Source organism: Kordiimonas sp. UBA4487 (assembly GCF_002389025.1).
Lineage (GTDB): Bacteria > Pseudomonadota > Alphaproteobacteria > Sphingomonadales > Kordiimonadaceae > Kordiimonas > Kordiimonas lacus.
On the sequence record NZ_DGNR01000011.1, the window covers coordinates 686,411 to 741,379 of the forward strand.

At 57.1% G+C, this 54,969-nt stretch carries 58 protein-coding genes and 1 tRNA gene (1 of these 59 running past the window's edge); 28 read left to right on the forward strand and 31 right to left on the reverse strand.

Annotated features, from left to right (window positions below):
* Positions 1-10: 10 nt before the first annotated feature.
* From purH to B3Z17_RS08830, 4 genes are all read right to left on the reverse strand, one after another.
* Positions 11-1,591: a bifunctional phosphoribosylaminoimidazolecarboxamide formyltransferase/IMP cyclohydrolase gene (purH, locus tag B3Z17_RS08815; protein ID WP_286829472.1), complete on the reverse strand. Its 1,581-nt coding sequence runs from the start codon at positions 1,589-1,591 to the stop codon at positions 11-13.
* 54 nt (positions 1,592-1,645) lie between these two features.
* Entirely contained in the window at positions 1,646-3,385 is a 1,740-nt protein-coding gene (locus B3Z17_RS08820; RefSeq protein ID WP_286829473.1) for a heparinase II/III family protein, read from the reverse strand.
* Positions 3,386-3,404: 19 nt separating this feature from the next.
* Positions 3,405-4,067: a ribulose-phosphate 3-epimerase gene (gene rpe / locus B3Z17_RS08825; protein WP_286829474.1), complete on the reverse strand. Its 663-nt coding sequence runs from the start codon at positions 4,065-4,067 to the stop codon at positions 3,405-3,407.
* A gap of 70 nt (positions 4,068-4,137) precedes the next feature.
* Positions 4,138-5,451, reverse strand: a complete 1,314-nt coding sequence (locus tag B3Z17_RS08830) for an RsmB/NOP family class I SAM-dependent RNA methyltransferase (protein ID WP_286829475.1) — start codon at positions 5,449-5,451, stop codon at positions 4,138-4,140.
* A 131-nt stretch (positions 5,452-5,582) separates the two neighbouring features.
* Here B3Z17_RS08830 and B3Z17_RS08835 point away from each other — a divergent pair, with 131 nt between their 5' ends.
* The 3 genes from B3Z17_RS08835 to B3Z17_RS08845 all read left to right on the forward strand — a co-directional run bounded on the left by B3Z17_RS08835 (position 5,583) and on the right by B3Z17_RS08845 (position 8,624).
* Positions 5,583-6,302, forward strand: coding sequence for a hypothetical protein (locus B3Z17_RS08835; protein ID WP_286829476.1), 720 nt, complete (start codon positions 5,583-5,585; stop codon positions 6,300-6,302).
* Positions 6,299-7,657 (forward strand): AmpG family muropeptide MFS transporter, encoded by a 1,359-nt coding sequence (locus B3Z17_RS08840; protein ID WP_286829477.1) that lies wholly within the window; start codon positions 6,299-6,301, stop codon positions 7,655-7,657. The genes B3Z17_RS08835 and B3Z17_RS08840 overlap by 4 nt, the downstream gene beginning before the upstream one ends.
* Positions 7,658-7,721: 64 nt before the next feature.
* Positions 7,722-8,624, forward strand: coding sequence for a GNAT family N-acetyltransferase (locus B3Z17_RS08845; RefSeq protein WP_286829478.1), 903 nt, complete (start codon positions 7,722-7,724; stop codon positions 8,622-8,624).
* Positions 8,625-8,671: 47 nt separating this feature from the next.
* Here B3Z17_RS08845 and B3Z17_RS08850 read toward each other — a convergent pair whose 3' ends face one another.
* From B3Z17_RS08850 to B3Z17_RS08865, 4 genes are read right to left on the reverse strand one after another with little or no spacing between them, the layout of a single operon-like run.
* Positions 8,672-9,322 (reverse strand): DUF938 domain-containing protein, encoded by a 651-nt coding sequence (locus tag B3Z17_RS08850; protein WP_068308976.1) that lies wholly within the window; start codon positions 9,320-9,322, stop codon positions 8,672-8,674.
* Entirely contained in the window at positions 9,319-9,555 is a 237-nt protein-coding gene (locus tag B3Z17_RS08855; protein ID WP_068308978.1) for a DUF6460 domain-containing protein, read from the reverse strand. Before B3Z17_RS08855 ends, B3Z17_RS08850 begins: the two co-directional genes overlap by 4 nt.
* A 35-nt stretch (positions 9,556-9,590) precedes the next feature.
* A complete protein-coding gene (locus B3Z17_RS08860) occupies positions 9,591-10,034 on the reverse strand; it encodes a hypothetical protein (protein ID WP_286829479.1) in 444 nt (147 codons plus the stop codon).
* Entirely contained in the window at positions 10,018-10,704 is a 687-nt protein-coding gene (locus B3Z17_RS08865; protein WP_068308982.1) for an EI24 domain-containing protein, read from the reverse strand. The genes B3Z17_RS08860 and B3Z17_RS08865 overlap by 17 nt, the downstream gene beginning before the upstream one ends.
* 158 nt (positions 10,705-10,862) lie before the next feature.
* Here B3Z17_RS08865 and B3Z17_RS08870 point away from each other — a divergent pair, with 158 nt between their 5' ends.
* The gene (locus B3Z17_RS08870; protein WP_286829480.1) at positions 10,863-11,849 is read left to right on the forward strand and encodes an adenosine kinase; all 987 of its coding nucleotides are present in this window, start codon (positions 10,863-10,865) and stop codon (positions 11,847-11,849) included.
* 1 nt (position 11,850) lies between these two features.
* Here the strand turns inward: B3Z17_RS08870 and htpX are convergent, their stop codons facing one another.
* Entirely contained in the window at positions 11,851-12,759 is a 909-nt protein-coding gene (gene htpX / locus B3Z17_RS08875) for a zinc metalloprotease HtpX (RefSeq protein WP_349680315.1), read from the reverse strand.
* 156 nt (positions 12,760-12,915) lie between these two features.
* Here htpX and B3Z17_RS08880 point away from each other — a divergent pair, with 156 nt between their 5' ends.
* Together B3Z17_RS08880 and B3Z17_RS08885 are read left to right on the forward strand one after the other, a co-directional pair.
* Complete coding sequence (locus tag B3Z17_RS08880; RefSeq protein ID WP_286829482.1) at positions 12,916-13,821, forward strand: CPBP family intramembrane glutamic endopeptidase; 906 nt, start codon at positions 12,916-12,918, stop codon at positions 13,819-13,821.
* Positions 13,821-13,988, forward strand: a complete 168-nt coding sequence (locus B3Z17_RS08885; RefSeq protein WP_286829483.1) for a DUF1674 domain-containing protein — start codon at positions 13,821-13,823, stop codon at positions 13,986-13,988. The genes B3Z17_RS08880 and B3Z17_RS08885 overlap by 1 nt, the downstream gene beginning before the upstream one ends.
* Before the next feature lie 27 nt (positions 13,989-14,015).
* On the opposite strand, the gene B3Z17_RS08890 is transcribed toward B3Z17_RS08885, so the two are convergent.
* Both B3Z17_RS08890 and B3Z17_RS08895 read right to left on the reverse strand, forming a co-directional pair.
* Positions 14,016-15,794 carry a hypothetical protein gene (locus B3Z17_RS08890; RefSeq protein WP_068308990.1) on the reverse strand — a complete coding sequence of 593 codons (1,779 nt, stop codon included), beginning with the start codon at positions 15,792-15,794 and terminating at the stop codon, positions 14,016-14,018.
* An 8-nt stretch (positions 15,795-15,802) separates the two neighbouring features.
* Entirely contained in the window at positions 15,803-17,425 is a 1,623-nt protein-coding gene (locus B3Z17_RS08895) for an ATP-binding protein (RefSeq protein WP_074519237.1), read from the reverse strand.
* 129 nt (positions 17,426-17,554) lie between these two features.
* On the opposite strand from B3Z17_RS08895, the gene B3Z17_RS08900 reads away from it, so the two are divergent.
* Complete coding sequence (locus tag B3Z17_RS08900) at positions 17,555-18,766, forward strand: MFS transporter (RefSeq protein WP_286829484.1); 1,212 nt, start codon at positions 17,555-17,557, stop codon at positions 18,764-18,766.
* 11 nt (positions 18,767-18,777) lie between these two features.
* Here the strand turns inward: B3Z17_RS08900 and B3Z17_RS08905 are convergent, their stop codons facing one another.
* Positions 18,778-19,755: an NAD-dependent epimerase/dehydratase family protein gene (locus tag B3Z17_RS08905; RefSeq protein WP_286829485.1), complete on the reverse strand. Its 978-nt coding sequence runs from the start codon at positions 19,753-19,755 to the stop codon at positions 18,778-18,780.
* 99 nt (positions 19,756-19,854) lie between these two features.
* Between B3Z17_RS08905 and B3Z17_RS08910 the strand changes: the two genes are divergently transcribed.
* Complete coding sequence (locus tag B3Z17_RS08910; protein WP_286829591.1) at positions 19,855-20,868, forward strand: DUF481 domain-containing protein; 1,014 nt, start codon at positions 19,855-19,857, stop codon at positions 20,866-20,868.
* 9 nt (positions 20,869-20,877) lie between these two features.
* On the opposite strand, the gene B3Z17_RS08915 is transcribed toward B3Z17_RS08910, so the two are convergent.
* The 3 genes from B3Z17_RS08915 to B3Z17_RS08925 all read right to left on the reverse strand — a co-directional run bounded on the left by B3Z17_RS08915 (position 20,878) and on the right by B3Z17_RS08925 (position 23,279).
* Positions 20,878-21,297, reverse strand: a complete 420-nt coding sequence (locus B3Z17_RS08915) for a secondary thiamine-phosphate synthase enzyme YjbQ (protein ID WP_286829486.1) — start codon at positions 21,295-21,297, stop codon at positions 20,878-20,880.
* Between the two features lie 5 nt (positions 21,298-21,302).
* Positions 21,303-21,710 carry an Hsp20 family protein gene (locus B3Z17_RS08920; RefSeq protein ID WP_068309002.1) on the reverse strand — a complete coding sequence of 136 codons (408 nt, stop codon included), beginning with the start codon at positions 21,708-21,710 and terminating at the stop codon, positions 21,303-21,305.
* 198 nt (positions 21,711-21,908) lie between these two features.
* Positions 21,909-23,279, reverse strand: a complete 1,371-nt coding sequence (locus B3Z17_RS08925) for an SPOR domain-containing protein (RefSeq protein WP_286829487.1) — start codon at positions 23,277-23,279, stop codon at positions 21,909-21,911.
* 144 nt (positions 23,280-23,423) lie between these two features.
* Between B3Z17_RS08925 and B3Z17_RS08930 the strand changes: the two genes are divergently transcribed.
* Positions 23,424-24,413: a tetratricopeptide repeat protein gene (locus B3Z17_RS08930; protein WP_139167377.1), complete on the forward strand. Its 990-nt coding sequence runs from the start codon at positions 23,424-23,426 to the stop codon at positions 24,411-24,413.
* A gap of 123 nt (positions 24,414-24,536) precedes the next feature.
* Here the strand turns inward: B3Z17_RS08930 and B3Z17_RS08935 are convergent, their stop codons facing one another.
* Both B3Z17_RS08935 and B3Z17_RS08940 read right to left on the reverse strand, forming a co-directional pair.
* The gene (locus B3Z17_RS08935; protein WP_068309008.1) at positions 24,537-25,070 is read right to left on the reverse strand and encodes a ribbon-helix-helix domain-containing protein; all 534 of its coding nucleotides are present in this window, start codon (positions 25,068-25,070) and stop codon (positions 24,537-24,539) included.
* Between the two features lie 27 nt (positions 25,071-25,097).
* Positions 25,098-25,808, reverse strand: coding sequence for a ParA family protein (locus tag B3Z17_RS08940; RefSeq protein WP_068309011.1), 711 nt, complete (start codon positions 25,806-25,808; stop codon positions 25,098-25,100).
* 256 nt (positions 25,809-26,064) lie between these two features.
* Here B3Z17_RS08940 and B3Z17_RS08945 point away from each other — a divergent pair, with 256 nt between their 5' ends.
* Together B3Z17_RS08945 and B3Z17_RS08950 are read left to right on the forward strand one after the other, a co-directional pair.
* Entirely contained in the window at positions 26,065-27,243 is a 1,179-nt protein-coding gene (locus B3Z17_RS08945; RefSeq protein ID WP_286829488.1) for a glycosyltransferase, read from the forward strand.
* Positions 27,244-27,338: 95 nt separating this feature from the next.
* Entirely contained in the window at positions 27,339-27,845 is a 507-nt protein-coding gene (locus B3Z17_RS08950; protein WP_068309014.1) for a nuclear transport factor 2 family protein, read from the forward strand.
* Between the two features lie 150 nt (positions 27,846-27,995).
* Here B3Z17_RS08950 and B3Z17_RS08955 read toward each other — a convergent pair.
* A tRNA-Ala gene (locus tag B3Z17_RS08955) sits at positions 27,996-28,071 on the reverse strand.
* A gap of 141 nt (positions 28,072-28,212) precedes the next feature.
* Positions 28,213-28,518: an FYDLN acid domain-containing protein gene (locus B3Z17_RS08960; RefSeq protein WP_068309016.1), complete on the reverse strand. Its 306-nt coding sequence runs from the start codon at positions 28,516-28,518 to the stop codon at positions 28,213-28,215.
* A gap of 160 nt (positions 28,519-28,678) precedes the next feature.
* Here B3Z17_RS08960 and aroA point away from each other — a divergent pair, with 160 nt between their 5' ends.
* Positions 28,679-30,004, forward strand: coding sequence for a 3-phosphoshikimate 1-carboxyvinyltransferase (aroA, locus tag B3Z17_RS08965; protein WP_286829489.1), 1,326 nt, complete (start codon positions 28,679-28,681; stop codon positions 30,002-30,004).
* Here aroA and B3Z17_RS08970 read toward each other — a convergent pair whose 3' ends face one another.
* The gene (locus B3Z17_RS08970) at positions 30,005-30,394 is read right to left on the reverse strand and encodes a VOC family protein (RefSeq protein WP_286829490.1); all 390 of its coding nucleotides are present in this window, start codon (positions 30,392-30,394) and stop codon (positions 30,005-30,007) included.
* A 161-nt stretch (positions 30,395-30,555) separates the two neighbouring features.
* Here B3Z17_RS08970 and cmk point away from each other — a divergent pair, with 161 nt between their 5' ends.
* From cmk to B3Z17_RS08990, 4 genes are all read left to right on the forward strand, one after another.
* On the forward strand, positions 30,556-31,197 hold the full coding sequence (cmk, locus tag B3Z17_RS08975; RefSeq protein WP_286829491.1) for a (d)CMP kinase: 642 nt from the start codon (positions 30,556-30,558) through the stop codon (positions 31,195-31,197).
* 197 nt (positions 31,198-31,394) lie between these two features.
* Positions 31,395-33,098, forward strand: a complete 1,704-nt coding sequence (gene rpsA / locus B3Z17_RS08980; RefSeq protein ID WP_068309026.1) for a 30S ribosomal protein S1 — start codon at positions 31,395-31,397, stop codon at positions 33,096-33,098.
* Between the two features lie 283 nt (positions 33,099-33,381).
* A complete protein-coding gene (locus tag B3Z17_RS08985) occupies positions 33,382-33,660 on the forward strand; it encodes an integration host factor subunit beta (RefSeq protein ID WP_068309029.1) in 279 nt (92 codons plus the stop codon).
* A gap of 43 nt (positions 33,661-33,703) precedes the next feature.
* The gene (locus tag B3Z17_RS08990) at positions 33,704-34,066 is read left to right on the forward strand and encodes a lipopolysaccharide assembly protein LapA domain-containing protein (RefSeq protein WP_286829492.1); all 363 of its coding nucleotides are present in this window, start codon (positions 33,704-33,706) and stop codon (positions 34,064-34,066) included.
* Here the strand turns inward: B3Z17_RS08990 and B3Z17_RS08995 are convergent, their stop codons facing one another.
* Positions 34,067-34,669, reverse strand: a complete 603-nt coding sequence (locus tag B3Z17_RS08995; protein WP_286829493.1) for a hypothetical protein — start codon at positions 34,667-34,669, stop codon at positions 34,067-34,069. It abuts the gene before it with no gap.
* Positions 34,670-34,808: 139 nt separating this feature from the next.
* Between B3Z17_RS08995 and pyrF the strand changes: the two genes are divergently transcribed.
* On the forward strand, positions 34,809-35,522 hold the full coding sequence (pyrF, locus tag B3Z17_RS09000; protein ID WP_286829494.1) for an orotidine-5'-phosphate decarboxylase: 714 nt from the start codon (positions 34,809-34,811) through the stop codon (positions 35,520-35,522).
* A 13-nt stretch (positions 35,523-35,535) separates the two neighbouring features.
* Positions 35,536-36,618 carry a hypothetical protein gene (locus tag B3Z17_RS09005; RefSeq protein WP_286829495.1) on the forward strand — a complete coding sequence of 361 codons (1,083 nt, stop codon included), beginning with the start codon at positions 35,536-35,538 and terminating at the stop codon, positions 36,616-36,618.
* Here B3Z17_RS09005 and B3Z17_RS09010 read toward each other — a convergent pair.
* Both B3Z17_RS09010 and B3Z17_RS09015 read right to left on the reverse strand, forming a co-directional pair.
* On the reverse strand, positions 36,615-37,010 hold the full coding sequence (locus B3Z17_RS09010; protein ID WP_286829496.1) for a DUF3052 domain-containing protein: 396 nt from the start codon (positions 37,008-37,010) through the stop codon (positions 36,615-36,617). The genes B3Z17_RS09005 and B3Z17_RS09010 overlap by 4 nt on opposite strands.
* An 8-nt stretch (positions 37,011-37,018) precedes the next feature.
* Complete coding sequence (locus B3Z17_RS09015) at positions 37,019-37,876, reverse strand: TraB/GumN family protein (RefSeq protein ID WP_286829497.1); 858 nt, start codon at positions 37,874-37,876, stop codon at positions 37,019-37,021.
* Positions 37,877-38,091: 215 nt separating this feature from the next.
* Between B3Z17_RS09015 and rpmI the strand changes: the two genes are divergently transcribed.
* The 5 genes from rpmI (at position 38,092) to B3Z17_RS09040 (ending at position 43,432) form a co-directional block, all read left to right on the forward strand.
* Positions 38,092-38,289, forward strand: a complete 198-nt coding sequence (gene rpmI, locus B3Z17_RS09020; RefSeq protein ID WP_068147087.1) for a 50S ribosomal protein L35 — start codon at positions 38,092-38,094, stop codon at positions 38,287-38,289.
* Between the two features lie 37 nt (positions 38,290-38,326).
* Positions 38,327-38,686: a 50S ribosomal protein L20 gene (gene rplT, locus B3Z17_RS09025; RefSeq protein WP_068309046.1), complete on the forward strand. Its 360-nt coding sequence runs from the start codon at positions 38,327-38,329 to the stop codon at positions 38,684-38,686.
* A gap of 149 nt (positions 38,687-38,835) precedes the next feature.
* Positions 38,836-39,915: a phenylalanine--tRNA ligase subunit alpha gene (gene pheS / locus B3Z17_RS09030; RefSeq protein WP_286829498.1), complete on the forward strand. Its 1,080-nt coding sequence runs from the start codon at positions 38,836-38,838 to the stop codon at positions 39,913-39,915.
* Entirely contained in the window at positions 39,912-42,308 is a 2,397-nt protein-coding gene (gene pheT, locus B3Z17_RS09035; RefSeq protein WP_068309051.1) for a phenylalanine--tRNA ligase subunit beta, read from the forward strand. Before pheS ends, pheT begins: the two co-directional genes overlap by 4 nt.
* A gap of 131 nt (positions 42,309-42,439) precedes the next feature.
* Positions 42,440-43,432 carry a class I SAM-dependent methyltransferase gene (locus B3Z17_RS09040; RefSeq protein WP_068309053.1) on the forward strand — a complete coding sequence of 331 codons (993 nt, stop codon included), beginning with the start codon at positions 42,440-42,442 and terminating at the stop codon, positions 43,430-43,432.
* Here the strand turns inward: B3Z17_RS09040 and B3Z17_RS09045 are convergent, their stop codons facing one another.
* Complete coding sequence (locus tag B3Z17_RS09045) at positions 43,433-44,344, reverse strand: DMT family transporter (protein WP_286829499.1); 912 nt, start codon at positions 44,342-44,344, stop codon at positions 43,433-43,435.
* 144 nt (positions 44,345-44,488) lie between these two features.
* Between B3Z17_RS09045 and acs the strand changes: the two genes are divergently transcribed.
* Positions 44,489-46,426 carry an acetate--CoA ligase gene (gene acs, locus B3Z17_RS09050; protein WP_286829500.1) on the forward strand — a complete coding sequence of 646 codons (1,938 nt, stop codon included), beginning with the start codon at positions 44,489-44,491 and terminating at the stop codon, positions 46,424-46,426.
* Between the two features lie 142 nt (positions 46,427-46,568).
* Positions 46,569-47,249 carry a glutathione S-transferase family protein gene (locus tag B3Z17_RS09055; RefSeq protein ID WP_286829501.1) on the forward strand — a complete coding sequence of 227 codons (681 nt, stop codon included), beginning with the start codon at positions 46,569-46,571 and terminating at the stop codon, positions 47,247-47,249.
* 20 nt (positions 47,250-47,269) lie between these two features.
* Here B3Z17_RS09055 and B3Z17_RS09060 read toward each other — a convergent pair whose 3' ends face one another.
* On the reverse strand, positions 47,270-47,899 hold the full coding sequence (locus B3Z17_RS09060) for an alpha/beta fold hydrolase (RefSeq protein ID WP_286829502.1): 630 nt from the start codon (positions 47,897-47,899) through the stop codon (positions 47,270-47,272).
* A gap of 49 nt (positions 47,900-47,948) precedes the next feature.
* Positions 47,949-50,120, reverse strand: coding sequence for a response regulator (locus B3Z17_RS09065; RefSeq protein WP_286829503.1), 2,172 nt, complete (start codon positions 50,118-50,120; stop codon positions 47,949-47,951).
* A gap of 196 nt (positions 50,121-50,316) precedes the next feature.
* Here B3Z17_RS09065 and B3Z17_RS09070 point away from each other — a divergent pair, with 196 nt between their 5' ends.
* The 3 genes from B3Z17_RS09070 (at position 50,317) to B3Z17_RS09080 (ending at position 52,311) form a co-directional block, all read left to right on the forward strand.
* Positions 50,317-50,829: a SixA phosphatase family protein gene (locus tag B3Z17_RS09070; protein ID WP_068309065.1), complete on the forward strand. Its 513-nt coding sequence runs from the start codon at positions 50,317-50,319 to the stop codon at positions 50,827-50,829.
* 181 nt (positions 50,830-51,010) lie between these two features.
* Entirely contained in the window at positions 51,011-51,505 is a 495-nt protein-coding gene (locus tag B3Z17_RS09075; RefSeq protein WP_286829504.1) for a tetratricopeptide repeat protein, read from the forward strand.
* Positions 51,506-51,645: 140 nt separating this feature from the next.
* Complete coding sequence (locus B3Z17_RS09080) at positions 51,646-52,311, forward strand: hypothetical protein (protein ID WP_286829505.1); 666 nt, start codon at positions 51,646-51,648, stop codon at positions 52,309-52,311.
* A 13-nt stretch (positions 52,312-52,324) separates the two neighbouring features.
* Here B3Z17_RS09080 and B3Z17_RS09085 read toward each other — a convergent pair whose 3' ends face one another.
* The 5 genes from B3Z17_RS09085 to tsaD form a co-directional block, all read right to left on the reverse strand.
* On the reverse strand, positions 52,325-52,705 hold the full coding sequence (locus B3Z17_RS09085; protein WP_286829506.1) for a Rieske (2Fe-2S) protein: 381 nt from the start codon (positions 52,703-52,705) through the stop codon (positions 52,325-52,327).
* Positions 52,702-53,115 (reverse strand): EVE domain-containing protein, encoded by a 414-nt coding sequence (locus B3Z17_RS09090; RefSeq protein WP_286829507.1) that lies wholly within the window; start codon positions 53,113-53,115, stop codon positions 52,702-52,704. Before B3Z17_RS09090 ends, B3Z17_RS09085 begins: the two co-directional genes overlap by 4 nt.
* Positions 53,116-53,124: 9 nt before the next feature.
* On the reverse strand, positions 53,125-53,421 hold the full coding sequence (locus B3Z17_RS09095) for a YciI family protein (RefSeq protein ID WP_286829508.1): 297 nt from the start codon (positions 53,419-53,421) through the stop codon (positions 53,125-53,127).
* Between the two features lie 12 nt (positions 53,422-53,433).
* Positions 53,434-54,423 carry an NAD(P)H-dependent glycerol-3-phosphate dehydrogenase gene (locus B3Z17_RS09100; protein ID WP_286829509.1) on the reverse strand — a complete coding sequence of 330 codons (990 nt, stop codon included), beginning with the start codon at positions 54,421-54,423 and terminating at the stop codon, positions 53,434-53,436.
* A gap of 85 nt (positions 54,424-54,508) precedes the next feature.
* A protein-coding gene (gene tsaD, locus B3Z17_RS09105; protein ID WP_286829510.1) for a tRNA (adenosine(37)-N6)-threonylcarbamoyltransferase complex transferase subunit TsaD crosses the window boundary here: on the reverse strand, positions 54,509-54,969 show its final stretch. Its footprint extends 661 nt past the window's final position; the window shows 461 of its 1,122 coding nt (coding positions 662-1,122); the start codon falls outside the window, past its right edge; it ends in the stop codon at positions 54,509-54,511.

Sequence of the window (54,969 nt, forward strand, 5' to 3'; positions counted from 1 at the left end):
ACGACCACTTCTAGTGGCGGAAGTGGCGCATGCCTGTGAAGACCATGGCAAGGCCGGCTTCATCGGCTGCTTTGATCACTTCATCGTCGCGCATACTGCCGCCTGGCTGGATCACAGCCGTCGCGCCTGCTTCTGCCGCGGCCAAAAGGCCGTCAGCGAACGGGAAGAAGGCGTCTGATGCCACAACGCTACCTTTCGCCAGGCTTTCTGCGTCACCCGCCATTTCAGCGGCTTCGCCCGCGCGGATCGCAGCGATCCGGCTGCTGTCGCGGCGGTTCATCTGGCCGGCGCCAATGCCTACGGTCATGCCGTCACGCACATAAACGATAGCGTTTGATTTCACATGCTTGCCAACCTGGAAGGCGAACAGCATGTCTTTCAGCTCTTCGTCGGATGGTGCGCGTTTGGTCACGACCTTCAGGTCGTCAAGCGTGACGCGGCCTGTATCGCGATTCTGCACGAGGAAGCCGCCAGCCACGGTTTTCACCATCTTGGCTGCCTGGGTTGGGTCCGCAAGGCCGCCGGTGGTCAACAGGCGCAGGTTCTTCTTCGCGCCGATGATGGCTTTGGCCTCATCTGTGACATTGGGCGCGATGATCACTTCAGTAAAGACCTTGATGATCTCTTCTGCCGTCTCTGCGTCCACGGTGCCGTTCAGGGCCACGATACCGCCGAAGGCGGAAACCGGGTCACACTTCAGGGCTTTCTCGTACGCTTCCTTCAGCGTTGCGCCCTTGGCCACACCGCACGGGTTGGCGTGCTTGATGATGGCAACCGTCGGCACAGCCGGGTCGAACTCGCTCACCAGCTCAAACGCTGCGTCGGTGTCGTTGAGGTTGTTGTAGCTGAGTTCCTTGCCTTGGTGCTGCACGGCGGTGGCGATGCCCGGACGGTCTTCGCCGTTTTTGTAGAAGGCCGCTACCTGGTGCGGGTTCTCGCCGTACCGGCATTCCTGAACCTTCGTGCCGGCAAACGTGCTGCGGTCAGCGAAGGTCACGCCGTTCTGCTCGGCGTACCACTGGCTGATGGCGGTGTCGTAGGCTGACGTGCGGGCATAGGCTTTGGCGGCCAGCTTCTTGCGCATCTCGTGCGTGGTGCCGCCTTCAGATTTGATCTGTTCGATGATCTCCGGATAATCGGCCGGGTCTGTCACGATGGTGACGAAGGCGTGGTTCTTGGCTGCCGATCGCACCATGGCGGGCCCGCCGATGTCGATATTCTCGATGCAAGTATCGAAATCTGCGCCGGACGCCACAGTGGCTTCGAACGGGTAAAGGTTCACTGCCACCAGATCGATGCCGCCAATCTCATGCTCTTCCATTGCCTTCACGTGCTCCGCATTGTCGCGCAGTGCCAGGAAGCCGCCGTGGATTTTGGGGTGCAGCGTTTTCACGCGCCCGTCCATCATCTCGGGGAAGCCTGTGTGGTCTGCCACTTCCTTCACCGGAATGCCGGCATCGCGGATGACTTTGGCGGAACCGCCGGTTGACAGGATTTCAACGCCCTGATCCGCAAGCGCCTGTGCGAGATCAACCAGCCCGGCCTTGTCGGAAACCGACAGAAGGGCGCGTTTGATAGTGACTTTGGTCATAGTATAGTAGCCTCATATTCAAGCTTCCGCGCCCGCAACCCAACAGCAGACTGGTCAGAAGCTCATTTCACTCAAAACCCAGCTTAAAGCGGGTTGCTCATTCCCCCCCCGCGCCAGACGCACCACAATCTGGCGCGATGGCACCGGATGATCGGGGCGGCTGAGATAAAGGCTTTCCTCAATCTCGGCTTCCCCACCATCAACGTCGAAAATCCAGGTCTTGCCTGCCCGCGTCTCAAGCGTGATGCGGCCGTCGGAGGCCTTCAGCGCGCTGACATTCGGGTGCAGGTGGAACCGGAGCAGTATCTCCTTGCCCTCAAGCTTCTTGATCTTGGGGCCAAACAATTTGTCGCTGCCCTTCAGGCGCGTGCCGTCGGCTGACAGGTCCAGTGTGCGTTCGTGTTTCACACCGAACCGCTTCAGGTACCCATTGTGCGTGTGGCGGATGCGGGTGCTTTCGTCCGTCTTTTCGCGGATGGTCAGCGTCTCCGAAACGCCTGGGCCCATGCGGCCCCCTTCCAGGAGACGGCTTGAGTTGCGGTCGGCAATGATCAGGGTCGAATGGGCGGCGGTGGTGCGCGCCAGTTCTGCAAGCGCCGGGATGGGCCCGCGCTTTGACGCGTGCCCCACATTCACGATCAGACGCTCAAGGCCCGTCGAGAATTCAAACGCTGCCGTGCCCGCATGCGCTTTGCGGCTATAGGCCGTCGGGGGCGGGGCACCTGCGTCCATGATCAGGACGGACCGGCCCGCCTCCACGCGCTGAAACCCGCTGTGGGCGGCATTCTCGATCGCTTTGCCTTTGGCTTCACTGGCGGCGAGAACCGCATTGGAGCCATGCCCGCCTTCAGCGGACGTACCGCCGAACTGGGCGAAATTGCCGTCGCCGTGGCGCATGGCGCGCACGAAAGGCCCGATCTTGTCGAGCGTGATCTGCACCCAGCCGGGCAGGTCTTCGCCGCGGGTGGTGTAGGCGTCGCGCACAAGCACCAGCAGCTGCATGGTACGGATGGCGTCGGATGTGTTGCGGCTGACCGGGCCGCCATCGGCCAGAATGAAAGTGGAAAGCGTGCGTTCGAGCGCGCGGGCGCCTTTGGCCAGCAGCGTGTCGGATGACGGCAGTAGCAGGCCCGCAAGCGTCAACGCCGCAGCGGTATAGACGCGCGGCAGGCCTTCATCGGTGTCACCCAACACCCGGCTGAGGTGGCGGCTCTGTTTGGCGACAGATGTCAGCACCTTGGACCGGTAAACCATGTCGGATGACGACAGGATCAGCGGCGCGTGGGTGAACCAGTTGATGATGCGGCGTGCCACGGTTTCCGCGGCCCACACATCCTTGAACCAGTCTTCACCGAAAGGCAGCCACCAGCTGAGGATGGTCTCTGCGGCGTCGCGCGCTTTGGTCTGGTCATTGACCTGCGCCAGATCCTGCAGCCAATGGAAGCTGTGGGCGTAGGTCTGAAAGTCGGGGGATGCGTTTTCCAGCCGGATCCAGAAGTCTTCACCCAGTGCGTGCTGTTCGCCTTCAAACAGCATATCGCCGCCAAATATGGCCGATCCCAATGTCGCGTTGCCGGGCGCCGGATCATCCGGGCTCCCGAGAAGCTGCATGGGGTGACGGCCTTTCAGCCGGTGTGCGTAAAGTGGGGAGGCATAGCCCCATTCGCGGATGGTGCGCCCCAGTTTCCTGAGTGTGCGGGCGGCAAGATGGCTGCTTTGATCGCGCCTGAGCGTAGAGCGCGAGGTGGGCGCTGTCGCTGCATATTCGGCAATTTGATCAAAGGCCGCGTTCATCGCCGCCTGCTCCCTTGTTCTATAGGTTTTTCAGCGCCGCGATATTCGGGGCGTACATGTCAGGCCCGCCCTTGAAGGTGGCGCTGCCAGCCACCAGCAGGTCTGCGCCTGCCTCCACGACCCGACGAACTGTTGCCGTGTTCACGCCGCCGTCCACTTCCAGGTCGATATCAAGACCCAGTGCATCAATGCGCTTGCGGATATTCTCGATCTTCTTCAGCTGGCTTTCGATAAAGCTCTGGCCGCCAAAGCCCGGGTTCACGGACATCACCAGGATCAGGTCCAGGTCTTCATAGAGATAGTCAATGACCGTCTCAGGCGTTGCCGGGTTAAGCGAGATGCCTGCCTTCACGCCAAGGCCGCGGATTGCCTGCAGCGTCCGGTGGATATGCTTGCCCGCTTCGGCGTGGGCGGTGATGATATCGGCGCCCGCTGCCGCGAAGGCCTCGAGATAGGGGTCGACAGGGTCGATCATCAGATGCACGTCGAACGGCTTTTTGGTGTGGGGGCGAAGTGCCTTCACCACATCGGGGCCGATCGTGATATTGGGCACGAAATGACCGTCCATCACATCAATATGGATCATGTCGGCGCCTGCGGCGTCGACGGCTCTGACTTCCTCACCCAGTTTGCTGAAATCTGCAGACAGGATCGAGGGGGCTATTCTGACTGGCTTTTGCATGGGGCCTCCATATCAGGTTGCCCCTTGTCCCGCAAGCGCCAGATAGCGTGGTTTGCGGGGTGGGCAGGGCTTATTGCGTCTTTTTCAATCGGGCGGCGAAAAATCCATCCATCCCGCCTTCATTTGCCCGTTTTGAGGGCAGGCACAGAAGGTCGCCTTTGTCGGTTACAAGTTCACTCATGCCGCCAATCTCACCCGCTTCCACGGGCACCCGTTCGGCACCGGATTCGCGCGCGAGAAAGGCCTCGATCTGACCGACCCCTTCGGCGGCTTCAAGGGAGCATACACAGTAAACCATCGTGCCGCCAGCGGGCAGTAGCGAGAAGGCATGATCAAGGATGCGCGCCTGCAGGTTAGCGAGCTTTGCCACATCTTCGGGCGCCTTGGTCCAGGTAACGTCCGGGTTGCGGCGGAGCGTGCCTGTGGCGGAACAGGGAGCGTCCAGAAGGATGGCGTCAACGGGCGTGTCTGGTGTGAAAGTGGCGGCGTCTGCTGCAACGACCGTGGCTTCAAGGCCAGTACGCTCAAGGTTGGCACTCAGGCGCTTCAGGCGGTTCTTGTTGCGGTCAACGGCGGTCACGGTTGCGCCGGCTGCTGCCAGCTGCATGGTCTTGCCGCCTGGTGCGGCGCACAGGTCCAGCACATGCTTGCCCTTGATGTCGCCCAGAAGTGTGACCGGTAGACTGGCAGCGATGTCCTGCACCCACCAGGTGCCGTCCTCATAGCCGGCAAGTTTGGTCACGTCCGTGAGCCCGCGCCTGAGCGTGCCGTTGGGCATGATTCTGGCGTCCAGCCGGTCGGCCCAAAGGCCTGCGTCTTCACTCGGCTTGAGGCTGATATCAAGGGCTGGGCTGGTTTGCAGTGCGCGGGCGATATGCTGCATTTCTTCCTCGCCGTATGTGGCGCTCCAGCTGTCGGCCAGCCAGGTGGGCAGATCGTCCTGCGGGCGGCTGTTCAGTCGCTCCAGCAGTGCGCCCTGTTCCCGCGCCGCGCGCCTCAGCACCGCATTCACCAGCCCGGCGAAGCCCTTTTCCTTGCCCGGCAATTCCTTGATCAGTGTCACGGTCTCATTGACCGCGGCATGATCGGCGGTGCGCATCAGCAGGATTTGGGCGAGGCCGGTCAGGATAGCGGCTTCTGTCCAGGTGGCATTTCGTGGCAGGCCACGCTCCAGCAGGTGGCCCATCAGCGCCTTGAGGCTGCCGAAACGGCGGAGCGTCAGCATCACCAGGTTCATAACGAAGGCGCGGTCACGCACGTCCAGGTCTGCACCCTTGGTGATCTCATCCAGCGCCGCGTCAAAGGGGCGGTTCTTCAGCGTTACAGCCATCAGAATCCGGATGGCGGCTTTGCGGGCCTTGAGGCCTGTATTTTCGCTCTGCATGTTCATGCCGCTTCATAGCCTTGTTCCGGCCCCAAAGGGAAGGGAAAAGCAACGGATGCCAACCAATGATGCGCTTGCGCGCGCGTCCATTGCCGCCTACTAAAGAATGAACAACGGGGAGGATAACATACATGATCGAAAGACTTGCGATCGATGCCCGCTTTAAGGGCCCACCAAACAGCGGCAATGGCGGCTACTCATGCGGTGTGATGGCGCGCCACCTCAAGGGCGCCGTTGAGGCCAGCCTGAAGCTGCCACCCCCCCTTGATACCCCGCTTGAAATTATGCAGACCGATGGCGGCGTGACCATGCAGCATGGTGATACGCTGGTGGGCATTGCCAAGCCTGCAACGCTGGATCTTGAAGTGCCTGCGCTCCCCACACCGCTGGTGCTGGGGGGAGACCCGGTGGACGCGCCCGGCAGGCCAGCGAAATTCAGGCCTTTCGGCACTTGCTTTGTGTGCGGGCATGACCGCACGCACCCGGACGGCCTGTGCATTCATTCGAAGCTTGTGGATGGCCATGACGGCATGGTTGCCAGCCAATGGGCGCTTGACGTGGGCTATGCAGACGAGGCTGGCAATGTGGCCCCTGAATTTATCTGGTCGGCGCTGGATTGCCCTGGCTATTTCGCCTGTGCACCGGGCGAGGCCGCGCTCTTGGGCCGTCTGACCGCTGAAATCCTGGCACCCCTCAGGGCTGAGGGTGAGGCCACCGTGATCGGCTGGGACCTGGGTGGTGCAGGCCGCAAGCGCCGCTGCGGCACCGCGATTTACGCCGCCGACGGCACGCTCGTCGCCAAGGCTGAGGGCCTGTGGATCGTCGTTGACCCAGAGAAGATCAAGGCATGACGGACACCGCCGAAGAGCAGGCTCTGCCAATTGGCCAGCGAATTGGTCGATTGTTCCTGACATTCTTCAAAAAGCCGCTGTTGGGGGCTTTCCTTCTGGGCATGACGTCCGGCTTTCCGTTGACCATCATCCTCGGGATCATGACCACTTGGCTGCGCGAGTATGAAATCGACAAATCGACAATCGGTATCTTCACGTGGGCTACCCTGCCTTATGCGCTGAAGGTGCTATGGGCGCCGCTTCTGGACCGGCTGAAGCTGGGAACATTGTCCAGCCGGTTCGGTAGGAGACGGAGCTGGATTTTGATCGTTTGCGCGGCCATGGCGTTGGCGATCTGGTCTATGTCACAACTGACGCCCGAAAGCCATTTGGTGGCCATCGGAACCCTGTCAGTGACCATCGGTTTTCTTTCGGCAAGCCTTGATATCCTGGTTGATGCATACCGTATTGAAGTGACGGAAGAGAAAGACCTTGCCCACAGCGCAGGCATGTATCAGTGGGGGTATCGTTTTGCCAACCTGATCGCGGGTGCGGGTGTGTTTTTGGTGGCTGATCAGTTGGGTTGGTCTTTCGCTTTGTCACTGTTGCCTATCTTGGTCTTGCCTGGCCTTCTGGCGATCCTGTGGCTTGGCGAACCCAAGGTGTTTGAGGATGATTTTCTGAGGGAAGAGCGCGCGCGCCACAGCCACCTGTCGCCGTATCAGCTGCAGGTCTATGAAGCCGTGATTCTGCCCTTCAAGGAGTTCATTCTGCGACCACACTGGCAGTGGATTTTGCTGTTTATTGTGCTGGTCAAGTTTGGTGACGTGATGGCATCGGTGATGACGGGCCCCTTCCTGGTTGATCTTGGTTTCACACTCACAGAGATGGCGATTGCCAACAAAACGGTGGGCGCAATAGCAGCCGCGGCAGGTGGCGGCGCGGGGATTTTTGTCTGGTGGTGGTTCGATACCTTCAAGGCGCTGCTGATCAGCGTTATTTTCATGATGGTCACGAACCTGGGTTTTGTTGCGCTCAGCGTGATCGGGGCAGATACCACGGCGCTTGCCATCACGGTTGGCCTGGAGAATTTTGCGACAGGTGCAGGCGGCACGGTGATGATCGCCTATTTTGGCAGTCTCTGTAATCTGTCCTTCACCGCAACCCAATATGCCTTGCTGTCCATGCTGTCTGGTCTTGCACGCGGGTTCTTCGGTGGCTTCACGGGTATTGCGGCGGATGCCTTGAGCTGGACACAGTTTTTTCTGGTATCCACTGTCATGGCTGGGCCGGGACTGATTGCGCTTCTCATTCTTTGGAAAAAGGATATAAGGGCGCGCAATCTTGAAAATGTTACCCAGAAAGGCGACATTTGATGTCATGATGTGGTCAGATTGCTGTAATAGAGCTGCAACTTATTGCATCTATTAGGATGGTCTTATGAAAAGATATGCTCGCATTCGCCCTCGTGTCGCCGCGGCCCAAGCCATGGCCGGTGCTCCTTCTTATGTCCGACAAGGCAGCCTTGAGGTGCGTCTGGCGCGGTCCTTCAAGGAAATCAAGGCAGCGCAGAAGCTGCGCTACAAGATTTTCTACGAGGAAATGCATGCCAAGCCCGATTGGCGCATGCGCATGACCAAACGCGACATCGACCCCTATGATACGGTGTGCGACCACTTGCTGGTGATCGACCATGACCGGCCGAAATCGAAGCGGATTGTGGGCACCTACCGACTTCTCAGGCAGGAAGTGGCGGAGCGGAATAATGGTTTCTATTCCGCAGGTGAATTCGACATCAAACCGCTGATGAGCGACAAGTTCAAACAGCAGATGGGCGAAGGCCGACAGCTTCTGGAACTAGGCCGGTCCTGCGTCCATAAGGATTACCGCGCCAACAGCACCATCAACATGCTGTGGAAAGGCATTGCCGAATATCTGAAAGAGCACAAGATTGCTTATATGTTCGGTTGCGCCAGCTTTGAAGGCACGAACCCGGAAGAGTTCAAAGAAGCCTTCTCCTACCTTTATCACAATCATCTTGTGCCAGACGACTTTCACGTAAAGGCGCTGGATGGCCAGCATATCGAGATGAATAACATCGGCGAGAGCGAGCTGGATGTGCGTATGGCGCGCCGCGCACTGCCACCGCTTGTCAAAGGCTACCTGCGCATCGGTTGTTTCATTGGTGACGGCGCTGTGGTTGACGAACAGTTCGGCACCACGGACGTCTTTATCCTGCTGCCGGTGGAACGGATCGCCAAGCGCTATTCCAAACATTACGATGTGGGCGAGATGGCGAACGACAGCACTGAAGCGGAAGCGGTAGAAGCCGTATCCAGCTAACGTTGGTTAGTACTGAAGACCCGGGCGCTCTGTCATAGGCAGGGCGCTTATTTTTTGAATACCAGCGAGAAATTGTTGGCGGGCATGGGGATGACTTCAGGCTTCCCGAAGCCGGCTTCAGCAGCCAATTCCACAACGGATTCCATATCCCGAACACCCCAGGATGGATCGCGGCTCTTGAGTGAGGCGTCAAAGGCTTCGTTGGATTCTGAGGTATGGGCGCCAAAACGTTTGTAGGGGCCATAGAGATAGAAGACGCCGCCGGAGCCGAGGGTTTCGCCCGCACCGGCCACGAGTGTCTCTGTGACTTCCCAGGGGCTGATGTGGATCAGGTTTACCGCCATCACAGCAACCAGGGGGGCGGGCAGATGGTCAATCGGCCATCGGTCTTCGAGGACATCAAGGTGTTTGGCAGGCAAAATATTGTCCTGGCCAACATGTATGCGCCAGGCGTCAATACTGGCGATGTGGCGTGGGTCGATGTCCGTTGGTTGCCAATGGAGGTTAGGGAAATGGCCTGCCATATGGGCCGCATGCTCGCCGGTGCCGCTGGCGACTTCCAGGAGGCTGCCACGTTCCGGCAGGTGCGTCTTCAGAACCGCCAGGATCACATCCCTGTTGCGGGCAGTCGCTGCCGCGCGTAGGCGCGCGTCCGCCGTTTCATCTTCATGCTGCCCAGGATCGAAAAAGCGCGTCATCCGCGCCGCCGCCGGTTCTTGAACTGCATGATCAGATAGACCGGCACGACGATGGTTGCACCCAGCAGTACATACTGTAGGCCGCTACCCACCAGCCAGTCCCAGAGGGTGGCAATCTTGTTTGCCAGCCAGCCGTATACGTCGCCAGGGCTCCATTCCAGCCAGTATAGCAACAGCCCGACAAGGAAGCTCCAGACCGCCAGTTTGATGATGACGCCAGCGTTCAGCTGCATTTGTGTGTCTCCCTGTGTGGTGCCTTCCGGCCCTTCTATTTGTCAGGCCAATTGCCGTTCGGCAAGACTTTCATCAGGCAGGCTTGCGTATCCGCCGTCTTTCCGTCCAGGTTGCGCGCAGCAATATAGTGTGCCTGGAAATATTCATTCTGGTTGGGTTCCCGGAACACAACTTCAAGAACACAGTCATGATTTTCGAACAGCATCACCTGCACGGGACCATCGCGGCGCACCAGCGTTGGATCGCCCAGAAGGGTAACGACCTCGCGCGGGTTCAGGCCCTGCAGGCGTTCCGGTTCCGGTGGCGGTGCCGCAGGAAGGGTTTCTTCTTGCGGTGCGATTTGTTCGGTTTCAACGACAGGCTCTGGCGCCTGGGTCTGCGGTGGTTCAACCGCAGTAGGTCCACAAGCGGCCAGCAAGCTGCCGGCAGCGCCCATAAGCAGAAGTTTGTGAGTAACACTCTTAACGGTCAAAGACACGGCCATCCTCATGCGCCAGAAAGTGGAAGATATGGGTCATCATCGCGGCGCCGATGATAGGCGCCAACAGGTTAAGAAAAGGAACAGCAAAAAGTGCTGCAATCGTGGCACCGCCCATAAAAATCTTGCCGCCATAAAGCCTGCGCATGCGGTTGACCTCACGGGCGGGCATGTGGCGGATGGCCACCATCTCGAAATATTCCCGACCCAGAAGGAAGCCATTGACCGCGACAAACAAGATAAGCGTTCCGATACCGGTGAACAGCAGGATCACATAGGGCACGAAGGCGATGATGTTGACCAAAATCACTAGCAAAGTCAGTTTGAGCGCACCGAAAATGACGTCTGTGAGTGCTACTTTACGCATGGCCTTGCGATTTGGGTAATATTCGTCCTCGACTGCATCGGCGATTTGGTCGGTCAGGAAGCCCATAACCATGGTCACAAGACCGGGGAACAAAACATAAGAGCCGATGATCGACATGGTCCAAAATCCGGACTGGTCCAGCCAGTCGATACCGCTGGTCCAGTCTTCCGGCCAATATGCATAGAGTGCGTAATTCAGTCCGATAAGCGTCAGAATGGCGGCAATTAGGGCAATGAAAAATACACTGCGGAACTTGGGATGAAAAAGCTGCTGCCAACTTCGATTAATGGCTCGGCCGATCATGATATTTTCCCCTCGCATCAATTATTCTGGCACGTGGCGTGCCTCTTGTTATCCTAAAAAGATAGGCACAAGCATCAAGGCTTGCAATGCTGCACATGTTTTCTATGGTGCGCTTCAGGAAAAACCAAGGGGGAATCCCCGACCGTAAGGGATCAGACATGTCGGAAAAATTTCAGGTTCTGTGCATCGGCAATGCCATCGTGGACATCATTGCCCGGGTGGATGACGCTTTCCTTGAAACGCACGAACGGATCAAGGGATCGATGATGCTGGTGGACGCCGACACATCCGCGCGCATCTATGATGACATGCCGCCCGCGGTCGAGCGGTCCGGCGGGTCGGCCGGTAATACGGCGGCGGGTATTGCGTCCCTTGGCGGCAAGGCTGCCTACATCGGCCGAGTGCATGACGACCAGCTTGGCATGGTATTCCGGCACGACATTCGAGCAATCGGCGTTTCCTATGAAACCGCACCGGCGAAGGAAGGTGCGCCAACCGCCACCAGCATGATTTTGGTAACGCCCGACGCCCAACGCACCATGAGCACCTACCTGGGTGCATGCGGTGAGCTGAGCCTGAGCGACATTGATGAAGATGTTGTCGCAAATTCGGCCGTCACCTACATCGAAGGCTACATGTGGGACCGGGACCATCAGAAAGAGGCTGTCCTGCGGGCCATGGATGTGGCGCACGAGCACAGCAACCTGGTGTCGCTTTCGCTTTCTGACAGCTTTTGTGTCGACCGTTTTCGGTCGGAATTTGTCGACCTGGTGGAAAGCAAGGTGGATATTCTCTTTGCCAATGAATCCGAGATTACATCGCTGTACCAGGTGGACAGTTTTGAGGAAGCCATGGAGCGCTTGCGCCCCCATGTGAAACTGGCGGCGCTCACCCGGTCCGAAAAGGGGTCAGTGATCCTGACCGCTGATGACGTGGTGACGGTTCCGGCGCATCCGACGCACGTGGAAGACACCACAGGTGCCGGTGACCTGTATGCTGCTGGTTTCCTGTTTGGCTATACCAGCGGCAAAGACCTGGAAACATGCGCAAAGCTTGGCGGGATGGCTGCCGCTGAAGTTATTTCCCACCTGGGCGCCCGCCCCGAAGCCAACCTGGCGGAACTGGCCGCCAGAGAAGGTCTATAGCCTAGCCCCAAGGGCCGCGACGACTGCCACCACTGTTTGGGATGCCTGAGCCGCCTGGTGTGGCGGAAGGCGGCATCCGGTCAGCCATCGCTTCAAGGCGTGCGATCCGTTCTTCCATGCGCGGGTGCGTGGAAAAGAGGCTGTCAAAGGCCCGGCCATGCAGCGGGTTGACGATAAACATATGGGCCGTGGCGGGGTTATCCTCCGCAGCTTCATTGACGGTGCGACCGGCACCGAGATGAAGTTTTTCGAGCGCACTGGCGAGTGCCAGGGGCTCCCCACTGATTTCGGCCCCTGCTTTGTCGGCGGCAAATTCGCGCGTTCGCGATATGGCCATCTGCACCAGCATGGCGGCCATGGGGGCAAAGATCATCACCAGAATGGTACCGATTAGCCCCAGCGGATTATTCCGGTTGCCGCCAAAGAAAAGGGCAAAGTTCGCCAGCATGGATATGGCGCCAGCAATGGTCGCGGTGATGGTCATCGTCAGCGTGTCGCGGTTCTTTACGTGCGCCAGTTCGTGGGCCATCACGCCTTCGATTTCAGATCGGTTCAGCGTCCTCAGCAAGCCGGTCGTGGCAGCAACCGCAGCATTTTCAGGGTTTCGGCCTGTCGCGAATGCGTTCGGCTGGGGGTTGTCGATGATATAGACCTTCGGCATGGGCAGGTCGGCCCGTCGGGCGAGCGCCGCCACCATGCTGACCAGTTCGGGCGCCGATTGCGCGTCCACCTGACGCGCGCCGTGCATGGACAGGACCATACGGTCCGAATGCCAGTAGGCGAACAGGTTCATGGCAGCTGCGATGGCGAAAGCGATCATCATGCCGCCTGTGCCACCAAGCATATAGCCGATGGCAAGGAAGAGGCCGGTCATGGCGGCCATAAGAAGGGCGGTTCTGGCAAAACTCATCATAGCTCACTCACACATCGTTCTGTCGCATCTATATTGTGCGGCCTTCTATATTTGGGCAGCCTAGACTTTGGTTCAAGATGTGCGCCTTTTACTTAAAAAAGGTGGCAAAATTCGCTAAGACAGGGTCAGGGCGAATGGGAGAAGGGACAATTCATGTCTGATATCAGGCAGGGAAAAACTCCGCCAACGGAAATGACAACCAGGACGATTGTGCTGTTTCTGGTGCTGACGGCCATCCTTGGCGGCGGCGCCGCCATGATGGTGACCGAAATGGGTTTCAAGCGCCACTATGTGGCCATCATGATGTGGACCCCGGGCATTGCTGCACTATTGACCTACAAATTCCTCAAACTGGATATCGGGTCGTTGGGCTGGTCCTGGGGGCGGCCGAAATGGCAGCTGCTGTCTTTCCTGACCCCGATAGCCTACGGCCTTGTGGCATATGGGCTTATCTGGGGCCTGGGCTTTGGTGGTGTGCTGGACCCCAAGTTCGTGGAAGAAGCAGGCTATCATCTGGGTCTTGTCGGCTGGTCACCTGGCGCGACGGTTTTGATGGGCGCCCTGATTTTCGGTGCTGTTGGCATGATCTGGCACATGGCAACCGCACTGGGTGAAGAGATTGGCTGGCGCGGTCTGTTGACGCCGCTTTTGCTCCGGAAAACAAGTTTCCCGATTGCGTCGCTGCTGACGGGCCTGGTGTGGGCCGCATGGCACATGCCGCTGATTTATTTCACAAAATATAACGCCGGCCCGGTGGACCTGCACGTCCAGTTTGCCAACTTCACCCTGATGACGGTGGGTATTTCCTTCATCATGACCTATTACTGGCTGAAGTCGGGGAATCTTTGGACAGCCACAGTTCTGCATGCTGCGCACAATGCTTATATCCTGTCGATCCTGCAGCCGATGACGGTGCAGTATGAGGAAACCTGGCGGTATGCCAATGAATTCGGTTTTATCCTACCTCTTGTAGTGGCAGTGTTTGGCCTCTATTTCTGGTACCGGGCTCACAAGGAAGGGCTCGCTGGTGTTCAGGAAAGAATTGAAGGACAAGAGTGATGAGTGACAAAACGGAATCCAAGGCTGATAAAGACAAGCCCGGCGCCTCAGGCGGTGCTGACCAAGGCAAAGCCAAGGTGCTCCCGAAAGAGCTTGGTGGCCGCAAGGGCCCCGAACCTACCCGTTATGGGGACTGGGAAAAAAACGGCATTATCTCTGATTTCTAGGCCGATATTCGGGCCTGACTTCCCGCCCTATTCTTCAGTTTTGTTTTCGGTTTCGTCCGAATCGTCTGCGATTTCCTCATCAGGGTCGAAGTCTTCTTCTTCCCTGACCTCTTCTTGGGGCGGCTTGGTGATGCCCGCCTGTTCCAGAAGCACTCTGAAGTTCATGAGTTCGGCTTCTGCCGCCTTCCGGTCCAATCCTGCAATCAGACCTTCGGTGAAGCCGGGCTGCTTCATGTAAATGCGTACCTGGTGTTCTGCCCGGTCGCGGCAATCGCCCTGGGTGAAGAAATCTTCAGCCAGCATATTCAGGATTTTCTTTGATTTTTCCTGCAGGCTGATGTCCAGGTTATGCAGCTTTTTCAGAATCTGCGTATTGTCCAGGATGGCCTTGCAGAAGGCATCCAGCTTTTCCGCGATCTTGCGCCGATGCATTTCTGTGAGGTCCGCCTCGTTGATCCGATTCTGCAGCTTGGTCAGGTCGCCCATGCGCTGGATGGGTTGGTGGTTGTCCAGCCCGACAAACACCGATTCATATTCTGGCCGGGTCAGGATCGGCAGCATGAAGTTGGCAACCATCCGCTTGTTGCTATGCCCGATCGTGAATTTCTCGAGGTCGAGCAACGCATTCAATTGGTCAATGGGGCTTTTCATTTCGAAAAGCGTCTCGCCTACCGCCTGGCTGTTCAACAGACGGGCTGACCGTTTTGAAAGGGCTTCTTCGAGGCCTTCAAATTGACCGACATCCTCAACGAGGGATTCGAGAGTCTCGCGAATTTGGTTCAGGCGCTTCAATTGGTCCACAAGGCCCAGGTCACTGATCGGTTTGGCGGCTTCGATCTCCGTTTGAAGGCGACCCAGCAGGACGCGTGCGGTCTGCGGCATCTGCCCCTGGGACAGGAAACCGTTCAGCCGTAAGACTTCGTCGCTGAAACATGGTGAATGTTCATTCTCGCCCATCATGCTCAGTTGACCGGCCTGAAGGTGCGCCAGCCAGATAATGAACTGCGCCCGGTCGTCCGGTTCGCCAAGAAGCTGGAACGGTACCGATTGGTGTTGCATCAGCTCGGCGATGAACTGGTCTAATATTTCGATAACCCATGAGGGGCGATCCGCCGCCAGAAGGACGATTGAGCGGCCGATCTTATCGCTCAGTGTCACTGCAGGCCGAAGGTATTCTGTAATCGAGGAAATCAGCAGGAAGCGCTTGTTTGACTTTTCCTTCAGCTGCTCGATGATTGGCTTCAGTCGCCCCATTTCCAGCGACGGAATCTTTTCGGCATTCCCTTTCATGATCTCAATCGACTGATCGATGATCTTGTAGATTTTGCGCATCCGCTCCTGAATGGAGCCTTGTTCTTCTTCAAAGGAAACGGCAGTCCGTTGAACGGCATTCTGAAGCTTGGTACCGGCATTGTAGAGCTTATAGTAATGCTCAAGGCTGTGCAGAAGCTCTGTTGGCGTGATCATCCAGTCTGCCAGCGTGTTCCCCAAAAGGTCCCAGATTGACCGCCGTCCATCAGGGCTGTAGAGGTCGTCAGGGGTCAGGCAGGGCGAAATGGATCCGCTCTGGTCATACTTCGACTGTTTTCGCTGGGCGCCACGGGAATAGATCTCGATAGACGAGAACTCATTGTTGGCCTTGTCGTAGCTTTCCTTGGAGACTTTTATTCCGGTGTACCGGCGGCTGCCCCAAAGCTCTTCAGCTTTCTCGACGGCCACTTTCCTGTCTTTGATGACTTCCAGAATGGTCCAACTGCTGCCGCGTCGCCCCACAATTTCGTAATGGACGCTTTGGCCTAAGGACATTGTGCCTCCTATCTCACTCCCCGCCTCCAATTGTTGATCGTATCGTTCACCAATTCCTCAAGGCAGTCAACATCTTGCCGCCAGCTTTCGTGAAACTCTGGGTCATTGCTTGCTGGCCTGCGGTGTTCATCAAGGAAATCCAGCTGAACCCGGATTGGGCAACCAACGCCTTCGCCTGCGATCACGCATTCGCGGTTCTGCAGACTCGGTAGCGATGCCAGGAAGCTTTCGCCGCCTTCCGGCATGGCGTCTGCCACATAGGACCGGTCTTTCTCGTTGTTCATGCGCATGGAAATAATGGTGCCGCATTGGCTCAGCACCGATTCCGACAGGTCAGACGGGCGCTGGGACACGAGCCCAAGCGCCACGCCATACTTCCGTCCTTCCTTGGCGATTCGCTCCAGCGACCTACGTGCTGCATGGATGCGTGCATCGCTGGCCGCGTGCGGCACATAGCGGTGAGCTTCCTCGCATACCAGCAGGATGGGGGTGGCGTCCGCATGCCGCCGGCTCCACATGGCGAAGTCGAACACCAGACGGCTAAGGAGCGAGACCACAACGTCGACGATGTCGGAGGGCACGCCAGATAGGTCCAGCGTGGTCACCGGCCTGCCGTCCACAGGGAAGCGCAGCAGCTGAGACACAAGGCTGGTCAGATTGTCCTGCATCAACATGCCCGAGAACATGAAGGCGAAACGTTGGTCGGCCCGCAGCTCTTCAACCTTGTTCCTGAGCCGCAGGAACGGCCGAACCTCTTCTGCCTTTTCGAAGCTGCCAAGCTCGTCGTCGATGCTCTTCAGCAGGTCCGTGAGCTTATAGGGGATAGGGGTGTCCACGGTCAGCTTTGTCAGCTGATAACTCGGGCCAGAAACCTTGCGGGCGGCCAGCAGGCAGCGTTTGAGGATATCAATTTCCGCCTGCCTGTTGTGGGCATCCCGGCCGATAAAGACTTCCACATGTTCTTCGAAATTCATCAGCCAGTAGGGCAGCTTCAGATTGTCGGTGGAGAAATGAACGCCGTTGCCGGAAAAGGCCCGGGCATATTCATTGTGCGGGTCCAGGATCACGATATGGGCGTTGGGGCATCGTTCCACCAGCCGGTGGATCATCAGTGAAACGGTACTGGATTTGCCCGTCCCGGTGCTGCCCAGAACCGCGAAGTGTTTCGACAGCAGTTTTTCCACCAGAAGGCTGGCGGGGATGGTGCCACTTGGGTGTACCGTGCCGACACGGATCGCCCCGTCATTTCTGGGTGCGTAGATTTTCTCGAGGTCGCTGTCGGACGCCGCATAGGCCGGATTGCCCGGCAAGGGGAACGTCCGCACACCGCGGGAAAAATGCTTTTCGCAATATTGGCCCAACAGGTCGACGGTGAGATTAAGCGCACCTGACTGGCCGGCTGTTACCTTGCGGATCACGCCAAACAGCTGGTCATCGCCCACCGGAAGTTTGAGTGTTGCACCAATGCGAAGAAAATCGGAAAGAGCCCCGTCACGCGCCAGCGTAGGCTCAACCGCAAGTGTGAAACCCGCAGCGTCAACTGCCGCCACATGACCCAATAGCCGGGCCTGACGACCTGTATCCTGCGCGCCGGAGCCTGTTCCGGTGGGCAGGTGAGATGTGAGAGGCATGAAGACCTCCTATGTTGCCTGATCGACTCAATTCATTTGAGTTTTATCCAGCTTGCGCCTAGATGCTTAACAAGATTTTAAACGTTGATTTTGCCTAAAATACGGCGGAATTTCTGAGCTGGAGCATGTATGGCTTTCCTGCGAGACAATCTGAAGCTTCTGGGGTTCGGCTTTACGGTCGCGATTTTCTCCAGCTTCGGTCAAACCTATTTCATTGGGGTATACCGGGAACCAATCTCGACTGCATACGAGCTGTCGAACAGTGATTTCGGCCTGTATTACATGATTGTCACCATCGGCAGCGCCATTGGGCTGAACCGGTTCGGCCATTTGATCGACAGCGTGCCGCTTGCGCGTTATGCCGCTGGTCTGGTTCTGTTGCTTGCAGTTGCCTGTCTATCCATGGGATTGGCCGGGCCAGTGTTTCTGTTGTTTGCCGCAATGATGTTTGTCCGCTTGATGGGCCAGGGCATGATGACCCATGCGGCCATGACCACCATGTCGCGCTATTTTGACCAAAACAGGGGCCGGGCGGTGGCCATTGCTGGGCTCGGGATGCCGGTCGGGCAGGCCATTTTTCCCGCGTTAGCCGTGTTCCTGATGACGCGGGTGAGCTGGCAATCCAGCTGGCTCGTCTTTGCTGGCGTCTGCCTTCTTGTGGCATTGCCTCTCGTGACCTACCTGCTGCGGCATCACGAAAGGCGCCATGCCGACTGGGTGGCGGCTTCTGCGGCGAACGGGCAGTCAGATGGCGCAGTAGGTGGCAAGGTCTGGCGGCGCAGGGATGTTGTCCGGGACTACCGCTTCTATCTGGCATTGCCTGCCGTAATCGTTACACCTTTCTGGATCACAGCCGTCTTCTTTTTTGCCGAAGATATCGCCAGTTCCAAGGGCTGGACGATGCAGGCCTTCACCGGGCTTTACTGGCTGTATGCCCTGGGGGCTGGGGTCACCCCGCTCCTGGGGGGTGCGCTTGTGGATCACTTCGGCGGCCGCCGTTTGCTGCCCTGGTATCCACCCATCATGGCCATCGGGCTGTTGGTCGGTCTTGTCAGCACAGGCGGAATCGGGATCGGTATCTTCCTGGCGCTGATGGGCCTGGTGCTGGGGGCGGCCGGGCCGGTCAATAACGCCATGTGGGCGGAGATATATGGCACGCGTTACCTCGGGGAGATCAAGGCGCTTGCAACGTCATTGCTGGTGCTTTCCACGGCCCTGGCGCCCTATCTGCTGGGTCTTCTATTGGACGCAGGTGTGGCATTTGACACGCTGCTGATTGCAGGCATGGTGCACAGCCTTGTGGGCAGCCTTCTGGTTATGCCTGTGGCGCGCAGCCGGTAATTTGGGGTGATTTAAAGCCTCTTCTGCTCGCGCAGATAGGTGATACTCTCCTTCACGGACTGCGCCAGAGGTACCTCACGGTAGCCCAGTTCCCGGACTGCTTTTTCACATGAAGCCGCCACGGTCTCGCACGCGAAATATGCCTCTTCGGGCGTGATCATGGGCCGTTTGCCCGTTATCGCCGACCCGACAGAGAGCATACGGGACACAGCTTTGAGCACGAAAGCAGGGGTCGGTTTGCCGGGCGCCGGTTTCGCCAACTCGGCCGCGGCTAGCGACAGGAATTCCCGCATCGTGGCATAGGGGCCGCCAAGGATATAATTTTCACCGGTCTGGCCTTTTTCATAGGCTGCCACGACAGCTTCTGCGACCGCTCGACCATTGGCAAAATTGCCCGCTCCTGGTGGTACGCCAGGTAGCGTGCCTTCGTTCAGCATCTGGATCATACGCGACCAGTTATGGTCATCATAGCGGCCAACAATATGGGTTGGGTTCAGGATCACGGCATTAATACCGCGGCTGACCGCGTCCAAAACACGCCTCTCAGCGATGGCTTTGGTGCGAGCATAGGAAACCCAGCTATATAGGGCGCGGTATTCGCTGGTTTCGGTCACCGTATCCTTATGGATGCCATATACGGAGGTCGAGGACACATGGACGAAGCGGTCTGCCTTCAATTCCTGGCAAAGTTGCAGCATGGATTCTGTGCCACCAATATTGATGGCAGCTTGCTGGTCGGCTTCCTTCTTCCAGGTGCTGGTATCTGCGGCGACATGGAAAATACAGTTGATCCCGTCAGGCAGCTGGTTCTTGCAGCCGGTCACATGCAACAGATCTCCCTGAACGAAGGTAACGCCGTCACCGATCAGTTTGCGGGCGCGATCTTCGTTGCGAACCAGGGCATATATTGTCCAGCCGGCCTCGCGCAGCACGTCTATGATGTGCCGCCCCAGGAATCCTGTGGCCCCGGTAATGAATGCTGTCGGCATATTGATGCCCCTTTTCGTGGTCTTGAAGACTTGTTTTTTTTTCGCGGTAGCGCTAAGTCACTGCCCAAATACCCCAGATATTGAAGGACTATGGCCTTGATGCAGACGTTTGGCAAATACACTCTCCGACTGGCAGCGCAAATCCTACTCTTCAGCGCACTAGTGGCCCCAGCCGCTATGGCAGACGGGTCGAAAGGATACGACAAGCTGTTGGAAACGGCTGTAGCCAGCGATGATCAGGCCACGTTTGATACCATCCTTGAGGCCGCCCTGGCAACCTGGCCGGATGACAGGGGGGCCATCCTGGCGATGGCGAAAGGCCTGAAGCCCGAGTGGATGGAGCCAGCGCAAATCCAGGAAGTGGAAGAAGCAGAAGCGCGCAAGGTTGCGGCTGAAGAGGCCTCTAAAGCCCGCGGTATCATTTACTATCTCGATCCGTCTCTATGGAATGGTCAGGCCGAGTTGGGAGCGACATCCTCCACAGGTGACTCTGACGAACAGTCGATCTCCATGGGTCTCAGCTTCCGACGCGACTTCGGCGAGCGTTGGTCGCATGACCTGGATCTGAACTTTGATCTGGGCCGCAACAGTGGCGAAACCACCCGCCAGAGGTTCGTGACCAAATATGAAGCCATCTGGCGCCCCTGGAACGGCACATACGCAGTCAACTATACCGAACTCGAGATGGATAAGTTCTCGGGCTATGACTACCGGGTTATCGAGAATATCGGTATTGGTTACCAGCTTATCGACACCGACCGTCAGAAGCTCCGATTCCAGGGTGGCCCAGGTATTCGGATCAGCCGGGTCGAGGCAACGTTCGATGAGTTTGGCACGATGCTGTCGCCGGCCGTGACCGAAAGCGAATTCCTGGGCCGCATTTCAAGCACCTATGAGCTGAAGCTGACGGAATCGGTTACCTTCAAGGACAGGGCGTCCTTGTTGATCGGCGTCGACATGACGACGGTGGAAAACTGGATGGAATTGACGGCCCGCATCAATGCCCACCTGGCGGCGCGCTTCTCCTTCGAGGTTCAGTATGAATCGGCGCCTCCGATTGGTACGGCAGCCTGGGATACCATCACGCGCGCGGCGCTTGTTTACGATTTCTAAGAATCTGCCTCAGTCACCCATCAGATGACAGACTACCCGGCGCGTGTGTCCCATGCGCCGGTGTTCCAGCACATAAATGCCCTGCCATGTCCCCAGCACAGGCCTGCCGTCCATCACCGGGATATTCAACGATACGTCCGTGACCGCTGCCTTGACGTGCGCGGGCATGTCGTCCGGTCCTTCACACGTGTGCCGATATAGCCGCCTGTCTTCTGGCGCCAGCCTTCCAAGGGCATCCGTCAGATCGGCCTGGACGTCTGGATCGGCGTTTTCCTGAATGGTCAGCGAGGCGCTTGTATGCTGGATAAAAAGCGTCAACAGCCCGGTATCAATACCGCTTTCGGCCACAAAGCCAGAGACCTGCCGGGTGATCTCGAAGCAGCCCTGGCCTGTGGTGGCAACCCTTAGCGTTGTCTGTTCCTGACGCATCGGACTTAAGAGATCTTGATGGTGCGGATGGTTTCCTGCTGCTCTGGGCGCGTCAGGTCAATATGCAACAGTCCATGTTCCATCATGGCGTCGCTCACTTCCATGCCGTCCGCCAGCACGAACTTCCGGACAAACTGCCGGGCGGCGATGCCGCGATGCAGATAGGCTTTTTCTCCGCTGTCATCGGCCTGTTTACCGCGAATGATCAGCTGGTTTGCCTCAAGGGTGATCGATAGGTCGTCTTTTGAAAATCCCGCAACCGCCAGCGTGATGCGAATGGCATGGTCGCCAATATGCTCGATGTTGTAGGGGGGGTATCCTTCGCCCGAATTCTTGGAGACGCTATCCAATAGCTCTTCCAGTTGGTCAAAGCCCAGAAGGAATGGACTGTTGAAAATAGACATGCGGGACATGGGCCTCTCCTTGATCAAGCGAATGGCAACGGTTAGTCGCCTGTTCCCATGTCGCATGCTGTGCCCTTCTGTGAAGCAGCACCGGTTCGACTGTGGTCCGGGCGAAAAGCAAAAAAGGACGCCGGGGTGCGGCATCCTTTCTGATTTTGGGTATTGAGGCCATCCCGTTCAAGGGAAAAAGCGCATTTTCCAGATGATCTACTGGCCCAGGCTTGCTGTCTGAGTTGTCGTGGACGCCGGTTTTTTGGTCGCGCTGGTTTCATCGGGCAAGCTGCCTTCTGTTTTCTCAGGTGGGCGAATCCAGCAGGATGTACCGCGTGCGCGCAGCTCCTTGCACAGGTCCTTCGCTTGCTTCAGGGTCTTGAGCGGACCGGCATTGAGGCGGTAATAGAAGCCTTTCGGGTCCGTATCCCGGTCACCAAAATCCACCTCAGAACGGCGGGGCGGGATATCCTGCAAAAGATCGCCGCTCTGGCGGTACAGGATCGTCCAGCCGCGCATCAGATTGTCAATTGTGCGGTAGGCACCGATTTGCAGCGCCCAGCCTTCAGGCTCCACCAGGGGCGGAATTTCGGTCAGCTCATAATCTGCCTGCGCAACTTCAACTTCAGGTTCTGGCTCTGGCTCTGGCTCTGGCTCGGGTTCCGGCTCCGGTGCCTTGGCCATCATCACCGGCTGTTCCATCAACCGTTTGGCGGCATCCTGACGGTCGGTCGAATCGGCAATCTGCAGGTTTGCCGCCTCGTCGCGGGTCCACGCCGGGTCGATCGTGCCGGTTACCAGAGCCTGCATACGCTCGCTTGGTGCCAGGCTCGAAAGCGACCGGTAGAAAGTGAAGGTGTCCCCAATGGTTTCCGGGTCAAGATCCAGACGCGCGATCTGGAATGCGTCCGATTCGCGGCCATCAAGCAGATAGGCCATCGCCAGATTCTGCCGTCCCTGAGGGCCAAGTGTGCCGGATTTCACCAGCGGCTCCAGAATTGTCACAGCGACTTCCGGGTGACCAGTGGTGGCATAAAGGAGTGCGCGGTTCGACAGCCCGGTCGGGTCCATGACGACCGCCAGCGTGTTCATTGCATCGCCGGTGCGGCCCATAGCCGCTTCTGAAATAGCCTGGCCGGAAAGGATTTTGCTGTCGCTGGGTGAATAGGCCCGAGCCTGTTCAAATGCGCTCAGGGCATCCTCAAATTGGCCGAGCGCCAGGTTGGTTTTGCCTAGGGTATACCAGCTGTTGCCGTCCATCTGGCCGCGCGCGCCCAGGGTCGTGAGAATGCGGACCGCTTCCTCATGTGCGCCGCGGGCAGAGAGGCTGTTTGCCAGCGCCGCAAGCACCGCCGGGTCGCCGGTTTTGGCACCGAGATGGCGGTAAAGAGGAATGGCAGCTTCATGCTGGCCGTTGGCTGCCAGATCATCAGCGATGGCCTTGAGGCCACCTGCCGATTGCGCTCTGGCTGCGGAAAAATCGGATGCAACGGGAGGCATGTCGGATGCGCTTTGATAGCTGCAGCCCAACAATGCGATGGTGCTGGCGCACATAAGAAGTGGCCTGATCATTTTGTAACTATTCATATGACGCTCACTTGTAAGCGTGGATTTGCCTGATAATTTCAGGACATACCGTATGGTAAAGACATGAAAGAAGGTTTAATCATCCGAAATGCTTTTAAGCGTTTTTTCTCTTAATTTTATCGAAAATCCCGTTAGATTCAGGTCATGACAATGTTGCGGACATGGTTGGTTGCCTGCCTGGTGCTCGGATTTCTCTCCGGGTATGGCCTCAAGGTCCATGCTTTGCAGGACGCCGCGTCGGCTGCTGGCCAGACGGATGATGACCAGTTGGGCGATGGCATCAGGAACGCGCTGGAACTGATCCGTCAGGATCAGGTAGGCGCCGCAATCGATATGCTGCGCCGTTTGGGCGAACTTGGAAATGCCGAGGCCTTTTTTCACCTGGCGGAAATTCACCGGATTGGCGTAGGGCGGGAGCCCGCACCCAGAATTGCGCTGATGTATTACCGCCTGGGGGCACAGATGGGCAGCAAGCAGGCCGCGCTGAACCTGGCGAACATCCTGTTTTTCGAAGGTGATCGGGACCAGGCGTCGGTTCAGGAAGCGATGGCCATCTGGCAGCAATATGCGCTGCTGGGCGACGTGGAAGCGATGTATCTTTTGGGCATGGTTTACTGGAATGGGGAGGGCGGCCTGGTGCCGGACCCGATCCGGGGGTATGGCCTTGTGTGGCGCGCGGCCAGCACAGATTATGACCCCGCGACGGAAACCGAACCCGCCATGCGCCAGCAGCTCCAGGATGAGGCCGTCAAGGCTGCCCAGGACTATGCCGAAAATCTAGAAACAAAAGGATTTGATCGTACGCCGCTTGACCTTCACCTGGTGACCGATGCGGAAATTGATCTGCCGGAAGACAGCCCTGCGTCGCGCAAACCTGAAAACTGGGACGCCGTTTGGCGGCTTGAGGTCGGGTTTGCCATGGGTGAAGAAGAAACCCGGGAGCTTGAAAAAGAGATTCTGGCAAAAAAAGCGGACACTGTTGGCGACCTGTATCATGAAATCATTGAGGCGCCGAACCGGCCTGGCCTTTTCCGCCTGCTGTTTGGCCCAATCGGCGGCATGCAGGATGCGGTCAAGCGCTGCGTATCGCTCAAGAGATCCGGCTATGATTGTTTCGCCAAACCGCCGAGTTGAGAGAGGCCGTCGCATCCAAATAGTGCACGGGGGAACAGCTGTTTCAGCTGCTCCCCCGCTTGCTCCTCCCAAAGAGCCAGGACTTGGGAGGTGCATCCCCTAATCCTGGTTGTCAGGCAGAACTTATTTCTTTGAACCGCAGATGCAGTTGCTGCCGCGCGTCTCTGATTTCAGCAGCTCCCGGACGGCTTCTTCCATCAGGGATTGCTGCGACGTGCCTTTGCGGGCCGCCAGCAGACGAAGCTGCATGTCCATGTCCTCGTCCAGCCGCAGGGTTTTGTGTTTGCGGGTATCAACCGCAGCCGCTTTCGCTGCTGGTTTGGAAGGTCGTACCACCTCGTCCGTTTGCACCAGTGTATGCCGTGCCTCAGCAGGGGCAAACAAAGGACGAGGCGGTGTCTGCTCAGATGCCTTTTGAGACGCTGAGCAAATTTGTTCGTTGGCGGCTTCTTGTGCCGCTTTGGGGTGTGCATCAGCCTTATCAGACTGTGGTACTGGTTGCCCAGAATGCCCAAGAACATCGGTCTTTTTCTTGACCGGGGCTTGCCAGCGTTTTTCCGCCGGAAGATCAGGGGCGAAAATATCCCGCGCCGATGCGGAAGGCTGTGCGTGGCCTTTTCTGGCAAGCAAGGATGCGGTCAGAGATGCCATCGTCATGGTGAGATCCTTTCGTGTCCCGGCGACTTAACTGATGTGTTGTACGTTGCCAAAGCTTGGACGATTGCCGAAAGGCGACCGGCCGGCGGCAACGGTTTTGAAGGTTGCCTTAAGCGGCAGGCGCGCAATGCGGTCAGCCACGTACGTCCACAATTCGGTGATTTCCTGGTGTGATTTGCCACCCGTCGCGGCTTCCATCACTGTGCGGCCGTCGATCATGCTTGCGGCAAAATCCTGCCGGTTATGGACGACCGTTGGCGCCACTGTGCCGTGCTGGGAAAGGGCGATTGCGGCCTCGCCGGTAAGGCGGGCCCGGGCCGTGGCGCCATTGACCACAAACATCAGCGGCTTGCCGGCCCGTTCCACCAGATCAACGGTGGCGCCTGCTGCCCGCAGGTCGTGGGGGCTAGGCCGGGTTGGAATGATCACCAGATCAGCACGGCTCACCACAGCCTGAATGGACCGTGTAATGGCGGGCGGCGTGTCGATAATCGCGAGGCGGAAGCCTTGTTCGCGAAGTTGGTTCAAATCCTGCTCCAGGGAGCCGATGGCCGTGTGGGCGAATGCGGGAGCTGTTGCTTCCCGTTCGTTCCACCATTCAGAAAGACTGCCTTGGGGGTCTGTATCGATAAGGGCGACAGGGCCGGCGCCAGCGCGTTCTGCTTCTACTGCGAGGTGGCCTGAAAGCGTTGTTTTGCCTGAACCGCCTTTTTGCGAGGTAACGGCGATAATACGCATTATATGTCTCCATTGTGCCTGACGGGGTTTTCCCCATTTGAGACTCAGCCTAGCGCGAGCCGCGTAAAAATGGCCTTAAGGATTGCGACAAGTTCGATTATAAATGATTGATAATACTGATAAAATTTTACCTATAGCGATGTGCTGGACGCTAAGTGCCTTGGGAAAAATGAAATTTTCGTTGCTGTCTTGATCGTGGTTGCGATTGTTTCTAAGACAAACTGATGTCGCTGAAGGGGCGGAAAAGGGAAATTCGGTGAAATATCTGATCGTACATGACGCCGCTCCGGGCCAGTTTGTTCATATTTACAAACATCTTCTGAAGGCTGGCGATCACGACATCCTTGTCGCCAGCCGCAAGGGGTCGACACTTCGCCTGCCAGTCAAGCAAGTGGTGTATGACCTGCCGGAAAACCTCGCCGGCCCGGATGTGGGGTTTGCCGATAAGGCTATTGGACTGGGCCTGAACCTCTACCGGGAGCTCAAGCCCATGGCGATCAGCGGTTGGGTGCCGGATGTGATCCTGTCCCATGCCTCACGCGGCGCGTCATATTTTCTGAAAGACTTGTTCCCGGACGCGCGCATGGTTAGCCTGTTCGAATGGTACTATGGCATGCCCTCTCCCGCAGAGGTAAAAACGGGGGCGGCCCTGCGCCAGAAATGCCGCAGTGCGGCAGCCACCAACATGCCCATTTTGCGAGACTTTGAACTGATGGACGCAGGCTATGTGCCAACAGAGTTCCAGCGGGCGCAGTTCCCAAGGGGCTGGCAAAGCCGTCTGGAGGTTCTGCATGACGGGGTGGATACGGACCTGTACCGGCCCGCGAGCAGCCTGACGCTTGAGGTTTCAGGAAAACGCTTCCGCAAGGGTGATGAGATCATGACCTACGCCGGGCGCGGTATGGAGCATACGCGGGGGTTCATGCAGTTCATGGCCGCCGCCGCGAAGGTGCAGGGCATTCGGCCTAACCTGCATGTGCTGATCGCAGGCGCCGACCGAATCTGCTATGATGGCAAGAAAGGTCCTGGGCTGAAAGCCCGTGCGGAGGAGGAAATACCGTTCGACAAGGACCGTACCCATTTTGTTGGCCTGCTGCCGGAGGCCAAGTTTGTTAGCTTCCTTCAGATTTCCAGCCTGCATGTCTATTTGACCCGCCCGTTTGTCCTTTCGTGGTCGATGCTGAATGCCATGAGTGTGGGGGCGCCGGTTCTGGGCTCTGATACGGCACCCGTGCGCGAAGTGATCCGAGACGGAGAAAACGGCCGCCTGATAGATATGAACAATGCTGACGCGCTCGCAGACGCCATGGACCGCATGCTCGGGGACAGGGCAGGCTCCGCGGCACTCGGCAAGACCGGGCGGGCCACAATCCTTGAGAAATACGACCTGAAGAAATGCCTGCAGCGCCAGCTTGAGCTGATGCACGGACAATAGGCAACGTCAGACCTTTTCTTCCTTTGGCAAATCTGTGCTAAGAATGCTGTTATAAAAATAAAGCAGCAAAACAACGACAGATAACGAGGAAAATCATGAAAATTCTATTGTTTGCGGTCCTGATGGCAGGAGTGTCTTTTGGTGCGCATGCGCAGGTGTCTCGTGACAGCGAGCTGTTCACCACGCTGAAGGCGCTTGACGATGCCCTGTTTGAGCGGTCTTTCAACCAGTGTGAAAGCGCGGTTCTGGAAAACATCGTCTCCGACGATTTCGAATTTTATCACGACAGTGGCGGGTTCGAGAATTCGAAGGCCTCTTTTATTGAAACAGTTGAGAAAAACATCTGCAGCAATCCGGCCCAGAAACCGATCCGCAAATTGGTGGAAGGCAGCCTTGAGGTTTTCCCTTTGTATGGAAACGGGGTTCTTTATGGTGCCATCCAGCGCGGTGAGCATGAGTTTTATATCAGGGAAGCCGACAAGCCGCTGAGGCATACCTCAAGTGCCCGCTTCACCCATGTGTGGATCAAAGAAGGGGATAGCTGGATGCTGAAAAGAGTGCTGAGCTACGATCACTATTCCCCGGATCAGGGTGATCATTGATCCGACAAGCTTAAAAGACAAAACCCCCGCCCGGTAAGGCGAGGGTTTTCGAGGGTTGGCCGAACGGGCCAAGAGGCGCATCGCCGAAGGCGCCGCCAGACCTGATCCCGGAAAAGACAAAACCCCCGCCCGGTAAGGCGAGGGTTTTCATGGTGGAGCCGAACGGGATCGAACCGTCGACCTCTACACTGCCAGTGTAGCGCTCTCCCAGCTGAGCTACGGCCCCTTATCTGGGTGCCCCGAGGTTGTTACCCCCAAGGAACGGCGCGGACTATAGAATCGGCCCAAGGTCCGCGCAAGCAAAAAAACAGCTCATTAAAATTAGGCTTTTGAGGCCCCCGTTTTGGCGGCCTCCTGCCTAGCTGTTTTAGGTGTCGTCGTCCGTCAGCGACGTATCGACAATGGAGCTCACTTCGTCGTCGTCATCGTCGTCGAGGCTCACATCCGCCAGATCTTCGTCATCGACGTCGAGATCATCTTCGTCGTCGTTGGCTTCTGGCTCTTTTTCTTTCACTTCTGCAACAGGCAGTGGCTGCTTGGTCTTCAGAATTGGCTCAGGAGCCCACTCGTTGCCACAGTCGATACACACCACTGGATCATCTTTTTTCAGGTCGTAAAAGCGTGTGCCGCATTTTGGGCAAGTCCGCTTCGTGCCCCATTCGGGTTTTACCACGTTTCTCTCCTTCGCGTTCATTAGCCGCGTCAGCATTTCTGTATAGGGCCTTGCGTTTTGGACGCAATTCGGCCAAGAATTCGGCGCATCCCTTGCCACGATCAGTGGCGCCTGTCAAAGCTTTTACTCGTCGAACCCTGTCTATAGTTGGAAATGCTCCGTGCCAAGTCTTAATTCCGCGCCCCGTCAACCACTCACCGGTACCGTTAAGGTGCCGGGCGACAAGTCGATTTCCCATCGGTCCCTGATGCTGTCTGCGCTGGCGGTCGGTGAAAGCCACATTACTGGCCTCCTCGAAGGCGAAGATGTGCTGGCAACGGCCGAGGCCATGCGCGCAATGGGCGCAACGGTTGAACGACTCGGTGACGGCGAATGGCGGGTATCCGGCGTTGGCGTTGGCGGGTTGATGACCCCCGACAATGTGATCGACATGGGCAATTCGGGCACCTCAACACGGCTGATCATGGGCTTGATCGCGAGTCACGACATCACCGTGACCATGACAGGCGACGCGTCTTTGCGGGGCCGCCCTATGGGCCGCGTGACTGTGCCGCTGTCGGAAGTCGGCGCCCAGTTCGCAGCCCGCGAGGGCAAATACCTGCCGCTGACGATCACCGGCACGCGCGACCCGATGCCGATCGACTATACGCCGCCCATGGCCAGCGCCCAGGTCAAATCGGCTGTGATGCTGGCAGGGCTCAACACGCCCGGCACCACCACCGTTCGCGAAAAGGTGGCGACGCGGGACCATACGGAACGCATGCTGAGCGCCATGGGTGCCGAGATTGACGTGACGGAGGAAGACGGCCTTCGTGTCGTGCGCCTCAAGGGTCAGCCAGAATTGAAGCCGATCACGCTTGAAGTACCGGGGGATATTTCCTCCAGCGCATTCCTGCTGGTAGCAGCCTCGATTATCCCAGGGTCTGACGTGACGATTGAGAATGTGGGCATGAACCCGCTCAGGACCGGCATTGTCCACGCGCTGAAGGCCATGGGCGGTGACATTGAAATATTGAATGCCCGCACGCTGGGCGGTGAACCAGTGGTGGACCTGCGGGTGCGCGCAGCGGCGCTCAAGGGCGTGACCGACCTGCCGGTGGACCCGTCCACCATGATTGACGAATTTCCGGTGCTGTTCTGTGCAGCGGCTGTGGCGGAAGGCACCAGCCGGTTTACCGGGCTTGAAGAACTCAGGGTCAAGGAATCGGACCGTTTGGCAGTAATGGCAGCGGGGCTCAAGGCTAACGGCGTTGACCTGACAGAGTTTGAAGATGGTCTCGAGATCAAGGGGGCTGGCGGCAATGTGCCAGGGGGTGGCGCGGTCGAGACGCATCTCGACCACCGTATCGCCATGGCTTTCTCTGTGCTCGGGCAGCGGTCGGACACCGCCGTCACCATCGACGACGCCAGCCCGATCCAGACCAGCTTTCCAAGCTTCATCGACCTGATGACTGGCCTGGGTGCGGGACTGACCCTGAAAGCCTAGTTACGCCTCTTCTGCAGGGAACTGGGCGAAGGTAACGATATGGCCGCCGGGTTCGCGGAAGCCGATTTCGGTGCTGCCATAGAATGTTTCACGCCAGTCCATCGCCACGTCGTAGCCGCTGAGGGCCTGGGCGACCGCTTTGACATCCGGGACGGTGATGAAAATCAAGACCGGGCTGCCGGTTGAAGCGTCTTCAATTTCAGGGCAATCGTCTTTAATGCTGGTGCGGGTCTGGAACATGATCTGTTGGGTACCATTCACCAGAATGGCAAACCCCATATGATCGTCCTCAGGTACCTGCACGGTTACTTCAAAGCCGACCTTGCTGAAAAATTCGGCCGAGGGCTCAATTCTGTCGACGGCCAAATTGGGGGTAAGTTGAGTGATCATTCCTCTATCCTCGTGTGCGCCACTCGGGCAATTGTTCTCTATTTGTTCTCATTTACCATCAAGTGCTGAAAGAGTCGAATCCTTTTGGTTGTATTATTTCAAGCTGGCGCAACGTGGCCGAAATTCCTATAAACCGGCGAACATATGAAGGGTGATTCGCGGTGATTATTGCAATTGATGGCCCGGCAGCAGCCGGAAAAGGTACGTTGGCCCGGCGCCTTGCCGAAAAGTTCAACTTTGCCTATCTGGACACCGGTGCGCTTTACCGGGCGGTTGGGCTGACACTGCTGAAGCAGGGCATTGACCCCACAGATACAAAAGCGGCAGAGGCGGCTTCCACCGACCTTGATCTTGGCTTGTTAGATGATTCTGACCTGCGCGCCGAGGCGACAGGCGGGGCGGCCTCGAAAGTGGCTGCAATGCCGGCGGTTCGCGCCAACCTATTGGATTTTCAAAAGAATTTTGCGAAGAGGCCTCCGGAAGGAAAAACTGGCGCTGTACTGGATGGCCGGGATATCGGCACAGTGGTGTGCCCCGATGCGGACCTGAAGCTTTTTGTAACTGCCAGCCCTGAGGTGCGCGCGGAGCGTCGCAGGCTCGAGATGGAAGGCCGTGGCCAACAGGCCGACTTTGATGCTATACTCGCCGACGTCCGCGCAAGGGACGAGCGGGACATGGGCCGAAAAGATGCCCCATTGAAGCCCGCTGAAGATGCCCTCTTGCTTGATACGTCTAATTTGGATATAGACGCCGTGTTTTTACGGGCGGTCGCCTTGGTTCAAGAGCGACTAAAGCCCCAATAGCCGAAGACGCTTCCACGCGGTCCCGATGGTCAGGCCCCAGGGTTTGCCCGAGAGGGATCATTTTGTTGTTGGTGTTAGAGGCTTCCGAGGCTGATGAAAAAGGCGGGATGGTCCCACCTTTCCAAGACCCCTCAGGAAGAAGACCGCCGGAACCAACCGGCAGGCAAAGAAATATATATGTTGAAAGGAAGACATACATGTCTGAAGCGGCAAAAATGCCGAGCGTTTCTGATTTTGAAGCGCTTCTGAATGAAACTCTGCCAACTGAAGACGAAGGCTTTGAAGGCCGCGTCGTAAAAGGCACCGTCGTTTCCGTTGAAAACGACTTCGCAATTGTGGACATCGGGCTCAAAGCTGAGGGCCGTGTACCACTCAAAGAATTTGCTCCGGCTGGTAAAGCTGCTGAGATCAGCGTTGGTGACACCGTAGAAGTCTACGTTGACCGCGTTGAGAACGCTCTTGGTGAAGCGATCCTGTCTCGCGACAAAGCCCGCCGTGAAGAAGCTTGGACTGAGCTTGAAAAAGCGTTTGAAGGCGATGCCCGTGTTGACGGCGTTATCTTCGGCCGCGTTAAAGGCGGCTTCACTGTTGACCTCAACGGTGCTGTTGCATTCCTGCCAGGTTCCCAGGTTGATATCCGTCCGATCCGTGACGTTACGCCTCTGATGAACATCGAGCAGCCGTTCCAGATCCTGAAAATGGACCGTCGTCGTGGCAACATCGTTGTCTCCCGCCGTGCCGTTCTCGAAGAGGATCGTGCAGAACAGCGTGCTGAGCTCATGGGCAAACTCGAAGAAGGTGATGCCGTTGACGGTGTTGTTAAGAACATCACCGATTATGGTGCATTCGTTGACTTGGGCGGCATCGACGGCCTCCTGCACGTTACCGACATCTCCTGGCGTCGTGTGAACCATCCTTCTGAAGTTCTCTCCATCGGTGAGACCGTGAAGGTACAGGTTGTTCGCATCAACCCGGAAACGCAGCGCATCAGCCTTGGCATGAAGCAGCTTGCTGCTGATCCATGGGAAGGCATCGAAGCCAAATACCCAGTACAAGCCAAATTCACTGGTACCGTGACCAACATCACCGACTATGGTGCGTTCGTTGAGCTCGAGTCCGGCGTTGAAGGCCTCGTGCACGTGTCCGAGATGAGCTGGGTTAAGAAAAACGTACACCCAGGCAAGATCGTTTCCACCAGCCAGGAAGTCGAAGTTATGGTTCTGGAAGTTGATCCAGCCAAGCGTCGTATCTCCCTCGGCCTCAAGCAGTGTGGCGAGAACCCATGGGAAGCGTTCGAAGGCAAGTACCCACAAGGTACTGAAATCGAAGGCGAAGTTAAGAACATCACCGAATTCGGTCTGTTCATTGGCCTCGACGGCGATGTTGACGGCATGGTTCACCTCTCCGACCTCGATTGGGAGCGTTCCGGTGAGGAAGCCATCCAGGACTACAAGAAAGGCGACACTGTTAAAGCCGTTGTTCTGGACGTTGACACCCGCAAAGAGCGCATCAGCCTCGGCATCAAGCAACTTGGCGGTGACCCATTTGCAAACGTTTCTTCCAAGAAGAAAGGTGAGCAGGTTACCTGTGTTGTTAAAGCCGTTAACGACAACGGTATCGAAGTTGAAGTTGGCGACACTGGCGTAACTGCCTTCATCCGTCGTTCCGACCTCGCTCGCGACCGCGGTGACCAGCGCCCAGAGCGTTTCGCTGAAGGCGACAAGGTTGACGCAATGGTAACTGGTGTGGACAAAGGTTCCCGCAAGATGAACCTGTCCATCAAGGCCCTCGAAGTTGCAGAAGAAAAAGCTGCTGTTGAGCAGTATGGTTCTGCAGACTCCGGTGCAAGCCTTGGTGACATCCTTGGTGCCGCGCTTGAGAAAGCCAAAGAAGACAAATAATCGGAATTCCCCTCGGGGACCTGATTTGAAGGCCGCTCCATCTGGGGCGGCCTTTTCTTTTTGGCTGCCTGATTTCTACTGGCTGGCCATGCGCGAAATGGGGGTGTGGGAATCGTCAAAACCAGGTGAAAGATAAGTATCGAATCGATTCTTTTTGTTAAAAGCTCTTTTAATTGAAAGGCTTATCTTGACGGCAGCGCCATCAGATGGCACTTTTAAAAAAAGCACATTACGTACCCGGGTTTTGAGTGCACAAGATTTTGGCCCCCAGGGGAGGACGCAGATGATCAAATCTGAGTTGATTGCAAAAATAGCCGAAGCCAACCCGCATCTCTATTACCGGGATGTTGAGCGCATTGTTTCCAAGATTTTCGACGAAATAACATCAGCCCTTTCGCGCGGTGACCGTGTGGAACTCAGGGGTTTTGGTGCCTTTTCCGTGAAGGAACGGCCTGCACGCGTTGGCCGCAATCCACGTACCGGCGAAAAAGTGGAAGTCGCTGAAAAGCGGGTCCCCTATTTCAAGACCGGGAAAGATCTTCGCGAGCGCCTGAACAGCTGAACCAGGCGCTCTGTACCCACCTGAACCAGTATGAAAGACTGACATGGCACAGTCGCTCGCCAGCTTGATTCGCCGCATTTTCTGGATTCTGCTGGCGCTTTTCCTGATCTATTTCTCGGTCAACAACCGGACTCCTGTCGATCTCCGCTTTGCGCCTTTTGATGTTACCTTTGCGGTGCCAGCATTCCTTCTGGTTTTTGTTGGAATCTTTATTGGTCTTCTGTTGGCGGCGGGTGTGACCGGCTGGTTGAGGCTTAAGGGATTCGCGCGCCGCAGGCAGGCGGAGCGCCGCGCGGCCTATCTTGAAGACCAGGTCTCGGCCCTCGCCGAAGACGCGCACGAAGCGAAGGCCCGCCGGGCACACGACGCCGCGACACTTTCAGACGGCAACAGCGAAAAGCCCTGATTAACCGGTCTCCGCCGGGCATTGGGCTTGGGCCATGCTGTCCGCAAGGATTTTCCGAAAAGCTTTTTCACTTACAAGTCTTGAATAAGGCTCTGCATTCGCAAGTTTGACCCAAACCGACATGGTGGGAAAACTGATTGCGCCGCTGCAAGCAGGTACTTCCGCGTCTGTAGATGAATCGGACTTGATGTCAAAACCAATGCCAAGGCTGTTGTTCCCAGGGGCTTTGGAGAGTGCATAGGCTTTTAGTTGCAATTCACGTGCTTGGGCAACTCGGTCACGGGGAACGCGAAGAACGATTGTTCGGTCAAGGGACATGGCGGGTGGTAGCGCTGCCAACTCGGGGCCCGATCGGAGAATCTCCATTGGAATATTGCCTTCGAAGGAAAGCATGTCGTCGGTGCTGCCGGACAATGACACGCTAACTTTGTCAACGGTTACGCCGACAGGGAGTTCGATAGCCATGCGTGTTGTGTCTGGGTTTACTTCAAGAAAATCGACATTTCGATATTTCCATAGGGTTCCCAAGTCCATGTGTGAACAGGCGGCGGTGAGAAGGGCCAATAGAATTAGCGTTGGCGCAGTCTTGTAGATTCTACTCATTGCAGATAGTTCCCCCATTTTGCTGCAAATTATTCAGGCATGCTGTTTATTTTGCGATTGAGTCTTTCTCAAGGCCTTGCCAAAGGGCGGTAAAGGCGGGTAACTCTGCTGCACGCCCGCAGTAAGGAAAGGATGCCCCATGAAGCCAAGTGATCGCATTTTCTGTGCGCTGGATACTGTTGAAACCGCATCCGCTGTCGCGCTGGCAAAAAAGCTTCAGGGCACTGTGGGGGGCGTTAAACTGGGGCTTGAATTTTACTGTGCGAATGGCGCAGACGGGTTCAAGGCTGTCGCGGAAACAGGCATGCCGATTTTCCTCGATCTCAAATTTCACGACATCCCCAATACGGTGGCGGGTGCCATTCGCGCTGTTGCGCCGCTGGGGCCCAAGATCCTCACGATCCACACCCAGGGCGGGCCCGAGATGATGCGCCGCGCAGCAGAGACTGCCGCGGAAGAAGCTTCAAAGCATGGGAACGACAAACCCTGGGTAGCCGGAGTGACGATCCTGACAAGCATGGATGACGATGACCTTCAGGCTATCGGTGTGAATGATGCCGTTGCTGACCAGGTCGCGCGGCTTGCGGGGCTTGCGCACAAAAGCGGCCTCGACGGCATGGTGTGCAGCCCGCGGGAAATTACGCTGGCGCGTCAGGCGACGGCTCCGGACTTCAAGCTGGTGGTACCCGGCATTCGCCCGGTTGGCAGCGCGGCCGGCGACCAGAAGCGCGTGATGACACCGGCGGACGCGGTCACTGCGGGCGCTGATGTGCTGGTAATCGGCAGACCGATCACACAGGCGGATGACCCGGCAGCTGCGGCACGCGCGATTGCCGGAAGCATCAACAGCTAGCAGGACAGAATCCATGGCACGCGCGAAAATCTGTTATCTGCATATCGGGGCCGAAAAAACGGGCTCCACCAGCATTCAGGCTTTCTTGCGGGCAAATCGCCATCGGCTGACGGGCCACGGCTATCTGTTCCCTCGCACCCCGGGTGAAGACAACCAGCCTGCGCTGGCGGCCTATGCGATGAAGGACAGCAGCCGCAGAAATCTGATGGCCCAGGTGGGTGTCCGGTCGGACGCAGCGCTCGAACGCTTCCAGAAAGAGTTCAGCGCCGACCTGCTGGCTGAAGTCGCAAAAACGGCACCCGAGCGGATTGTCCTGACGAACGAGCATTGCCACAGCCGCATTGAAACGGTGGAAGAACTGGAGCGCCTGGCGGTCCTTCTGCATTCGGTAGCAGATGAAGTCCGGGTGATCTTTTATATCAGGCGCCAGGATAAAGCTGCGACCAGCCTCTATTCAACGGCCCTGAAGGTCGGTCAGTGGCGCAAGAAGCCAAACCTGGCGATCAAGGGCGAGCTGCCTATCTCGTTTGACTATTGGCGCACCTGTGAGCTGTACGCGAGTGTCTTTGGCAAGCAGGCCATGCGAGTTCGCCTGTTTGACCGCGACCAACTGGTGGGTGGTGATTTGATCGCCGATTTCTGTGATGCGCTGGAAATGCCTGCTGGCCAAGACTGGATTGTGCCGGACAGCAAAAACCAATCCCTTGGTCGGCTGGGGCAGCGCTTTCTCGCGGCCTTCAACCAGAAACGGCAGGACCGTTTTGGCGAGCAGTCCGAACACTACCGCATGGCCCTGGTTCGGATGTTGGACAAACATTTTTCTGGGAAAGGAATCAAGCCTTCGCAGGCAGCGGCGAAAGCATTTCTCAGCCATTTCGAGGCTGGGAATGAAAAAGTCAGGGCAACCTATTTCCCGGATATGCCATTCCCGCTTTTTGGTGATGATTTTTCCATGTATCCGGAAAAGGAAGACACCTGGATGCCCGGTGTTTTTATGGCTTTCGATGCGGGCGCCCGCCTGTTTGTCGAACAGCAAAAGGAAATTGACCGCCTCAAGGCCGAGGTCGCAGCACTCAAGGCAGATGACGAAAGCTAGCGCAATTCCTTCCTGATCACCAGCTTGAGGCCGGACCAGACCTCATCAACCGCGCACACTTTCACATCAACAAGGCCAAGCGGCAGGGCCACTTCCCGTACGACATCCTCGGTCATGTCCGTTGCCACCTTTGAAGCCTTCTTCGGCCAGCTGATCCAGATCATGCCGTCACGTTTGATGGCGTCCATGAAAGCGCCCAACTCAGATTCGAAAAGAGCGCGATCTTTATAAAACGCATGGATAAAATCACAGTTTACGGGTGCTTCAGTGATGCCTGTCGGCAAGGGGCCGATCAGCTTGCCGAAATAGTCCGGGGCGTGTTCAAACCGAACGGTGAAGCCGTCCTTGATACCAAGTTTCTTGATCAGTGGAGTACCTGAATAGCCTGTCATGGCCTGTCCTATTGAACCCGTTCCACCGAAAGACTTTGACGTGTCAGGAAGACAATCAGGGACTTCTCACCCACCACATGGGCTGTACCGACCGCTACGAAAAACCGACCCGGTTTGTTCATCAGATGCGATAGCTGGATCGCCCAGTTCTGATTGCGGTCATATAGTAGGTGGTCGCCGAGGCCATTCATGTCCATCAGTTCACCATTCAGAAGCTTGTCGAGGGTGGTTTCATCGCCATCGAGCCAGGCGCTCTGCAGTTCGGTCATATAGGCCTTTATGTTGGATGACTGCCGGAGTGCATCCACCAGCATGGCTTTGTCCTGCGCTGGTGACAGCGACGCGAAAAGCTCGACCTGCTGGGCCGCGGTCTCAATGCCGAGAATCGGTTTCCTGAGGCGCAGCGCTTCGCCGATCAGCGCCTGATCAACACCGCTTGCAGGGTCATATCCCATTTTGGTCAGGCTTACGACGGTCAGCGACATGCCTGCAAACCATGGCCGGACATTGAGGAATGCGTCCTCCTGAAGGTCCAGCTGGCGCGCGAGTCGCTGGACATCATTATAAATGCCGTTGCCGACTATCTGGCGCATGCTCATGCCCAGCGGCAGCTTACCAGCTTCCATGAACAGGGGGCCTGCACGTTCAAGTTCACGGTCATCAAGCTCGACAACCAGGGCGTCGGCGCCGCCGAAAGCATTGGTAATGCTGGCGTTGGCCCATGTGGTTCCCTTTTCGAGCATATGCAGTGTGCCGAAGATGTGAATCTCGGTATCGTCGTCCGCCATGCGCCACAGGGCCGGGGCTGCGCTTGCCGGGAGGACGGCGCAGAAAAGCAGGGTGACCAGAATTACCAAGTATCGCATCGTGTGCCTCGCTATCGTTGACGACAGCCATCATTTCATGGCCCTTATCGGATCGCAAGGCTACCGCGGAGTGTGAGTCCGAAAAGCCAAGGAATCTGCTTGCAAATGCTCGGGTCTAGCGCTATACAGCGCGCTTCATCGAACCGTCCGGCCAGTAAAGGGCTGCCGTGGCTGTTCAGTTATGTCGGAACTTTAAGTTTAAGTAAGGACAAAAAATGCCCAAGATGAAGACAAAATCGAGCGTCAAAAAACGCTTCAGCTTAACCGCTTCTGGTAAAGTTCGTGCAAACCAGGCTGGTAAACAGCATGGTATGATCAAGCGCACCAACAAGCAAATCCGTAACCTCCGTGGCACCACTGTCCTTTGTGACGCTGACGCTACGATTGTTAAGAAGTTCATGCCCTACGGCTAAGCCGTATCGGGTCCTTCAGGTTTAGGAGAAATATACCATGGCACGTGTTAAGCGCGGTGTAACATCGCACGCTCGTCACAAGAAGGTCCTCGAGGAAGCCAAAGGCTACCGGGGCCGTCGCAAGAATACCATCAAAGTTGCTCGTCAGGCAGTTGAGAAAGCCGGCCAGTACGCTTACCGCGACCGCAAAGCCAAGAAGCGCAACTTCCGCGCTCTCTGGATCCAGCGGATCAACGCAGGCGCACGGTCTCTCGGTCTGCCATACGGTCAGTTTATGCACGGCCTCAAGCTGGCTGGTGTGGAGCTGGACCGCAAAGTGCTGAGCGATCTTGCCATTCACGAACCATCCGCTTTTGAGGCGCTTGTGGATCAGGCTAAGGCCGCCCTCGCCAACTAAGGCTGGTTTGCGAACAGCAAACACCAAGACTTTAAAGAGGGCCTGGCCGTTGGCGGGGTCCTCTTTTTATTTGCTTGCGCCCGGATTATGGGCCAATTGAAACAGTCCATTGTTTTAGTGACTTAATTGCTCGAATAAGCGGAAGAAAAATGCAGGAACAGATTTCAGCGCTCAAGGAACAGATCGCGGCCCAGATTTCAGCGGCCAGTGACCTGAACGCGCTTGAGGAAGTCCGGGTCTCCACACTCGGCAAGAAAGGCAGCGTGTCCCAGCTCATGAAGGGCCTCGGCGGCATGAGCCCCGAGGAACGCAAGGAAATGGGCCCGGCGCTCAACGGCCTCAAGAACAAGGTGGCGGACGAGATTGCTGCACGCAAGGAAACGCTTGAGGAAGCAGCGCTTGACGCCCGCCTGCGCGACGAACGCGTGGACGTGACCTTGCCGGTACAGGAACATGCTTCTGGCAGCGTACACCCGATCAGTCAGGTGATGGACGAAATCGCTGAAATTTTCGCGAGCCTTGGCTTTGATGTGGCTGAAGGCCCGGACGTGGAATCTGACTTCCATAACTTTACCGCGCTGAATATTCCGGAAGAGCATCCTGCCCGCCAGGACCATGATACATTCTATCTGCGGCCTGACGCAAACGGCGACCGCAAGGTTCTCAGGACGCACACCAGTCCGGTGCAGATTCGCACCATGCTGTCGAAAGAGCCTCCGATCCGTATTATCGCACCTGGCCGTACCTACCGCTCAGACTCTGATGCGACGCACACGCCTATGTTCCATCAGGTGGAAGGTCTGGTGATCGATAAGGATACGCACCTCGGTCACCTCAAGGGTACGCTGGAAGCTTTCCTGAAGGCTTTCTTTGAAGTGGACGCTGTAACCCTGCGCCTGCGCCCGAGCTATTTCCCGTTCACCGAGCCGTCCATGGAAGTGGACGTGCAGTGCAGCTTCGAAGGCGGCACCGTGAAAATTGGTGACGGCAACGACTGGCTCGAGATTCTCGGCTCCGGCATGGTCAATGTGAATGTCCTGAAGGCTTGTAACCTGGACCCGAACGAGTATCAGGGCTTTGCCTTCGGCTGCGGTATCGACCGCCTGGCCATGCTGAAGTATGGCATGAATGACCTGCGCGCCTTCTTTGACGCCGACCTCAGGTGGCTCCGTCACTATGGGTTCCGCGCCCTTGATCTTCCCACGCTCGCAGGAGGGCTCAGCCGATGAAATTTTCCCTTAGCTGGCTCAAGGACCATCTGGACACGGATGCGAGCCTCGATGAAATCGTTGCAAAACTGAATGCCATCGGCCTTGAGGTCGATACGGTTGAAAACCCGGCTGAAAAGCTTGGCGCCTTCACAGTTGCCGAAGTGCTGTCCGCTGAAAAACACCCGGACGCTGACAAACTGAAGGTCTGCAAGGTGTCGAACGGCACCGAAGAAATGCAGATCGTTTGCGGCGCGCCCAATGCGCGCACCGGCATTAAGGTAGTACTGGGCCGCCCTGGCGATTATGTCCCGGGCCTTGATGTCACGCTGAAGAAAGCCAAGATCCGCGGTGTGGAAAGCATCGGCATGATGTGTTCTGCCAAAGAACTTGAGCTGGGCGACGATCATGACGGAATCATTGAACTGCCAGAGGATGCCCCGGTCGGCACGTCCTATGTCGAGTATGCCCAGCTGGACGATCCGGTGATCGATATTGAGATCACGCCCAACCGGCAGGACTGTCTGGGCGTTTACGGCATCGCGCGCGACCTCGCGGCTGCGGGCCTCGGGACATTGAAGCCGCTTGCAGTTGAGAAAGTTGCCGGCTCGTTCGAAAGCGACGTGAAAGTGTCGATTGATCTGCCGGAAGAGGCCAAAAGCGCCTGTACCCAGTTCCTGGGCCGCCGCTTCAAGGGTGTCAAGAACGGCCCAAGCCCACAGTGGCTGCAGGACCGTCTGAAAGCCATCGGCCTGCGTCCGATCTCGAAGCTCGTGGATGTCACCAACTACATCACGCATGACCTGGGTCGTCCGCTGCATGTCTATGACGCGAACAAGCTTAACGGCGACCTGCAGGCGCGCCTTGCCAATGCGGGTGAGACATTTACCGCACTCGACGATAAGGAATATACCGCCAAGGGCGGCGAGACGGTGATTGCCGACGCGTCGGGCCCACAAGGCTTTGGTGGCATCATCGGTGGCCTGGATACCGGGTGTGCGGACGACACCACTGATGTGGTATTGGAGGCCGCTCTCTTTGATCCCAAGCGTACGGCCTTCACGGGTCGCGACCATGGCCTGATCACAGATGCACGCTACCGGTTTGAGCGCGGCGTGGACGAGCTGTTCATTCGCGACGGCATGGAAATCGCCACCAGGATGATTCTGGACCTGTGTGGCGGTGAAGTCAGCCATGTCTTCGAAGCGGGACAAGATACTGTCTGGAACAAGACCGTTCCGTTCCGCAGCGAGCGCGTGCAAACCTTGGGCGGGCTGGACCTGCCCGCGAGCGAAAGCGTTGCGATTCTGGAAAAGCTTGGCTTCAAGGTTGAAGGCAATGATCCCTATACGGTGCATGTGCCTTCCTGGCGCGTGGATGTGGAAGGCGAGCCGGATATCGTTGAAGAGGTGCTGCGTATTCATGGCCTGGATAATATTCCAAGTGTCGCGCTTCCAGCGACTGACCATAAGGCAGGTACGACGCTGAGCCCACGTCAGAAACGGGCACGGGCGGTCAAGCGCCGCCTGGCAGGCGTTGGCATGCATGAAGCTGTGACCTGGTCCTTCATGACGCGCGCCCATGCGGCGCTGTTTGGTGGCGGTGACGAGACGCTGGTGGTCGACAATCCGATCTCCAGCGAACTTGACTGCATGCGTCCAAGCATTCTGCCGAACCTGATGCAGGCGGCCCAGCGCAACCGCGACCGCGGTGCAGACGTTGTTGCGCTGTTTGAAGTGGGTCCCGTGTATGAAAACGACACGGAAAAAGGCCAGCTTCTTGTAGCAGCCGGCCTGCGTGCGGGCCGGAATGCCGGGCGTCATTGGGCTGCAGCCAATCGGGCAGTTGATGTGTTCGATGCCAAACGCGATGCCCTTGCTGCCCTTGAGGCTGTCGGCGCGCCTGCGAACCTACAGGTGTTTGATGAGGCGCCGGGTTACTATCACCCGGGTCGGTCCGGCACATTGCGTCTTGGGCCAAAGAACATCCTCGCAAGCTTCGGTGAACTGCACCCCAAGGTGCTCAAGGCGCTGGATGTGGATGGGCCGGTTGTTGGCTTTGAGGTCTATCTCGACCGTGTTCCGACACCGAAAAACTCGGGTGCTGCCAAGGGAGCCTTGACGGTTTCCAAGCTGCAGTCTGTTGAGCGTGACTTTGCCTTCCTGATGGACCGGGATGCCAAGGTGTCTGACCTGGTGCGGGCCGTTCAGGGTGCGGACAAGGCTTTCATCGCTGATGTTGGGATTTTCGACGTCTATGAAGGCAAGGGTGTGCCGGAAGGACAGAAGTCTATTGCGGTCAGCGTTCTGCTCGAACCCAAGGAAGAAACCTTCACCGAAAAGGATATCGAAGCGATCTCCAGCAAGGTTTGTGCGGCGGCCGAAAAGGCCGTTGGCGCGGTTCTGCGCGGCTAATCACGCAAAAATCTTTATGAAAACAGTCGATCGGGGCTTGCAAAAATGCCCCGTTCGGTTTTCATATTGGTATCTGGGAGCAAAAGGCTGTCGGCTTTCGCCGATCCTTTGGCATTGCGTGGGTGTAAAATTTGGCGACGAAGCAGAAAAAACCTGATGCGAAAGTACCACTGAAGCTACGCCTTAAGGCTTGGTGGGAAGGTTATGACACGGACGATATCAAGAAGCGCCTCAGTGAGCGTACAGGCAAGCCGGAAATGGATTTTTCCGATGAGCCCAAGGCTGAGCGCCCAAAAGAACTGAGCGCAGAAAATCTCGATCCGTGGGATGCCGCTACCGTCGATATCGCCCAGTATATCTGGGGCAAGGGCTTCTGTGGCCCTGGAGGCCCGGATTATATCGTCTCTCTTTCCAAGCTTCTGGCGCTCAGTCCTGAAATGTCCATGTTGCAGATTGGTGCGGGGCTTGGCGGCCCCAGCCGTGTCCTCGTGGATCGGTTTGGGGTGTGGATCACCGGTTTCGAAGAATCGGAGATGTTGGTCGACAAGGGCCGCAAGCTGGCCAAGATGGCCGGGCTGGAGAAAAAGGCCCAGTTGGAACAATATGTTCCGGAGGGATTTGAGGGCTTTGACCGGAAGTACGACCGTGCGCTTGCCAAAGAAGCCCTGTTTACCATCGAAGACAAGTCCAACATGATTGCCAAGATCGAGGAAAAGCTGAAGCCGGGTGGGCTTTTCCTAATGACAGAATATGTCATTGGTTCTGATGCGGTGCTGGGCAAGGACAAATATAAGGAATGGGTTGTTGGCGAACGCCGCCACCCATACCCCGTGCTCGCGGACGAGCTTGTTGATCTATTGAAGAAGCACCATCTGCAGGTACGCGTTTCTGAAGACATCAGCATGCAATATGTCGATATGATCAACCAGGCGTGGGCAGGTGCTGATGAAGTGGCCGCCAAGCTGGCGAAGCGCGAAGACGGCACCATGATGATCCAGACGCTGATGCGTGAAGCCGAGTTCTGGACGCGCCGCAAGAAGTTGCTGGAGACGGGTGACCTCAAGCTGTGGCGGATCGTGGCCAACAAAAAGTCGGGTGGTCCTTCGATGATGTCTGATTGGTAGTCAGGCCGTCGGTTTCAAGATTTTCTGACGATGACTTTGCCTTGCGGTCCAGATACCACCGAGGACGGCGGCTGCGCCTATCATATGGATCGGACCCAGTGCCTCGCCAAAGAGCCACCAGGCCCAAAGGGCAGAAATCACAGGCTGTATCAGCAGACACAGGGCGCCAAGCGCCGCCGGCACATGCGCCAGCCCGTAGACAATCAGGCTTTGCCCAAGCACATGCGCGATAAGCGCCAGGCCGATCAAGGGCGTCCATCCTGCGGGTGATAGTGGCAGGACAGGCCCGTCTACCCAAAACAGTGGCAAGGCCAGTATTAGGCCGGAAACTACGGCCGTGCCAGCCATCAGAAGCGGGGCATCAAGCACGCGCCGCGCCCGGGCTGCGCCGACGATATAGCCGCCATAGAGTACAGCTGTCAGCAACCCCAATAGGTCACCTGGGATGAAGGCCGGGTTCAATTCCGCGTTCCGCCCCATAAGGAGGGCTGCGCCCGCCAGCGCCAACACCATGCCGCCCAGGAAGCGCCTGTTAAATCGCTCCCCGAACAATGCAAAGCTATATAGGGCCGCGAAAATTGTCGCCATATTGGCAAGCAATGTGGAATTCGCCACGGTGGTTTTGCTGACAGACCAGTGCCAGGTGAACAGTTCCGCCGCAAACAAAAGCCCGACCAGTAGAATCCAGCGGGCCTCTTCGCCCGAAGGCATCAGTGATGGTCTGCCTTTTTTTCGCGCGCTTAACCAATAGATGAAGATCAGGACGGGTGCCGCCATGGATAGGCGCCAGAAAGCTGACGCTGCTGGCGTGACATCGGCAAGCCGCATGAAGATGGCGGCAGAGCTGATGCCGATAGCGCCGCATGCACAAGCGATAATACCCCGCGATGTCTGGTCCTGAGACTGGATCATGGCGCAAAAGATAGCGCGCTTTCCGTTTATTGATAGCTGGAAAAGAAAAAAGCGTGCGTTTTATGACATCGTTGCCATTCCAAGGGTTGCAACCACCACAAGGAGGTTGCATGATCGCCGGTGCATTTTTGGAGGGAGTATGCAATGAGCGAGCATTATGTTTTTCCGGTACCGGCGTCAGCGCTTGAGAACACGCACTGCACCAAGGAGCAGTATGACGCGCTGTATGAGCAGTCTGTCACAGACCCTGAGGGCTTCTGGAAAGATCAGGCCCGCCGAATCGACTGGATGAAACCTTTCACCAAGGTGAAGAACACCAGCTTTACCGGCGATATCTCGATCAAATGGTTCGAAGACGGCACGCTCAACGCTTCCGCCAACTGTATCGACCGGCACCTGCCTGAGCGTGCAAACGATACGGCCATCATCTGGGAAGGCGATGACCCGGCAGACAGCAAGCATATCACCTATGGTGAGCTGTATGAGCATGTCTGCCGCTTCGCCAACGTGCTCAAGGGCCGTGGCGCCAAGAAGGGCGACCGCGTCACCATTTATATGCCGATGATCCCCGAGGCCGTGTATGCCATGCTGGCGTGCGCGCGCATCGGTGCCGTGCATTCCGTGGTGTTTGGTGGTTTCTCGCCTGACGCGCTGGCAGGCCGCATCCTGGATTGCAAGTCAACACTGGTGATCACAGCGGACGAAGGCCTGCGCGGGTCCAAAAAAGTACCGCTCAAGGCCAATGTGGATGCGGCGCTCGAGCGGTGCCCTGATGTCTCATCTGTAGTCGTGGTCAAACGCACGGGCGGAGACGTCAAGTGGGCTGAGGGCCGCGACGTCTGGTATCATGATGCAGCGGCTGACGTATCAGCCGATTGCCCACCTGAGGAAATGAGCGCCGAAGACCCGCTGTTCATCCTATATACCTCCGGCTCCACCGGTACGCCAAAAGGCGTGCTGCATACCACCGGCGGCTATATGGTCTGGACCTCCATGACGCACGAATATGTGTTCGACTATAAGAGAGGCGAGATCTACTGGTGCACGGCCGATGTTGGCTGGGTCACCGGCCACAGCTACATTGTTTACGGTCCGCTTGCGAACGGTGCGACCACCCTTGTGTTCGAAGGCATCCCCACCTACCCGGACGCTGGCCGTTTTTGGCAGGTGTGCGAGAAGCACAAGGTAAACATATTCTACACTGCCCCGACCGCGATCCGCGCCCTTGAGCGCCTGGGTGATGATTTCGTGACCCAGCATGACAGGTCTTCGATCCGCCTGCTGGGCACGGTGGGTGAGCCGATCAACCCGGAAGCCTGGCTCTGGTACCATAAGGTGGTGGGCGAAGAGCGCTGCCCTATCGTCGATACCTGGTGGCAGACGGAGACCGGCGGCGTGATGATTGCGCCGCTTCCGGGCGCGATAGACCTGAAGCCAGGGTCCGCCACGAAGCCGATGTTCGGTGTCAAACCGGCGCTGGTGGATCAGGACGGTAAATTCCTGGAAGGCGCCACATCGGGCAATCTGGTGATCACCGACAGCTGGCCAGGCCAGATGCGCACGGTGTACGGCGATCATGAGCGCTTCAAGCTGACCTATTTCTCAACCTACAAGGGCCTCTATTTTACCGGTGACGGATGCCGTCGGGACGAAGATGGTTACTATTGGATCACGGGCCGGGTGGATGATGTGATCAACGTGTCTGGTCACCGCATGGGTACGGCAGAGGTCGAATCGGCGCTGGTTGAGCACGATCTCGTTGCGGAGGCCGCTGTTGTGGGCTTCCCGCATGATATCAAGGGCCAGGGCATCTATGCTTATGTCACGCTGTTTGAAGGTATCCAACCGTCTGAGGAACTGCGCAAGGATCTGGTGAAGCTTGTACGTCAGGAAATCGGCCCAATCGCTACGCCGGACTTCATCCAGTTCGCGCCAAGCCTGCCCAAGACACGGTCCGGCAAAATCATGCGCCGTATTCTGAGGAAGATCGCCGAAAACGAATTTGGCAACCTGGGTGACACCTCAACGCTTGCCGACCCGGGCGTGGTGGATGACCTGATTGAAAACCGCCAGAACAAATAGCTGGAGCTGAATTCAATCCGGTCTTGGATTAGGGGGCTTTGGCCCCCTTTTTTTGTCGGATGTCGAAATTGTGACTGATGGGTTGCTTTAAACTTCTGCAGTTGCCCCTATCTTCTTTGACAACAGGGAGGAGGCGCACGCCATGATCACATTCTACACAGCAGCAACACCCAATGGGTACAAGGTCTCCATAGCGCTTGAGGAGTTGGGCTTGCCTTATGAAATGAAGGCACTTGATCTATCGTCAGGGGCGCAGAAGGAAGACTGGTTTACCAACATCAACCCCAACGGCCGGATCCCGGCGATTGTCGATCATGACGCAGGCGATTTTGCTGTGTTCGAATCGGGTGCGATCCTGATGTATCTGGCTGAAAAGACCGGCAAGTTGATGCCGGAGGACGCCAAAGGGCGCTCGCTCGTCACTCAGTGGCTGATGTTCCAGATGGGTGGCCTTGGGCCGATGCAGGGGCAGGCGAATGTGTTCTTCCGCTATTTTCCCGAAAAACTTCCCGCCGTTATTGAACGGTACCAGAATGAAACGCTTCGCCTTTACGGCATCCTTGATCGTCGGTTGGGCGAAAGTGCCTATTTGGCGGGTGACGACTATTCCATCGCCGACATCGCCTGTTTCCCCTGGGTTCTCGCGCACAGCTGGGCCGGCCTGTCCCTGGACGGGCTCGATCACTTGAAGGCCTGGACTGAACAGTTGAAGGAACGTCCTGCAGTGCAGAAAGGCCTGACCATGCCACCGCGGCCAGACCTGAAGCAGGACGACAACAGCAAGAAGTTTGTCGCGGCTGCCCAGAAGATGCTGCAGCGCTGAGGCGTCAGGTAGCAGTCGGATCAGTCCTGAAGCTTGTCTGCGAAGGCAGCAATGGCTTTCATTGCGGCTTCCCAATTGCCTTGCTGTGAATGGCCGGATGCTTTCCGTGGCGTCAGGTCATGGTTACCGTCAGGTGCCCAGTGGACAGTGAAGTTTTTGGGCACGGCCAATCCCGCAAGAAGGTCGGTGCCACCGAAAGGGTCGCGTTCGCCTTGTACGATTAGGGTGGGGACAGATATGTCGGGGAAATGCTCTGTTCGGATGCGATCCGGTTTCCCAGGCGCATGGAATGGGTAGCCCAGGCACACAAGTCCATCGATTTTGAGGCTTTTGTTCCCTGCTGCCAGCATGCTGGCGATCCGGCCGCCCATGGACTTCCCGCCAATGATCAGCGGCTTGTTCGTTTCTGGAATGCTGCGGACCACGTTCTCATAGGCTTCAAGTAGCTTGGGTGCGCGGTCAGGGGGGCGCTTCCTGCCATCTTCCTTACGCTTCTCCATGTAGGGGAAGTTGAACCGGATGACCTGAAAGCCCGCTGCCGCCACACCTTTCGCGAAAGTTTCCATAAATGGATGGTCTGCTCCAGCTCCCGCGCCGTGCGCGAGCACAATGATCCCCTTTTCCACTTTGCCATCAATTAACAGTGTCATGCATCACCCTCTAGCTTGCAGACCTTGTCTAGCAGGACTGTGGCGTGGTTCAATGGTTGCCTGGGGTAAAGGCGTGAATTTGCAGAAAATGTCGGAGAGTCCGGAGAAAGTGTTCCGGGTCGATCGGCTTGGAGACATAGCCGTCCATCCCTTCGCTCAGGTAGATCTCTCGCTCGCCTTTAATGGCATTTGCCGTCAGGGCGATGATGGGAAGATGGTCAAAGGCAGGGCCGAGCTTTCGTATCTGTCGTTGTGCTTCCAGACCATCCATTTCCGGCATGTGGATGTCCATGAGAATAAGGTCACAGCCGGGTTGCTGATTGTCGTATGCCTCTTTTTGCATCGCTTCAAAGAGCGCCTGCCCATCGCTGAAGGACGAAACCTCGACGCCATGTGGTGTCAGCATTTTTTCCACCAGCGTTCTGATGATGGCATTGTCATCGGCCAGATAAATGCGCGCACCCTCAATGGAGTCGCCCGCCGAACCAGCATCCTGGCTGACTTTGTTCCCAGACGCCACATCGTCATCTGGTTTGTCGGCTACATAGGGGCTGTATAGTTTTACGCTAAAGGTGGATCCAGCGCCGAATTCGCTTTCGAAGGAAAAGGAGCCGCCAAGCAGGCGCACAAGCTCGTCACAGATGGCTAGGCCCAAGCCTGTTCCCGAACTGTTGTTCACAGCCAGTGAATGAACTTGCTCAAACCGTTTGGTTAGCCTGGCAAGGTCCTCTCCCTCGATCCCTACGCCGGTATCGATTACATCGATTCTATAGCAACACAAACCTGGGCGGTCGGACTTCAGGTAAGTGAGGGTGACAGAGACTTTCCCTGCGCGGGTAAACTTAATGGCATTTCCCACAAGGTTGACCAGGATTTGCCGCAATAATTTATCGTCCTGTTTCACAAGGCTGGGTCCCATGCCCTCTTGTGAAAACTCCAGCGCCAGTCCTTTTTCCGTTGCGAGCGGCCGCATGGCAGAGACCACCGACCTCAACAGCGCGTCCAGGCAGATAGGGCCCGGATTGGCGACGGTAACGCCGGACTCGAGTCGGGCGAGATCGAGAATATCATTGATCAATTGCAGGAGGTTCTTGGCTGAATCCATGGACAGCTCAGCATGTTCGCGGATGACGTTGCCTGGCTTTTCTTCCAGAATCAGCCCGAGGAAACCAATGATACCTGTCAGCGGCGTCCTCATTTCATGGCTCATATTTGCGAGAAAAGTGGATTTGGCTTTGTTGGCAGAGTCTGATTTTTGGGTAGCGGTTTTCAATTGGGCCTGGACACGCTCGAGGCGGCGTTGCTGGACTTTGGCGTGATAGGCCCAGGCGAAGGCGAAAAGCAGGAATGGCAAAAGTGCCAGGGCAGTTTTCCAGATCAGGGAATAGTCTGGCATGCCAGTGGCGCTAACCAATGTCCATTTGCGCTGAATTTCGTTCCTTTCTGCCAAAGGAATTGTGGCAAGCACCTTATTGATGATGGAGATCAGTTCCGGCCAATCGTTACGGGCGGCAAAATGAAGCGAATATTGGGTGAAGGATGCCGGGGCCGCGATGTTGACATCAATTAGGCCCAGTTGGCGCGACGTAAACACAGCAGACATGCCATTGCCTACAATGGCATCAACGGATTCCTGGCTCAGCGCCAGCAGTGCTTCGTCATAGCTGTCAAACAGGACCACTTCAACGCCCGGCGCGTTGACTGCAAGGAAATCAGGGTCGGTACTTTCCCGTAATGCCCCAACCCTCTGGCCTGTCAGGTCCTGAATGCCATTAATCGGTGGCGCATCTTCATGCATCAGGATGACACGCCGATAGTTTTGGAAGGGCTCCGAGAAAACCAGAAAGCTCTCTCGCTCTTCGGATTTGCCAACGGCAGCCAGTAGGTCCACCTGTTTGGCGCGCGCCTGCAACATTGTTTCGGGCCACGGTTGATTCACGGGCATCAAGATCTTCAGCCCCGTTTGCGCCTCAATTATCTTCAGATAGTCAGATGCGATGCCACCATATAGTCCGCGGTTGTCAAAAAACTCGAAGGGTGGATAGTCTGGGTCTGCGCCCAGGCGGATAACAGGATGCTCGGAAATCCAATGACGCTCTGCGTCGGTCAGGTCCAAATTTTGATCAGGAGCAGTTTGGGCCGCAGCGGCATTGGACCAGATCAGGCAAGTAAAACAAAAAAGAAGGTGCAAGGAAGCAATGACAATAGGCCAATGACGCATTGAACCTGATATATGGCACTCAGGATACAGGCGTCTGTTAAACTGGGCTGATGTCATCGGTTCTAAGCTTTTTATTCGGTCCCCATACCGGCTATAGTATTCGAACTCTCGCGAACTTTAATTAAGATTTTGTAACTTTCGCGGGATTCTGGGGATTTGGCAGGATGGGGACGACTGCCGTTTGGGAGGGCGCTTGATGGCCAAATTATTTCTTCTGCGGCATGCCAAATCGGATTGGGGTATGGGGTTGCCTGACCATGACCGCCCCTTGAATGCACGCGGACAAGCTGCTGCGGCACAGATGGGGCAGTGGCTTGCCAAGGACGATACATGTCCCAAATTGGTCATCTGCTCGACGGCGCAGCGAACACGGGAAACTCTGGCAATCCTCACCGAAGCCGGAGGCCTTTCGTTTGATGTGCTCTATGAGCCAGCTCTTTATGGTGCGGGCACTGAAACCATTCGTCAGATTATTGTGACGGATGCTGGACAGTATGAATCGGTGCTTCTGATTGGTCACAATCCTGGCTTTCATGATATGGCCTTCAGGTCCGCGAAGGGGGGCGATTCGGAATTGATTCGCCGTCTTGGGGCTAAGTACCCCACCTGTACGCTCAGTATTCTTGAGTTCGATGCACCGTGTCTCGAACAGGCCGACCTTGAAAGTGGGCGGCTGCTGAATTTTGTTCGGCCGAAAGACCTAACCTAGCCCAAACGAAGGCTTAGTTGTGCAACTTCTGCAGGTTGTGTTACTTTATAACTAATCGGTTAATGGAATGCTGTCTTTGGGCACTCTCAGCCATATGTGCTCTCGGCTTGGCCGGAAATATGGTATGATTGCAGAAGCTGATCTGTTGATCGTTAGGGGGTACCAACGAAAGGAGATCGTTATGCGAACTACTTTTCGCTATCTGCTGGCAACCGTGGCGGCGCTTGCAATTTCAGGTATGGCCAACGCCTACACCTACAACATCGTCCTCAAGGCATCAGACCTTCTGAAGAAGGGCCGTGAGATGATTCAGGTAGGTAATACGGAGCAGGCACGCGAGATTTTCACAGCTGCCTTGGACCGGGACCTTACGGATTGGCAGCGGGCGCGTGCTCACAACGGCATGTGCGTGGCGCTCATTATGGAAGAAGCCTGGACCGACGCGCTGGATCACTGCAATACAGCTATCCGCATCGTCCCCAACAATTGGCGCTTTTATAATAATCGCGGGAACATCTATCTTGAAACCGGCGAAATTGACATGGCCCTTGAGGAATACAGGCGAGGCCTGGCGATGGCGCCAGAGTCATACGTGATCAAACGAAACATTGAGCTGGCGGACCTGCGGTCCAAAGACTCTAGTGCCGAGCATCCACAAACCATGCGCCCAACCTAAGCGACGACTATACATGCCTGTCGCGGTCAGGATGGAAAATTGATAAGCTAAAGTTTGATCTGGTGGGGCATCAGGCCACTTCCCACCAGACGATCGGGGTGCTAAGAGGGGCACTGACGATTTTTGGGGAGTGATTGCGTGTGCCGATGAAATTGCGCTATTTGCTACTGCTGCTTTTACCGATGCTGGCAGCATGCGACCCCATTGCACAGGCACCGTCTTCCCCTCCCGCTGTGGTTGGCACCCGTGCCGTCATCCAGCGTCACCGACAGGAAATCTACGCGGAGATTACTGCAGTCACGGGAAAGCTGGTGACTACCGAAATGTATATCCACGGTGAACCCGTCGCAGAATTTAGCGCTTATCGAGGCCTCTATCCGGTCAGTGGTCGCGAACCCCAATATCAATATGAGGCGGACTTTGACGAAGCGATCCTGGAACAACTTTTCCCACTAGCCGTCGGCAAGGAAGTCAGTTTTTCAGGCAACATCAAACGGCTTGACCGCGGTACATCCTATAATTTCTGGTCTCATGTGTCGGTGATCGGCGAGAAAACCCTCAGCCTGTCTTCGGGCGACAGGAAGGTTTTTGTCGTTGATATTGTGACCGAGACCAGCAGCAGCAGCCGCACCAAACGCAAGACCCAGACAGTCTATTTTGATCCAGAGCTCTCGATGGTGCTGAAGTCAGTACAGCATGAAGACGGCTATAAGGATTATTGGTTCGTGATCTCGGTGGAGCGTCCGGGTGAAGGCACCAACCGCACGGCCCCGCCACAGCCGCGCTCGGGCACGGTTATCATCTGATCAATATATCGCGCTAAAGCGAATAGATACCGCCATCCCTTACCTCAAAGGCAACAGGGCGCAGGTGGTCACCCTTGCAAGGGCCCCGTACGCACAGCCCGGATTGCGGATCGAACAGGGCCCCGTGCGTGCGACAGATCAGCCGTTTGCCGCTGATATCCAGAAAACGGTCATTGAACAGATTGAGCGGTGTCCCCGCGTGCGGGCAGCGGTTCTCGTAGACATAAATCTCGCCGCCATGACGTTGCACCAGAAGCTGCAGCAGGTGGGGCCCATCGGTGAATATGATATCTTTGCCGCCGTGGTCAGGCAGATCCGCAAGCCTGACCAGAAGTGAACCGGCGGGTGGTCCGGCAGCCGTGTCTTCAAGGTGTAAGGGGGGTGTGGGGGTCATGTGGTCAGGCCGGTAAGGCCCTTCAGGATTTGCCAGGCGCCCTTGTCTATCGGCATGACCGAAAGGCGCGCCTGCCGCACCAGCGCCAGATGGCTGAGCGCCGGCAGGGCTTTGATATCGGCCAGCGTTACCGGTGTTTTGACGGCTTCCTTGGCTTTCAAATTGACCAGACAGAATTTGCCTTTTTCGTCATCCGGGTCTGGGTAGGGTCCTTTGACCACTTCACAAAGCCCAACGATCTCGCGCGCCTTGCCGGAATGGTAGAACAAAACTTCATCGCCCACCGTCATTTTGCGCATGTTGTTTTGGGCCTGATGATTGCGAACGCCGGTCCAGGGTTCGCTTTCCACACCGCACTGGTCCTGCCAGGACCAGTCTTCGGGTTCCGATTTCACCAGCCAGTAAGCCAAGGGTTGCTCCTATGACGGAATCCACTCGCCGACCACGCCCTTCCAGGGCTTGATCTCGACCGCCTCAAAAAGTCCTGCGGTGGCATAAGGGTCATTTTCTGCGAAAAGCCGCACGGCACCTTCGCTGGCGGCATCGATTACGATCATGCTGCCCACAGGCTTGGGGTCGTCGCCGGGGGACAGGATGGGCCCGGCCACCTTGATGCGGTTGCCTGCGCCCTTGATATAGTCCAGGTGGGCCGACCGGGTGGCCATGCGCAGGTCAACACTGTCGGGTTTGTCGTGGGCAAGGATCATGAACAGCATGGCTGTCTCCTATCAGCTTTCGGATGTGAAAGGGCGAGCAAGGAGGGCCTCGGTGACCGTGCGGACGTCCTGGCCTTCCTTCAGAATCTGGTAAACGGCGGCGGTAATGGGCATCTCGAGACCCTTGTCCGCAGCGATTTTGTGAACGATTTCAACGGTATGGGCGCCTTCGGCCACAGATCGCCGTTCGGCCATGATGTCGGCAAAGGTGCGGCCCTCGCCGATGGCCTTCCCGAGCGACATGTTGCGCGACTGGGTTGACGAGCAGGTGAGGATCAGGTCCCCAAGGCCCGACAGGCCCATCAGCGTTTCGCGCTCAGCGCCGTAAAGCGCACCAAAGCGCATGATTTCAGCCAGGCCCCGGGTGATCACAGCGGCACGGGCATTTTCGCCGATGCCAAGCCCGGCGACGATACCGGTGGCGATGGCGAGCACATTCTTGATGGCGCCGCCAATCTGGGCGCCGACCACATCGTGGTTATAATAGGTCCGGAACGTTGGTTGCCCCAAAGCCTTAACCAGTTGGTTCCCAACAGTTTTGTCGGCGGCGGCCAGCGTGAGAGCACAGGGCATGTCGCGGGCGACCTCGATGGCGAAGGTAGGGCCCGAGAGCACAGCAACCGGATTGTCGGGGCATTCTTCGGCGACCGCGTCCGAGAGGAGCTTGCCGGTTGCGACCTCGATCCCCTTGGAGCAGATCACCAGCGGTACATGGCCCCCGATATACTGGCTGAGGTCGCGCACCATGGCGCGTAGGTGCTGGGCGGGTGCGACCAGCAGGATCGCATCTCTGTCGCCCAGGTCCGCCAGATCTCCTGTGGCCTTGAGCGCCGGGTCCAGCTTTGCGTCCGGCAGGTAAAGCGTGTTCTCGTGGCTGTCGTTGACAGAAGCCACAACTTCCGCTTCCCGGGCCCACAAGAGGGTATCGCGCCCGGCGCGGGTTGCTGCCGCTGCCAGTGCTGTCCCCCAGGCGCCGCCGCCAAGTACACCGATTTTCTGCACCTGTCTCTCCCCAAAACTCGAAGCGTATACTGATGAAAAAGGCTTGCGCCCAGATTGCCCGGCAATCGAGCGAGAGGCAAGAAGCTTATGCTTTTGCGCCCTTTTTTCCTTTGCCAACCATAGGCTTGGCCGCGTCATCGAGCGGCCAGCGCGGGCGCGGCGCTTCATCCGCGTCATTGATGGCGGGGTCTTCCCGGAAACGCTCGAGCCCTGCCCAGGCGATCATGGCGCCATTGTCGGTACAGAGCGCCAGCGGCGGGGCTGAAAAGCGCAGGCCTTCCTTGTCCGCCAGCGCTTCGATCTGGCCGCGCAGGTAGGCGTTAGCGGCCACACCGCCCGCGACAACCAGCGGAAAGTTGCCGTTTCCTGCGGTTTCGCGGAACAACTGGATGGCATTCTTCAACCGGTCGATCAAACAGTCGCCCAGGGCTTGCTGGAAGGCGGCGCAAATGTCATTGCGGTCGCGGATGGTCAGGATGCCCTCGCCTTCGGCGCATTCCTCGGCCAGTCGCCGCACGGCTGTTTTGAGGCCGGAGAAGGAAAAAT

Excerpts from the sequence above, each read along its gene's own strand:
- purH (WP_286829472.1), bottom strand. The coding sequence starts at position 1,591 with ATGACCAAAGTCACTATCAAACGCGCCCTTCTGTCGGTTTCCGACAAG.
- B3Z17_RS08820 (WP_286829473.1), bottom strand. The coding sequence starts at position 3,385 with ATGAACGCGGCCTTTGATCAAATTGCCGAATATGCAGCGACAGCGCCC.
- rpe (WP_286829474.1), bottom strand. The coding sequence starts at position 4,067 with ATGCAAAAGCCAGTCAGAATAGCCCCCTCGATCCTGTCTGCAGATTTC.
- B3Z17_RS08830 (WP_286829475.1), bottom strand. The coding sequence starts at position 5,451 with ATGCAGAGCGAAAATACAGGCCTCAAGGCCCGCAAAGCCGCCATCCGG.
- B3Z17_RS08835 (WP_286829476.1), top strand. The coding sequence starts at position 5,583 with ATGATCGAAAGACTTGCGATCGATGCCCGCTTTAAGGGCCCACCAAAC.
- B3Z17_RS08840 (WP_286829477.1), top strand. The coding sequence starts at position 6,299 with ATGACGGACACCGCCGAAGAGCAGGCTCTGCCAATTGGCCAGCGAATT.
- B3Z17_RS08845 (WP_286829478.1), top strand. The coding sequence starts at position 7,722 with ATGAAAAGATATGCTCGCATTCGCCCTCGTGTCGCCGCGGCCCAAGCC.
- B3Z17_RS08850 (WP_068308976.1), bottom strand. The coding sequence starts at position 9,322 with ATGACGCGCTTTTTCGATCCTGGGCAGCATGAAGATGAAACGGCGGAC.
- B3Z17_RS08855 (WP_068308978.1), bottom strand. The coding sequence starts at position 9,555 with ATGCAGCTGAACGCTGGCGTCATCATCAAACTGGCGGTCTGGAGCTTC.
- B3Z17_RS08865 (WP_068308982.1), bottom strand. The coding sequence starts at position 10,704 with ATGATCGGCCGAGCCATTAATCGAAGTTGGCAGCAGCTTTTTCATCCC.
- B3Z17_RS08870 (WP_286829480.1), top strand. The coding sequence starts at position 10,863 with ATGTCGGAAAAATTTCAGGTTCTGTGCATCGGCAATGCCATCGTGGAC.
- htpX (WP_349680315.1), bottom strand. The coding sequence starts at position 12,759 with ATGAGTTTTGCCAGAACCGCCCTTCTTATGGCCGCCATGACCGGCCTC.
- B3Z17_RS08880 (WP_286829482.1), top strand. The coding sequence starts at position 12,916 with ATGTCTGATATCAGGCAGGGAAAAACTCCGCCAACGGAAATGACAACC.
- B3Z17_RS08885 (WP_286829483.1), top strand. The coding sequence starts at position 13,821 with ATGAGTGACAAAACGGAATCCAAGGCTGATAAAGACAAGCCCGGCGCC.
- B3Z17_RS08890 (WP_068308990.1), bottom strand. The coding sequence starts at position 15,794 with ATGTCCTTAGGCCAAAGCGTCCATTACGAAATTGTGGGGCGACGCGGC.
- B3Z17_RS08895 (WP_074519237.1), bottom strand. The coding sequence starts at position 17,425 with ATGCCTCTCACATCTCACCTGCCCACCGGAACAGGCTCCGGCGCGCAG.
- B3Z17_RS08900 (WP_286829484.1), top strand. The coding sequence starts at position 17,555 with ATGGCTTTCCTGCGAGACAATCTGAAGCTTCTGGGGTTCGGCTTTACG.
- B3Z17_RS08905 (WP_286829485.1), bottom strand. The coding sequence starts at position 19,755 with ATGCCGACAGCATTCATTACCGGGGCCACAGGATTCCTGGGGCGGCAC.
- B3Z17_RS08910 (WP_286829591.1), top strand. The coding sequence starts at position 19,855 with ATGCAGACGTTTGGCAAATACACTCTCCGACTGGCAGCGCAAATCCTA.
- B3Z17_RS08915 (WP_286829486.1), bottom strand. The coding sequence starts at position 21,297 with ATGCGTCAGGAACAGACAACGCTAAGGGTTGCCACCACAGGCCAGGGC.
- B3Z17_RS08920 (WP_068309002.1), bottom strand. The coding sequence starts at position 21,710 with ATGTCCCGCATGTCTATTTTCAACAGTCCATTCCTTCTGGGCTTTGAC.
- B3Z17_RS08925 (WP_286829487.1), bottom strand. The coding sequence starts at position 23,279 with ATGAATAGTTACAAAATGATCAGGCCACTTCTTATGTGCGCCAGCACC.
- B3Z17_RS08930 (WP_139167377.1), top strand. The coding sequence starts at position 23,424 with ATGACAATGTTGCGGACATGGTTGGTTGCCTGCCTGGTGCTCGGATTT.
- B3Z17_RS08935 (WP_068309008.1), bottom strand. The coding sequence starts at position 25,070 with ATGACGATGGCATCTCTGACCGCATCCTTGCTTGCCAGAAAAGGCCAC.
- B3Z17_RS08940 (WP_068309011.1), bottom strand. The coding sequence starts at position 25,808 with ATGCGTATTATCGCCGTTACCTCGCAAAAAGGCGGTTCAGGCAAAACA.
- B3Z17_RS08950 (WP_068309014.1), top strand. The coding sequence starts at position 27,339 with ATGAAAATTCTATTGTTTGCGGTCCTGATGGCAGGAGTGTCTTTTGGT.
- B3Z17_RS08970 (WP_286829490.1), bottom strand. The coding sequence starts at position 30,394 with ATGATCACTCAACTTACCCCCAATTTGGCCGTCGACAGAATTGAGCCC.
- rpsA (WP_068309026.1), top strand. The coding sequence starts at position 31,395 with ATGTCTGAAGCGGCAAAAATGCCGAGCGTTTCTGATTTTGAAGCGCTT.
- B3Z17_RS08985 (WP_068309029.1), top strand. The coding sequence starts at position 33,382 with ATGATCAAATCTGAGTTGATTGCAAAAATAGCCGAAGCCAACCCGCAT.
- B3Z17_RS08990 (WP_286829492.1), top strand. The coding sequence starts at position 33,704 with ATGGCACAGTCGCTCGCCAGCTTGATTCGCCGCATTTTCTGGATTCTG.
- B3Z17_RS08995 (WP_286829493.1), bottom strand. The coding sequence starts at position 34,669 with ATGAGTAGAATCTACAAGACTGCGCCAACGCTAATTCTATTGGCCCTT.
- pyrF (WP_286829494.1), top strand. The coding sequence starts at position 34,809 with ATGAAGCCAAGTGATCGCATTTTCTGTGCGCTGGATACTGTTGAAACC.
- B3Z17_RS09005 (WP_286829495.1), top strand. The coding sequence starts at position 35,536 with ATGGCACGCGCGAAAATCTGTTATCTGCATATCGGGGCCGAAAAAACG.
- B3Z17_RS09010 (WP_286829496.1), bottom strand. The coding sequence starts at position 37,010 with ATGACAGGCTATTCAGGTACTCCACTGATCAAGAAACTTGGTATCAAG.
- B3Z17_RS09015 (WP_286829497.1), bottom strand. The coding sequence starts at position 37,876 with ATGCGATACTTGGTAATTCTGGTCACCCTGCTTTTCTGCGCCGTCCTC.
- rpmI (WP_068147087.1), top strand. The coding sequence starts at position 38,092 with ATGCCCAAGATGAAGACAAAATCGAGCGTCAAAAAACGCTTCAGCTTA.
- rplT (WP_068309046.1), top strand. The coding sequence starts at position 38,327 with ATGGCACGTGTTAAGCGCGGTGTAACATCGCACGCTCGTCACAAGAAG.
- pheS (WP_286829498.1), top strand. The coding sequence starts at position 38,836 with ATGCAGGAACAGATTTCAGCGCTCAAGGAACAGATCGCGGCCCAGATT.
- pheT (WP_068309051.1), top strand. The coding sequence starts at position 39,912 with ATGAAATTTTCCCTTAGCTGGCTCAAGGACCATCTGGACACGGATGCG.
- B3Z17_RS09045 (WP_286829499.1), bottom strand. The coding sequence starts at position 44,344 with ATGATCCAGTCTCAGGACCAGACATCGCGGGGTATTATCGCTTGTGCA.
- acs (WP_286829500.1), top strand. The coding sequence starts at position 44,489 with ATGAGCGAGCATTATGTTTTTCCGGTACCGGCGTCAGCGCTTGAGAAC.
- B3Z17_RS09055 (WP_286829501.1), top strand. The coding sequence starts at position 46,569 with ATGATCACATTCTACACAGCAGCAACACCCAATGGGTACAAGGTCTCC.
- B3Z17_RS09060 (WP_286829502.1), bottom strand. The coding sequence starts at position 47,899 with ATGACACTGTTAATTGATGGCAAAGTGGAAAAGGGGATCATTGTGCTC.
- B3Z17_RS09065 (WP_286829503.1), bottom strand. The coding sequence starts at position 50,120 with ATGCGTCATTGGCCTATTGTCATTGCTTCCTTGCACCTTCTTTTTTGT.
- B3Z17_RS09070 (WP_068309065.1), top strand. The coding sequence starts at position 50,317 with ATGGCCAAATTATTTCTTCTGCGGCATGCCAAATCGGATTGGGGTATG.
- B3Z17_RS09075 (WP_286829504.1), top strand. The coding sequence starts at position 51,011 with ATGCGAACTACTTTTCGCTATCTGCTGGCAACCGTGGCGGCGCTTGCA.
- B3Z17_RS09085 (WP_286829506.1), bottom strand. The coding sequence starts at position 52,705 with ATGACCCCCACACCCCCCTTACACCTTGAAGACACGGCTGCCGGACCA.
- B3Z17_RS09095 (WP_286829508.1), bottom strand. The coding sequence starts at position 53,421 with ATGCTGTTCATGATCCTTGCCCACGACAAACCCGACAGTGTTGACCTG.